Origin of the sequence: Pseudomonas sp. NFACC32-1 (assembly GCF_900101215.1) — a bacterium.
In the GTDB taxonomy this organism is placed as follows: Bacteria; Pseudomonadota; Gammaproteobacteria; order Pseudomonadales; family Pseudomonadaceae; genus Aquipseudomonas.
This window is the reverse complement of sequence record NZ_FMUL01000007.1, coordinates 115,344-173,014: the sequence shown is the minus strand read 5'-3', so window position 1 is coordinate 173,014 and position 57,671 is coordinate 115,344. Positions and strand designations below refer to the sequence as shown.

The window sequence follows — 57,671 nt, the reverse complement described above, 5'->3', positions numbered from 1 at the left end:
TGCCGGTTGCGACGATGCCAAGCTGTCGCAAGTCGAGTAACCCGTAAACAACGTCGGGCTTGCAGGCGTATCCCACGAAAACCCGACGTAAAGCGCCGGGTTTTTCTTTGGTGGGTTCATCCGTTACCCAATCCGATTCACCAGCAACGACCCCAACACACCCTTGCCCCTTCTTTCAGCCTGGCGCAGGTAAGTCATGATCGGTGCTGCGCAGCGCCACGCTCGACCATGGCACGCCATGCCTGGACGCTGGGGCGCTCCTGCATCCTGGCATGCCAGGCTCGAAGCGCCACGCACTCTTCAGGTACCGGAAGCTGCACCAGTGAGGCGAAGATCATGCCGCCCAGTACCGCAATGTCAGCCATCGAAAACTTCTCGCCCGCCACAAAGGGCTGGTCTTTGAGAAGTCTGTCGAAATAACGCATGCCTCTGATCGCCTTATCGCGCATCCGGGCGCCCCACTCGGCGTTCTGGTACAGCTCGACATCTGGGCCGAGTCCTGGCGTGGCATGGTGGAAGTACACACTGACGGCGTCGAGAAACTCGATCTCGGCACGTTTGGTCATCATATGGATGATGCCTTTTTCAACAGGCGTTTGCCCCGTCAGCGTCGGGTGTCCGTCCAGGCTATCCAGGTATTGGGTAATCGCCGTGCACTCAGCGATCCGAGTCCCGTCTCTAAGCTCAAGCACGGGGAGCGTGCCGGAGTAATTGATGGCCAGGAATTCAGGTTGCTTGTGCTCACCGGCCCAGAGATTGACCGATACGAATTCAACGTTCGACAGCAAACCCTTTTCCGCCAGCGCGATGCGCACCCGGGCAGGGTAGGGTCCGTTGAACCAATCGTAGATTTTCAGTGTGGAAGTCGTTGGAACAGCGTCGCTGCGTTCCTGTGGAGAGGTCATGAGCCGATACCTGCCTGTCAGTTGGTAGGTAAAGACTGAATCGTTTTTTTCTCACCGTCAACTCCCTACCTGACAATTGGCAGGTAGCCAGTCGTACGCGTAGAATCCCTGCCCCTGATCCATTTGGTCTCGAAGCGAGGGTGGCAACGTGAACGAAAATGCTCGAGAAGCCATTTTGGCAGCGGCCAGATCCGCAGCCCAACTGCATGGTTACAGCGGTATCAATTTCCGAAGCATTGCTGAAGAAGTGGGCATCAAGAATGCGAGCATCTACTACCACTTTCCGAGCAAGGCGGCCCTGGGCGCTGCGGTCGCCGAACGTTATTGGCAAGAAGCGCAGCGGGCGCTTGAAGCGATACGTGAGGCCAACCCTGACCCGAATCGGTGTCTGCAGCTTTATCCATCGATTTTTCGAAAGTCTCTCCAGGATGGCAACAGACTCTGTCTGTCCAGCTTCATGGCGGCCGAGTACGAAGACCTTCCCGAGGAAGTCATGCGTGAGGTCAAGGCGTTTGCGGACCTCAACGTGATGTGGCTCGCCCAGATGCTGGCGAATGCCAGCACAGGCAGCACCGAGAAATGTGAACGTCGGGCCCTCGCCATCTACACCGCAGTAGCGGGCGCCCAGTTGATTGCGCGAACCCGGATGGACATCAACCTGTTCGACGATCTGATAGAGAGCTATCAAGAGGCGGGATTGATTCCAGCCTGACTGTGTACGCCGCTTTTCTTCTCAAACCGGGCCGTTCTCCAAAGCTTCACGAAGGCCAAGCTTAATCTGGGTTGTGAGCGTTGCTGGCAGGGTGCCACAATCGTTCCTTTAGTTGCATCACGATCAGGTGGATCACATGCATGGCCAAGGATCTCGGAATGATCAGGATTTTTTCATAGCCGAGCAGGTGCGAACCGACCGACTGCAGCAACTGTTTCGCCAATCGATCACGGCGGTATTTGGTAGCTATCTCGCGGCCGTCATGTTGTGTTGGCTGTGCTGGGACCGCTTTGAACACAGCGTCGTCCTTGTGTGGCTAGCCTTACTGACGGGATCGACGCTTTTACGCATCGCGTTGTTCCTTGCCTATGTCCGCAGCGATGAAAGCAAGCGCACACCTCAACGCTGGGAGCGCAAGTACTGGATCACGTTGGTGTTGTCCGCCAGCATCTGGGGGGGAGGTGCCCTGGCGGTCATGCCGGCGGACGATCTTCTGTCCCAGGCACTGGTCATGCTTTTTACTGTGGGGATGTCCGTCAGCGCGGTGTCCTGCTACTCGGCCTACCGCGATATGACGCTCGTCTCCATTGGCCTGGTCCTGTTGCCCTGCACCGCCTGGCTGCTGTTGCAACCATCGCAGCTTCAAGTCGGCATGGCGCTCTGCATCCTGGTGTTCGCGGCGTTCGTAGCCCGCGCAACACACAAAATGTCCCAGGCACTGGAAACCGCCTTCAGGCTCACCCGTGAAATGGAGCAGGCTAACAGCATTTCAACCCGTGCCGCGCAAACCGATGAACTGACCGGCCTCAAAAGCCGGCGCGCTTTCTTCGAACATGCCCAGCAGCTCTATAACGAGTGCAGAACCAATCGGTTGGAACTGTGTGCCGTCATGTTGGACATGGATCATTTCAAGCACATCAACGACACCTACGGCCATCAAGTGGGCGACCAGGTTCTGCGGCAGATGGGCATGGTCATCAATTCATCCTTTCGCGCCACGGATATCCACGGCCGGTTAGGCGGAGAAGAATTTGCCATTCTGCTTCCCAACACCTCGATCGAGGTCGCAACCGAGATTGCCGAAGAGCTTATCCAGACCATCGGCGGATTGATGATCGAGCCCGTCAACTGCGTGACGGCCAGCCTTGGCGTGGCGTCCACGCAGGCGGGACACAAGGATCTGCATAGCCTGATGAATAACGCTGACCAGGCGCTGTATCGGGCCAAGGCGTTGGGGCGCAATCAAGTCGCGGTTGCCCGATAGCGCGGCTCCTGGTTGAACATATCCTCCTTGGTGGCCGTCTTTGCGACAAGCAGATATCCAGCTGGATTCGATGCGGTTTCCAGATTTGTCGACGCAGCTCGCTTCGCCCTGTAGCCATCGCCCGCCTTTGACTTTCCCTCTCTGCGAAAGCCTGTGTTGCTTGGCTGATCCCCTCACGCCTTGCGCGTCCCCGGCTGAGGCGGGGAGATATCTCGCAGGTTAGGAAATAAATTTCCTTCTCTATCAATCTCTTAGCAATAAAGCAGAAAATTTTTAAAAATTTATCTTGCGCGCAAAGTATTTGAGCGTTAACTTTATCTCAACTGGTTAGCGCACAAACATTTGGCGCATACCAAACTAAGACTCGATCAGCCCATTCAGCAAGAGGAAACATCATGAACGTTCTCTATACCGCAGTCGCAACCTCCACCGGTGGCCGTGATGGCCGTGCTGTTTCCAGCGACAAGATTCTCGACGTGAAACTGGCCACCCCAAAAGCCCTGGGCGGTACCGGTGGTGAAGCCACCAACCCTGAGCAACTGTTCGCAGCCGGCTACTCGGCTTGCTTCATCGGCGCACTGAAGTTTGTCGCCAGCCAGAGCAAACGCAGCATTCCTGCCGATGCCTCGATCACCGCACACGTCGGCATCGGCCAGATCCCTGGCGGTTTCGGTCTGGACATCGACCTGCACATCAACCTGCCAGGTCTGGATCAAGCCGATGCCCAAGCGCTGGTCGACGCGGCTCACCAGGTTTGCCCGTACTCCAACGCGACTCGCGGCAACGTCGACGTCCGCTTGCACGTCACCGTCTAACTCACTTCATCTACGAATAAAAAGGATCAGGACATGAACACTTTCCGCAAAACGCTCGTTGGCTCGCTTCTGGCACTGTCCCTCGGCAACGCGTTCGCAACTTCTTTTGTTCAACCTGCGTTCGCTGAGGGTGGTTCGGATCGACTGATCGAAAACCGTGTAGCCGAAGGCGGCTCGGACCGACTCATCGAAAACCGGGTAGCCGAAGGTGGCTCGGATCGACTGATCGAAAATCGTGTGGCCGAAGGCGGCTCGGACCGACTCATCGAAAACCGCGTGGCCGAAGGCGGCTCGGATCGACTCATCGAAAACCGCGTGGCCGAAGGCGGCTCGGATCGACTCATCGAAAACCGTGTGGCCGAAGGTGGCTCGGATCGACTGATGGAAAACAGAGTGGGCTGAAAAAACCCTTCACCACTTCAAAGCCGGTCGAATCACCCCATGTTGCTTCCAAAACAAAAGACGCCGCTTATCTCTCACGAGGAAGCGGCGTTTTTTTGCAACGTGTCATAGGCATCCTAAACGATGCTATCCACCACACCACCATCGACACGCAGCGCCGCTCCAGTGGTGGCCGAGGCCTGCTCCGAACTGGCATAGATAATCATGTTGGCAACCTCCTCGACGCGTGCCGCGCGCTGGATGATCGAGGTGCTGCGGTGCTGGTTGACGAAGTCTGCCGCGACCTTTTCCAGGCTTTCCCCAGTGCGCTCGACGTCTGCCTTGAGCATCTGGGCAACCCCTTCGGAAAGCGTCGGCCCGGGCAATACCGAGTTTACCGTCACGCCCGTACCAGCGAGGCGCTTGGCCAGGCCGCGAGCGATGGACAGTTGGGCGGTCTTGGTGAAGCCGTAGTGGATCATGTCGGCAGGAATGTTCACGCCCGATTCCGACGAGACAAACACGATCCGTCCCCAACCACGCTCGACCATGCCCTGCGCGTAGGCCCTGGAAACACGCACACCCGACATGACGTTGGTTTCGAAGAAGCGTTGCCATTCGCTGTCCGGCGTTTCGAAAAAATCTTCCTGTTTGAAGATGCCCAGGTTGTTGATGACGATATCGAAGCTGGGGTGCTTGGCTATCAGTGCCTGGCAGCCCGTCGAGTTGCTGAGATCGCCCACAAAGCCGGTCGCCCTTGAGGCAAGCGCGCCCAAGCGCTGCAGCGCGTCCGCCACGCTGCTCTCGCTTCGACCGTTGATGACCACGTGAGCACCGGCTTCGAGAAAGCCTTTGGCGGTAGCGAAACCGATACCGCTGGTGGATCCGGTGACCAGGACCTGACGTCCGGTGAAATCGATGTTCATGAGGGGACTCCTTGATTAATGAACCAGAGGAAGTGCGATATTTCTGACTGGACGGTAGTCCGACGGATTTGCAGATGGCTTTGCCATTCCAACGTCGCCGATATCGCAGGCCCTTAATCATGGACACGATTGAGGCTTTGCGCCTCCTCGTGGTCAATCAACCATCAGGAAGCCGGCCGCACCGCCAGTTCATAGTCGGTCCTGGGGGAGCAAGCGTCCTCGCCACGAGACTCGGTAGACCCGGCTTTCAGGCCTGCGCGCTGAATCGCTGCGCAGCACGCCGTTCAAGCATCGCGGCTTCCGTTTCTTGGGTCGCCAGTTCGCCTTTGTGCGCCAGTTGGTTGAAAAACAGCCCGTCCGAAAATTCCTGGGGCGGCACCGAGCCGGCGCGCTTGAGCAGCGGTGCCAGGTCGATGGTGCTGGCGAAGTTTTCCTTGGTCAGATTGTAGCGGCCCAGGTAGCTGCCAGACCAAGGCGAGTCGGCATCCACCATGTCGATGGAGGCGTCGCGCAAGGCGCTGGCTGCGGCTTTCAAATCAGTGGATTCATTGAGCAGATCGGTGAGGCGCTGGGTCTGCGAGGTGCTGAGCTGCCCGGCGGTGTTGAGCACTTTCAACTTGCCATCGGCCTCGACGGTGAAGCCGTATTTCTTGCTGGCCAGATCCGGGTCGGTTGCCGACAGCGTTGACTGGAATGCCTCGAAGGAGGTTTTCAAGGTGTTTTTCGCGCTCTCGGTGATCGCGACATAGCGAGGAAAATCTGGCGATTGGGATCGACCGACCCAGGTGGTAATGGCCACCAGTGGTTGCTCCACGGTCTGGGTTTCTTCACTGGGGTGGTAGATGGCTGCTGGGCCAGCGCTTGCCAGTTCCTTTACAGAGCCTGTTGGAGGATGAGTGACCAACTTCTGATCGGAGCGGGTGAGGTGGGTGTTGGGGGGTGCAATAGAGGCAGCGCTAAGAGAGAGTTCCATTTCATCGGTCCATGATTGGCGGATACATCGGGTTATCGACAGCCGCGGACCGAGCTTTAGGAAGTGAGAGGACATGGGGTGAGGTCAATTAGTCATGTGGCGGCTGTTAGGGCGCTATCGCGAGCAAGCTCGCTCCCACAGGAATTCATGATGGGCGCAATGTCTGTAAACAGCCCGGAAAAAACTGTGGAAGCGAGCTTGCTCGCGATAGCGTTGGGCCTGCTTGCATCGATGTTGAGTGTGCCGCCGTCGTCGCGAGCAAGGGCTCCCACATAGGGACTTGGGTGTTCACAGATCCTGCATTCACCACCAGATCCCCGCTTATATGAAGCAACAGATCTTCAATACCACCGCGCCTCACCCGGCGGGCGCTTCTTGAAGCGTTTCATGCTCCACATGTACTGGCTGGGATAGGCCCGTACGTAGCGTTCCACCACCTGGCTCATGGCCGCGCAGGCGGTTTCGGTGTCGGTGCTGTACATGGCTTCGGGCGCGGCTTCGAGGATAACCTTGTAGCCGGAGCCGTCCGGCAGGCGCAGGGCGTGGAGGAAGACGCCGACCGCCTTGCCGCCGGCGAGCATGTTCGGTACGAACTTGCTGGTCAGGGCCTGAGTGGCGAAGAAGGGCACGAAGATACCAGCGGATTCGGCCGGTTCCGGGTCGGCGGGGATGCCCACCTGGCCGCCCTTGCGCACTTCCTTGATGACACTGAGGATGCCTTCCTTGGTGGACGCCGCGACTTTGTTGCCCAACTGCACCCGCTGCTTCTGCAGCAGTTCATCCACCGCCTTGAGCTTGGGCGGCCGATAGAAAATGATCGGTTTGCACTGGCTGCAATAGAAGTGGTTGAGCACCTCCCAGTTGCCCAGGTGGCTGGTGATGCCCACCACGCCCTTGCCCGAGGCCAGCGCCTCCTTCAACACCTCCAGGCCCTCGACTTCGCGCACCAGTTCGATGGAACGCTGGGCCGGCCAGATCCAGGCGCAGGCACTTTCGGTCAAGGATTTGCCGATGTCCTTGAGGCTCTGGCCCACCAGGCGTTCGCGCTCGGCCGGGTCCATCTCGGGAAAGCACTTGGCGAGGTTGATCCGCACCACGTCGCGGGAGCGATTGGGAAATTTCCACATGAGCCAGCCAATGGCAGAGCCCACCGCCTGCACCGCCCGCCAAGGCAGCAGCGCAAACAACCGCAGAGCGCCGACCAGCAAGGCGCCTTTCAACTTATCCACAGGTCACTCCTGAATTCTTCGGTCGTGTTGCGAGCCGGCTATTCTAACCACCGTTTGCCAGCTCAGCGTAGCGGTCGCAATCCCTTGTGTGGTCCATCACCATGCCCGAGGCCTGCATGAAGGCGTAGCAAATGGTGGGGCCGACGAACGTGAAGCCGGCTTTTTTCAGACCCTTGCTCATTTCGATGGCCTGGGGGGTGATGGCCGGTACTTCGGTGCGGTCCCTGAAGTGGTTGATGACGGGTTTATCACCCACGAACGACCACAGGAACGCCACCGGGTCTTCCAGCGCCAACCAGGCCTGGGCATTGCGACGGGCGGCCTTGAGCTTGAGCCGGTTGCGGATGATGCCAGGGTCGAGCATCAGATCATCGATTTCGGCATCGCTCATCTGCGCCACCCGCTGCACATCGAAGCCATAGAGCACCTTGCGGTAATGTTCACGCTTGCGCAGCACGGTGATCCAGGACAACCCGGCCTGGAACCCTTCGAGCAAAAGCAACTCGAACAAACCCTGCGCATCGCGCAGCGGCGTCCCCCACTCCTGATCGTGATAAGCCATGTACAACGGATCGTCAGAACACCAAAAGCAGCGTGGCATAAGGCTCCAGGGGGCGTGCGCACGAACGAATCGGGTATACTCCCGCTCTTTAAATCGCAGCCCAAGAAACAGGTGAATTTCGTGAGCCAGCCTACGCCAGCCGTGCGTACCTTCCAAGACTTGATCCTCGCCCTCCAGCAATACTGGGCCGAGCAAGGTTGCGTGGTACTTCAGCCCTACGATATGGAAGTAGGCGCCGGCACTTTCCACACTGCCACGTTCCTGCGTGCCATCGGCCCGGAAACCTGGAACGCCGCCTACGTACAGCCCAGCCGCCGCCCGACTGACGGCCGCTACGGTGAGAACCCGAACCGCCTGCAGCATTACTACCAGTTCCAGGTGGTCCTGAAGCCCAACCCGGACAATTTCCAGGAGCTGTACCTGGGATCGCTCAAGCACGTGGGCCTCGACCCGTTGGTGCATGACATCCGTTTCGTCGAAGACAACTGGGAGTCGCCGACCCTGGGCGCCTGGGGCCTGGGCTGGGAAGTCTGGCTCAACGGCATGGAAGTGACCCAATTCACCTACTTCCAGCAGGCGGGCGGCATCGAGTGCTACCCGGTGACCGGCGAAATCACTTACGGCCTGGAACGCCTGGCCATGTACCTGCAAGGCGTGGATTCGGTCTACGACCTGGTGTGGGCCGACGGTCCGTTCGGCAAGGTGACCTACGGCGACGTGTTCCACCAGAACGAAGTGGAGCAGTCGACCTACAACTTCGAACACGCCAATGTCGAGAAGCTGTTCGAACTGTTCGATTTCTATGAAAGCGAGGCCAAGCGCCTGATCGAGCTGGACCAGCCGCTGCCGTTGCCGAGCTATGAAATGGTGTTGAAGGCCTCCCATACCTTCAACCTGCTGGACGCACGCCGGGCGATTTCGGTGACCGCGCGTCAGCAATACATCCTGCGTGTGCGCACCCTGGCGCGTTCCGTCGCGCAAGCCTACCTGATGGCCCGTGCCAAGCTGGGCTTCCCGATGGCGACCCCGGACCTGCGTGATGAAGTGTTGGCTAAGCTGGAGGCTGCACAATGAGTGCTCAAGATTTTCTGGTTGAACTGGGCACCGAAGAACTGCCACCCAAAGCCCTGAACACCCTGGCCGATGCGTTCCTGGCCGGTATCGACAAAGGCCTGCAAGCCGCCGGACTGAACTTCGAGACCAAGCACGTCTACGCCGCGCCGCGTCGTCTGGCCGTGCTGATCACCGGCCTGGCGACCCAGCAGCCGGATCGCAGCATCAACCTCGACGGCCCGCCACGCCAGGCCGCATTCGATGCAGACGGCAACCCGACCCAGGCTGCCCTGGGCTTCGCCAAGAAGTGCGGCGTGGACCTGAGCGAAATCGACCAGAGCGGTCCGAAGCTGCGCTACAGCCAGAGCATCAAGGGCAAGCCGACCGCCAGCCTGCTGCCGACCATCGTCGAAGACTCACTCAATGACTTGCCGATCCCCAAGCGCATGCGCTGGGCCGCGCGCAAGGAAGAGTTCGTGCGTCCGACCCAATGGCTGGTGATGCTGCTCGGTGACCAGGTCATCGACTGCACCATCCTGGCCCAGAAGGCCGGTCGCGATTCCCGCGGCCATCGTTTCCACCATCCACAGAGCGTGCGCATCACTTCGCCGGCCAACTACCTGGCCGACCTGCGTGCCGCCTATGTGCTGGCCGATGCCAACGAGCGTCGCGAGCTGATCAGCAAGCGCACCGAAGAGCTGGCGACCCGCCAGGAAGGCACCGCCATCGTGCCGCCGGACCTGCTGGACGAAGTGACTGCCCTGGTGGAATGGCCAGTGCCGCTGGTGTGCTCGTTCGAGGAACGTTTCCTGGAAGTGCCGCAGGAAGCGCTGATCACCACCATGCAGGACAACCAGAAGTACTTCTGCCTGCTGGACGCCGAAGGCAAGTTGCTGCCGCGCTTCATCACGGTCGCCAACATCGAGAGCAAGGACCCGCAGCAGATCGTCGCAGGTAACGAAAAAGTCGTTCGCCCGCGCCTGACCGATGCCGAGTTCTTCTTCAAGCAAGACAAGAAGCAGCCGCTGGAAAGTTTCAACGAGCGCCTGCAGAACGTGGTGTTCCAGGAAAAACTCGGCAGCGTCTACGACAAGGCCGAGCGGGTTTCGAAGCTGGCCGCGTTCATCGCTCCGCGTATCGGCGGCGATGCCCAGCGCGCAGCCCGCGCCGGCATCCTGTCCAAGTGCGACCTGTCCACCGAGATGGTCGGTGAGTTCCCGGAGATGCAAGGCGTCGCCGGCTACTACTACGCCCTCAACGACGGCGAGCCACAAGACGTTGCCCTGGCCCTGAACGAGCAATACATGCCTCGCGGTGCCGGTGCTGAACTGCCGACTACCCTGACCGGCGCGGCCGTGGCCATCGCCGACAAGCTCGACACCCTGGTCGGCATCTTCGGCATCGGCATGCTGCCCACCGGCAGCAAGGACCCGTATGCCCTGCGTCGTGCGGCACTGGGGGTGTTGCGTATCCTGATCGAGAAGCAACTGGACCTGAACCTGAACGACGCCGTGGCCTTCGCCGTCAACGCGTTCGGCAGCAAGGTCAAGTCTGCCGGCCTGGCCGATGCGGTGCTGGAATTCATCTTCGACCGCCTGCGTGCGCGTTATGAGGACGAAGGCGTCGATGTGGCGACCTACCTGTCGGTGCGAGCCCTCAAGCCAGGTTCCGCACTGGACTTCGACCAGCGCGTACAAGCCGTACAGGCCTTCCGCAAACTGCCGGAAGCCGCTGCGCTGGCCGCTGTGAACAAGCGCGTGTCGAACCTGCTGTCCAAGGCCGAGCCGACGGTCAATGCGCCTGAAGCCCGCTACTTCGATAACGCCGTGGAATTTTCGCTCAACTCGGCGATTCAACAGGCCTATGCGTCGGTGCAACCGCTGATGGAAAAACGCGAATACGCCGAAGCGCTGGCGCGCCTGGCGGCATTGCGCGAGCCTGTCGATGCGTTCTTTGACGCCGTGATGGTGAATGCGGACAACGAAGACGTGCGCAGGAACCGCTATGCATTGCTGGCCCGCCTGCGCGGGCTGTTCCTCAACATCGCCGATATTTCCGTGCTGGGTTGAGGAGCCGCTGTTGAAACTGCTGATTCTCGATCGGGATGGGGTGATCAATCACGACTCCGACGCTTACATCAAATCGGTGGAGGAGTGGTTGCCGATCCCCGGCTCGATCGAAGCCATCGCGCAGTTGAGCAAGGCCGGCTGGACGGTGGCGGTCGCCACCAACCAGTCGGGCATTGCCCGCGGTTATTATGACCTCGCGGTACTGCATGCCATGCATGAGCGCTTGCGCGACCTGGTGGCCGGGCAGGGCGGCGAAGTCGGCCTGATCGTCTACTGCCCCCACGGGCCGGATGACGGTTGCGATTGCCGCAAGCCCAAGCCAGGCATGCTCAAGGCCATAGCGGCGCATTACGACGTGCCGCTTGCGGGCGTGTGGTTCGTTGGCGACAGCCTCGGTGACCTGGAGGCGGCCAAGGCCGTCGATTGTCAGCCAGTTTTGGTAAAGACCGGGAAAGGCGAAAAGACTCTGGGCAAGACCCTACCGGTGGGCACTTTGATTTTTGACGATTTGGCGGCGATTGCCGCTGAACTTATCCACAACTAGGGCTCCCAAGACATCCTGATCAAGGATTGTTCGGGAAGCGCTTGAACAGGCGGGCACCGCCCCGCAACGGTAAATGCCGCCATGTCGATATTGCAGGCCATCAGAACCTTTCTCTTTTACCTGCTACTGGGCACCAGCTCCCTGCTGTGGTGCACCCTGAGTTTCTTTATCGCGCCGTTCATGTCGTTCCGGGCGCGCTACCGTTTCATCAATGTGTACTGGTGCCGCTGCGCGCTGTGGCTGAGCAAGGTATTCCTGGGCATCCGCTACGAAGTGAAGGGTGCCGAGAACGTGCCTGACAGGCCCTGTGTGATCCAGTCCAACCACCAGAGCACTTGGGAAACCTTCTTCCTGTCGGCTTATTTCGAGCCGTTGAGCCAGGTACTCAAGCGCGAATTGCTGTTCGTGCCGTTCTTTGGCTGGGCCATGGCGATGCTCCGTCCGATCGCCATCGACCGCGACAATCCCAAGGCCGCGCTCAAGCACGTGGCGAAGAAGGGCGACGAGTTGCTCAAGGACAATGTCTGGGTATTGATCTTCCCTGAAGGCACCCGTGTTCCCTATGGAACCATCGGCAAGTTCTCCCGCGGCGGTACCGCATTGGCGGTCAATGCCAACCTTCCTGTATTGCCGATTGCACACAATGCCGGCAAATTCTGGCCCAAGGCGGGCTGGGTCAGGAAGCCAGGCTTGATCACCGTAGTGATTGGCCCCCCCCTGTACGCCGAAGGTAGCGGGCCTCGGGCTATCGCCGACCTCAACGACCGTGTCCAAGCCTGGAATGAACAGGCACAACGGGAAATGGGTTCACTTCCTCCGGCACCGGCAGCCCCCATTGCTTCGGACCAGATCGCTGTCTGATTTCTGTGGATAAGCTGTGTACCGATTTTCCTGAAAGCCTTTCCAGTTTCATATAACTATTTGTTTTTTATACATATTTCATAAACACATAAAACCTCGGGAAAGGTGCATAAGTTTTTTATAGCACCACCGAAGGTTGTGCCTTTTCAGTGTCTAGCAAGGCCAAACCAAAACTGAACGTCGTGCCTTCACCGACCACACTACGGCATTCGATCTGTCCGCCGTGACGGTCCACAACCGCCTTGACCATGGACAACCCCAGGCCTACGCCGTCTACACCATGAGCCGATGAGAACCGTCGATACTGACTGAACAGATCCGGCAGCTCCCCAGCCTCGATGCCTTTGCCCTGGTCCACGAGATCGCAGGTCAAACGCCCCTCGGCGCAACGAACCCGCACCACGATGCGGGTGGCGGGTGGGCTGTACTTGATGGCGTTCTCCAGTAGATTGAACAAGGCGCGGGTCAACAAGGCCTGGTCGGCACTCACCATCGCTTCTTCGTCGTCGATGTCATGGGCGATCTGGATATGCTTGGCCTGGGCCAAAGGCAGGGCTTGGTCGAGCACGTCCAGGACCAGCATGGCGAACAGTGTCGGTCGGAACTGATAGACCTCCGATTCGGCCCGCGCCAGTTGCACGAAGCCGTCTGTCAACGCCAGGGCACGCCGCACCTGACGTTCGATCTGGTCGAATACAGGATCGGTCGTACCTGCCTGGTGCCGCTGCACGTCGAGCAGCGCCAGGATCGCAGAATGTGGGGCGCGCAGGTCGTGGGACAGGAAACGCAGCATGATATTGCGCTGCTCTTCAGCCTCCCGCTCCGCGCTCAGGTCAGTCAGGCTCAGCAACCAACCCACGGGCACATCACCATCGGCCGGCAACAGGGAGGCCCGTTCCAGGCGCAGGCTACGGTCCCGGACATCGCGAAACTCCAGCAACGGCAATGTGGATAACCGGTGCGGGCAGCCGGGTACCAACCCCGGATAACCCAGCTGTGCGAGGTGTTCCACCACATCTTCACCGGCCAGGCCATGACCGAAGAGCTCCCGCGCCTTACGGTTACCGAGCAAGACCTTGCCATGGGGGTCGCTGATCATGGTCGCCACCGGCAGGTATTCCAGGCCATCGGCTATGAACCGCCGGGTATCCCGCGTGCGACTCATGGCTTGCTCAAGGGCCATGACCTGGCCTTGCAAGCGATCGCTGCCGGTGTAGGGCGCGCGACGACGCTCCGGGAACACCTTCGGTTCCGCGTCCAGGCGGGCCAGCTCCCAACCGAAATACGCCAGCACGACGCTCAGCCGTCGCCAGTTCCAGATCAGGTAGCCAAACAACATGCCCAGCACACTGGCCAGGGGAGACCACCACCAGCCCTGCGCGCCCAGCACGGCGCTGAGGGTCAGTGCCAGGCCCATTCCACCCACTGTCGTCCATAACGCCAGACGCGGACGCAGAAGCAGCAACCCCAGCACACAGGCCACCAGACACACCGACAACAGTGCAGCAGGCCCGTTGCGTGTCGGTTGAGCGCTGAACGACAACAGAGCCGTCAGGGGCAGCAACAACAGACTTATCCACAACCATTCGCGCACCAATTGTCGAAACAGGCGTTGGGCTTGGGTCGGTTCACGGCTTTCACGGCGGCGCTGATGACTCATAAGGTCCTTGTACGAGCAAAAGGGCAGAAGGGATTGTTCATTTGATAGGCGACGAACCCACGAGCTGGGCAGCTCGAGACTATAGCGGACTCGATAGGCGGCGTGCTGCTGCCTTTCCCTCCACGACGTGAGCCGGTATTGTCGCAGCCTGCGACAGCAAGCCTCGCCGCTAGCCAGCCAAGGCTGGACCGTTTGGGTGGCCTGCTGATGATGTTCGTTACTTTCGAGATCAAGGAATCGCGTCCCATGCGTGTCGCCATACTGGATGACGAACCGGCCGAGCTGCGCCGGGTGGAGCAGACATTGCAACAGATCCCCGGCCGGGGTGAGCAAGCCTGGACCCTGCACAGTTTCGAGCGCGGCGAAGACCTGCTGCGGCAACTGCGTCGGGAAACCTTCGACCTGTTGATACTCGACTGGCAGTTGCCCGGTATCAGTGGCCTGTCGCTGCTGCGCTGGACACGCGAACACATGGACTCGCCTCCGGCCGCCATCATGCTCACCAGCCGCGACGGCGAGCAGGATATCGTCCAGGCCCTCAATGCCGGCGCCGACGATTACGTGAGCAAACCCTTCCGACCCAACGAGCTCAAGGCCAGGGTCAGCGCCGTGCTACGCCGGCACAACCTGCAACGTGCTCCGGCCAGCGATGTACGAGTCTTCAATGACCTGGCGTTCGACGATGCCGAACTGACGGTCACCCGCGCCGGCGTGCCCATCAACCTGACCGAGCGGGAATACCGACTGGCCCGCTGCCTGTTCGCCAATCTGGGGCGTCCATTGTCCCGGGAATATTTCTACGAACGTTTCTGGACCCACGAGGAAATGACCTCGTCCCGCCCCCTCGACACCCACATCTATCGCCTGCGCAACAAGCTTGGCCTGACGGCTGATCGAGGTTGGCAGTTATTGACTATCTATGGGTATGGGTATCGCCTGGAAAGCGTATCGGCGGACAGCGAAACGTCGGTAGCGAGTTGAGCCAGGCAAGCTCCGCGTCCCGAAAGCGAACGCGGAGCTTGTGTTGAAGCGTCCCACGCGTGGCGTGGGAAGCATGACTAGTTGGCCATCTGCAGTGCTTTGCCAGCCTTCCCGACCCGACGACGCTGCACCAGCAACCCGGACGCGACCACCAGCAGGCTGAGCAGCCCCGTGGCGAGGATCTCCACCCGGTGGGCTTCCTGGAACAGCATGATCGTCAGGGCACCGATGATGAATACGATTACCAGGTACGTCAGGCCCGGGAACAGCCACATGCTGAAGGCAATCTTTTCCCCACGAGCCATGCGCTGCTTACGCATGCGCAGCTGCGAGAATGCGATCACCAGGTAAACAAGCAGTGCGATGGCGCCGGAGCTGGCGAGCAGGAATTCGAACACGGCAGCCGGGGCCACGTAGTTGGCGAACACCGCCAGGAAAGCGGCTGCGGTGGACAGCATCACAGCCCAGTAAGGGGTGCCGCTCTTGTTGGTACGCTGGGAAACCGCCGGCGCATCGCCACGCTTGCCCAATGAGAACATCATGCGCGAGGCGGTGTAGAGCGCGGAGTTGAGGCAGCTTGTCACCGCGACCAGCACGACGATATCGACAATCAGCTTGGCATTGGGGATACCCATGCGCTCCAGCACGGTCTGGTAGGAACCCACGCTGGCCAGCAGCGGATCGTTCCATGGCACCAGGGCCACGACGATAAAGATGGAAACCAGGTAGAACAGGCCGATCCGCCAGATCACCGAGTTGGTCGCCTTGGAGATCTGTTGACCTGGGTTCTTCGACTCAGCGGCCGCGATGGTCACGATCTCGGTGCCCATGAACGAAAACATGGTGGTCAGGATCGCTCCCAGTACCGCGCCCATGCCGTTGGGCAAAAAACCCTGAGTGTCGAATAGATGGGAAACACCGCTGACCTGGCTGCTGGGCAGCCAACCGGAAATTGCCAGGATCCCAAGGACGATGAAACCGATGATCGCCACCACCTTGACCAGGGCAAACCAGAACTCGAATTCACCATAGTTCTTCACACTGAACAGATTGGTGGCCGTCAGCAGCAGGGTGATGACCAGGGTGAAGGCCCAGATCGCCACGTCCGGGAACCAGGCGTGCAATATGGTCGCTGCAGCGTTGGCCTCCAACGGGATCACCAGCACCCAGAACCACCAGTAGAGCCAACCGATCGTGAAGCCAGCCCAGCGCCCGATCGCCCGATCAGCGTAGGTGGAAAAGGAACCGGTGTCCGGAGACGCGACCGCCATTTCGCCCAGCATACGCATCACCAACACCACCAGCGCGCCGGCGGCGGCGTAGGCCAACAGCACGGCCGGGCCTGCCGCTGCGATAGCGTGGCCGGAGCCAACGAAAAGGCCGGCGCCGATCACACCAGCGATAGAGAGCATCGTCACATGTCGTGGCTTGAGCCCTTGTTCCAGGTTGTTGGAAGTTTGCGTACCGCTCATTGAGACTACCCTTGGTATTTAGATTTATTCATTCCATCTCGGACTGTCGCTTCTTTTGTAAAAATAAAAAAACGACATGTAATTTATTTAACACGCAAGATCTGCGCCAGGCTTCCTGTGGTCCCCGTATTCCGGGGGCCAAGCAGATATTCCAAGTCCTTGAGATTAAAAGCTTTTGCCTGAGGTGTTACTGGGTTACACGCTTTCTGACCCATAGGTCTGGTAGGAAACAGGCTGAACTGGGGGTGTAAAAAAAGGCCAACGCTTGCGCGTTGGCCTTTTTTTTGGAGGGGTGTTCTGCTTGGTATCAGAAGTCCAGGTTGGACACCGCCAGGGCGTTGCTCTCGATGAAGTCACGACGAGGTTCAACCGCATCACCCATCAGGGTGTTGAAGATCTGGTCCGCACCAATGGCGTCTTCGATGGTGACCTTCAGCATCCGACGCGAGCCCGGGTCCATGGTGGTTTCCCACAGCTGATCCGGGTTCATTTCCCCCAGCCCCTTGTATCGCTGGATGGTGTGGCGTTTGGTGCTTTCTGCCATCAACCACTCAAGGGCTTCCTTGAACTCGGTCACGGACTTCTTGCGCTCGCCGCGCTGGATATAGGCACCTTCATCCAGCAGCGTGCTCAACTGTGCACCGAGAGAGACCACAGTCTTGTAGTCGTTGCTGCTGAAGAAGTCGCGGTTGAAGGTGACGTAGTTCGACAGGCCATGGGAAATCAACTCGACTTCCGGCAGCCAGACGTTACGTTCACGGTCTTCGCGCAGGCTGGCCTTGTAGACCAGGCCAGACTTCTCGACAGTGCGCAGGCGGACTTCGTACTGGGCCAGCCAATCCTGCATCGCTGCGTGGTCGGACAGTTGCTCCATGCTGACGGCCGGCAGGTAGATGAAGTGCTCGGTCAACTCCTGTGGGTAAAGTCGCGACAGGCGCTTGAGCGTCTTCATCACCAGGCGGAAGTCGTTGACCAGGCGCTCGAGAGCTTCCCCGGAAATGCCTGGGGCGTCTTCGTTCAGGTGCAGGCTGGCATCTTCCAGGGCCGACTGCGTCATGTATTCTTCCATGGCGTCGTCGTCCTTGATGTACTGCTCCTGCTTGCCTTTCTTGACCTTGTACAGCGGCGGCTGGGCGATGTAGATGTAGCCGCGCTCGATCAGCTCGGGCAACTGACGGAAGAAGAACGTCAGCAGCAGGGTACGGATGTGCGAACCGTCGACGTCAGCATCGGTCATGATGATGATGTTGTGATACCGCAGCTTGTCGATGTTGTACTCTTCACGACCGATGCCGCAGCCCAGGGCGGTGATGAGGGTGCCGACTTCCTGGGACGAGATCATTTTGTCGAAACGTGCCTTCTCGACGTTCAGGATCTTGCCCTTGAGCGGCAGGATGGCCTGGGTCCGGCGGTTACGGCCTTGCTTGGCAGAACCACCGGCGGAGTCACCTTCCACGAGGTACAGCTCGGACAGGGCAGGGTCCTTTTCCTGGCAGTCCGCCAGCTTGCCTGGCAGGCCAGCGATGTCCAGCGCGCCTTTGCGGCGGGTCATCTCGCGGGCCTTGCGCGCGGCCTCACGGGCACGGGCGGCGTCGATCATCTTGCCGACCACCAGCTTGGCTTCGTTCGGGTTCTCCAACAGGAAGTCGGAAAAATACTTGCCCATCTCCTGTTCGACCGCGGTCTTCACTTCGGAAGACACCAGCTTGTCTTTGGTCTGGGAGCTGAACTTCGGATCAGGCACCTTCACCGAAATGATCGCCGTAAGGCCTTCGCGGGCATCGTCACCCGTGGTGGCGACCTTGTGCTTCTTCGCCAGGCCTTCCTGCTCGATGTAGTTGTTCAGGTTACGGGTCAGCGCCGAACGGAAGCCCACCAGGTGAGTACCGCCGTCGCGTTGCGGAATGTTGTTGGTGAAGCACAACAGGTTCTCGTTGAAGCTGTCGTTCCACTGCAGGGCGATTTCCACGCCGATGCCATCTTCACGCTGGACATTGAAGTGGAACACCTGGTTGACCGCGGTCTTGTTGGTGTTCAGGTATTCAACGAACGCACGCAGGCCACCTTCGTACTTGAACAGCTCTTCCTTGCCGCTGCGCTCGTCCTTGAGGACGATGCCGACACCGGAGTTGAGGAAAGACAGTTCACGAATCCGCTTGGCCAGGATGTCCCAGCTGAAATGGATGTTCTTGAAGGTTTCGGCCGATGGCTTGAAATGGATCTGGGTACCGGTGGTTTCGCTGTCGCCAACGATTTTCATCGGCTCCTGCGGAACGCCGTGGACATAGGTCTGTTCCCAGATCTTGCCGCTACGGCGAACGGTCAGTACCAGCTCTTCGGACAGCGCGTTCACGACCGAAACACCTACCCCGTGCAGACCGCCGGAGACCTTGTAGGAGTTGTCGTCGAACTTACCGCCGGCGTGCAGCACGGTCATGATGACTTCGGCAGCGGAAACGCCTTCTTCCTTGTGCACATCGACCGGGATGCCACGGCCGTTGTCGCGTACGGTGATCGACTCGTCCGGATGGATGATGACGCTGATGTCGTCACAATGGCCGGCCAGCGCTTCGTCGATGGAGTTGTCGACCACCTCGAACACCATATGGTGCAGACCGCTGCCATCGTCGGTGTCACCAATGTACATACCGGGACGTTTGCGTACGGCATCCAGGCCTTTCAGCACTTTAATGCTCGTTGAGTCGTACGTATTTTCTTCGCTCAATGCCTTCACTCCCGATGGTCGTGGGTCTGGGTGATACGGCCCTGTTCCACGTGGAACAGGGCGACTGGCGTTTCCGTCTGCCAGCCTTCCCTCAATAATTCGTGGTCTACACAGGTGATGAAAACCTGGCAGCGTAAGTCTTCCAGCAAACGGCAAAGCGCTCGACGGTGGGCCTCGTCCAGTTCGGACGGCAAGTCATCCACCAGATAAATACACTGACCGCGACGGGCCTGGCTTACCAGGTGCCCCTGGGCAATACGCAAGGCACACACCACCAACTTCTGCTGCCCCCGGGACAAGATATCCGCGGCGTTATGCGCGCCCAAGCGAAGGCGCAAGTCAGCGCGTTGAGGGCCAGCCTGGGTGTGTCCCATTTGCTGGTCCCGTTGCAGCGAGCCGGCCAGTACGGCGCTCAGTTCCCGGTCCTTGTCCCAGCCTCGGTAATAGCTGAGCGTCAGGCCCTCAAGCTCAACCAGTTCGCTCAAGGTCTGCTCGAAGACCGGTTTCAGGGCTTTAATGTAAGCGCGGCGGTATTCATCGATTTCAGCGCTGGCCTGGCACAGTTCCCTGTCCCAAACCGCTTGCGAAACGGCGTCAAGTGTACCATGTCGCAGCCAAGAGTTTCGCTGGCGCAGCGCCTTCTGCAAGCGCTGCCAGGTTGCCATGAAACGAGGCTCGACATGGAACACCCCCCAGTCGAGGAATTGCCGGCGAATCTTGGGTGCCCCTTCCAGCAGACGGAAGCTGTCGGGGTTGATCAATTGCAACGGCAGGATTTCAGCCAGTTGCGCGGCACTGCGGGCGTTCTGTCCGTCGATGCGAATCTGGAACTCGCCTTGACGGTCCCTTGAAATGCCCAGCGCGCTATGCCCCCCTTCCGCCAGCTCCACCTGCCCGAACACGGTGCAGGCCAACTGATCGTATTGGATAACGGGTGACAGGCGGGTGCTGCGAAACGACCGGGCAAGCCCCAGCAGGTGGACAGCCTCCAGGACACTGGTCTTGCCGCTGCCGTTGGCGCCGTAAAGGATATTGATACGGGGGGAGGGGGCGAAGGTCACCGGGTGCAGATTGCGCACCGCGGTGACCGAGACGCGACTTAAGGACATCCAGTGGCCTGTACGGTTAATTGAGTACTCGAATTAGCCACAGGCCACTAATTACAGACGCATCGGCATGACAACGTAGGCCGAATCGTCGTTGTCGGACTCCTGCAGCAAGGCACTGCTGTTGGAGTCAGACAGGATCAGGCGAACCTGTTCGGTGGTCATTACACCCAGCACGTCGAGCAGATAGCTGACGTTGAAGCCGATTTCCAGGGAACCGCCGTTGTATTCAACGCCGACTTCTTCTTCCGCCTCTTCCTGTTCCGGGTTGTTCGCCTGGATCTTCAGTTGACCGTTGGCCAGTTGCAGACGGATACCACGGTACTTTTCGTTGGAGAGAATGGCAGTACGGCTGAACGCTTCACGCAGCGCCTGACGATCGCCCAGGACCAGCTTGTCGCCCCCCTTGGGCAGTACGCGCTCATAGTCTGGGAATTTGCCGTCCACCAGTTTCGATGTGAAGGTGAACTCACCGGTAGTGGCACGGATGTGGTGCTGGCCCAGGACGATGCTGACGTTGCCATCCGGCTCGGTCAGCAGACGCGCCAGTTCCAGGATACCCTTGCGCGGCACGATCACCTGGTGGCGATCCGGCTGACCGATATCGGCCTGCATCGAACACATGGCCAGGCGATGCCCGTCGGTGGCAACGGCGCGGATAATGCCGGCAGAGACTTCGAGCAGCATGCCGTTGAGGTAATAACGCACGTCCTGCTGAGCCATCGCGAAGCTGGTGCGCTCGATCAAACGGCGCAGACGGCTCTGCTCGAGACTGCAGGTCAGCGAGCCTGGGCCTTCTTCCACGGTCGGGAAGTCGTTGGCCGGAAGGGTCGAGAGAGTGAAGCGGCTGCGACCGGCCTTGACCACGAGTTTCTGGTCGTCGACCTTGATGTCGATCAGCGCATCGTTGGGCAGGCTCTTGCAGATATCCATCAGCTTGCGCGCCGGCACCGTGATGGAGCCCGGATCGGCCGGCTCTTCAAGTTGCACACGACCCACCAGCTCGACTTCCAGGTCGGTACCGGTCAGCGACAGTTGCTGGCCTTCGACAACCAGCAGCACGTTGGAAAGTACCGGCAAGGTCTGGCGGCGTTCGACGACGCCTGCGACCAGTTGCAGGGGTTTCAACAGGGCTTCGCGTTGAATGGTGAAATGCATGGTCTAGTCCCTTGCCTTAATAAGCTGCGCTGGTGGTCATCAAGTGGTCAATGTACGCAGCAGGTTCTTGTAGTCCTCGCGGATGTCCGCGTCGGATTCCTTCAGTTCGTTGATCTTGCGGCAGGCGTGCAAAACGGTCGTGTGGTCGCGCCCGCCAAACACATCGCCGATTTCCGGCAGGCTGTGGTTGGTCAGTTCCTTGGACAAGGCCATGGCCACTTGCCGTGGCCGGGCTACCGAACGCGAACGGCGTTTGGAGAGCAGGTCGGAAATCTTGATCTTGTAATACTCAGCAACGGTTCGCTGAATGTTATCCACAGAGACCAGCTTGTCCTGGAGTGCCAACAGATCCTTCAAGGACTCGCGAATCAATTCGATGGTGATATCGCGCCCCATGAAGTGAGAGTGAGCGATAACACGCTTGAGCGCACCCTCGAGCTCACGCACGTTTGAGCGAATACGCTGGGCGATGAAGAACGCCGCATCGTGAGGCAGCTCGACCTTGGCCTGATCGGCCTTTTTCATCAGGATCGCAACCCGGGTTTCCAGCTCAGGCGGCTCGACAGCCACCGTCAGGCCCCAGCCGAAACGCGACTTCAGGCGTTCTTCCAGGCCTTCGATTTCCTTCGGATATCGGTCGCTGGTGAGAATTACCTGTTGCCCGCCTTCGAGCAGGGCATTGAAGGTGTGGAAAAACTCCTCCTGGGAGCGTTCCTTGCGTGCGAAGAACTGAATGTCGTCGATCAGCAAGGCGTCCACCGAACGGTAGAAGCGCTTGAACTCGTTGATTGCATTCAGTTGCAGGGCCTTGACCATGTCCGCCACGAAACGCTCGGAATGCAGGTATACGACCTTTGCATTCGGATTCTTCTTCAACAGATGGTTGCCCACCGCATGCATCAAGTGGGTTTTACCCAGGCCCACGCCACCATAAAGGAACAGGGGGTTGTAGCCATGCTTGGGATTGTCGGCAACCTGCCAGGCCGCGGCACGAGCCAGTTGGTTGGACTTACCCTCGACGAAGTTCTCGAAGGTGAAGGTGCGGTTCAGGTAGCTGGTGTGCTTGAGCGCGCCTTCGACCTGGACGGTGCGCTGCTCTGCGCGTACCGGTGCCTGTTGTGAGCTGGCGCCGGCCATTGGATCGAAGCTGTCTCGGGAAGGCTCTTCGCTGGTTTCGGCGACTTTCTGTGCGCTTCGCTTGCTCGGAGCCGGCGTTGAAGCCGCAGGGGCAGCGTGGACCGGCGCCGGAGCAGCCTGGACCTGGGAAGCCGCGGCAGCCGCCAACGGGGCGTTCGGCGCGGCGCGGGGTGCAGAACTGCGTTTGCTACCTATTAATAAGGACAGCGCTGGTGCCATGCCATTGCCATGCTCGTCGAGCAGTTCCAGGACCCGGCCCAGGTACTTTTCGTTGACCCAGTCGAGGACGAAACGGTTCGGTGCATAGACACGCAACTCGTCGCCTTCGGCTTCGACCTGTAGTGGACGGATCCAAGTGTTGAATTGTTGGGCAGGCAGCTCATCGCGCAAAAGCTCCACGCACTGCTGCCAAAGTTCCACTGACACGGATATCCCCTAAGTTGAAAGCCGGTGAGGCAAAAACAAGCGGCCATTGTAGCGAGCAGACGTTCACTTATCCACACGCAGGTTGATCATCGACCATGATTTATCAAAGCCTTAAGCACAAAAAAGGTGACAGGCGGTCGGTGGATAAGCTCTGTGGATAACCACCGTTGAGAGCATGGGACAAGTGCTACCGAAACCCAGTGGATAACCTGCCTGTGGATAACCCGCCATTCCGCGCACAGCTTATCCGATAGCGCAGCACAGCCTTACCACCGCTTTCCCGCCTAGTTGTCCTTCTCTGTACATATTGATTCATAAGGGCTCAGGGCAGTTATCCACAGATGGCTGCCAGCGTTGCTTTTATAAGCTCTACAGAAAAGCTTTAAATAATTCCCTTCTTTTTATATCTATGAGCGGGCGCTTTGCGAACCGATTCGTCGACGCGTATCTATTTAAAGGAAACGCTGGTTGGAAATTGACCTAGGGTCTTGCTTTCTCTAGAATCCCCGGTCTCTTAAAACAGGGGCCATTCCGGCCCGTTGTGGACGAACCAGGTAACACGACATGAAACGTACTTTCCAACCAAGCACTATCAAACGCGCTCGTACCCACGGTTTCCGTGCTCGCATGGCTACCAAGAACGGTCGTGCCGTCCTGTCGCGTCGTCGCGCCAAAGGTCGTGCACGTCTGGCAGTTTGATAATCCGGCACTGGAGGTGAGTCAGGACTTCAGTCGGGAAAAGCGTCTGCTTACACCCCGGCATTTCAAGGCAGTCTTTGACTCCCCTACCGGCAAGGTTCCGGGGAAAAATCTCCTGCTCCTTGCGCGCAGCAACGATCTCGATCACCCCCGTTTAGGGCTGGTTATCGGGAAAAAGAGCGTCAAGCTCTCCGTGCAGCGCAATCGCCTCAAACGTCTGATGCGCGAATCGTTTCGCCTGAACCAGGATTCTCTGGTCGGCTGGGACATCGTTATCGTCGCGCGCAAAGGTTTGGGTGACGTAGAAAACCCCGAATTGATTCAGCATTTCGGCAAGCTCTGGAAACGCCTGGCGCGCAACAAGCCAGCTCCGGCGGTCAACACCGAAACTGTAGGGGTAGACAGTCCCGATGCGTAAACTGGCACTCGTTCCGATCCAGTTTTATCGCTACGCCATTAGTCCCCTGATGGCCAGTCACTGTCGTTTCTACCCCAGTTGTTCCTGCTACGCGTACGAAGCCATAGAAAAACATGGCCTTTTGCGCGGTGGCTGGCTGACCTTTCGTCGTTTAGGTCGCTGTCATCCGTGGAATCCCGGTGGCTATGACCCGGTTCCGCCTATCCCTACCTCCCGTTCTTCTTCGATGGCCGAGTAATCATGGATATCAAACGCACGATCCTGATCGTCGCCCTGGCAATCGTGTCTTACGTCATGGTTCTTAAATGGAACCAGGACTATGGCCAGGCTGCCCTGCCGACTCAGAATGTTGCAGCCAGCAATACCGCACCGAGCCTGCCAGACACCGTTTCTGGCAACAACGCTGCCAGCAGTGATGACATTCCGCGCGCGACAAACGATACCAGTGCTCCTGCTGAAGCCCCTGTGGCTGCGAGCAAGGATCTCATCCAGATCAAGACCGACGTGCTGGAACTGGCAATCGATCCACAGGGCGGTGACGTTGCCCAATTGAAGCTGCCGCTCTATCCACGCCGCCAGGATCATCCGGATATCCCGTTCCAGCTGTTCGACAACGGCAACGAGCGGACCTACCTGGCCCAGAGCGGGCTGATTGGTAGCAATGGCCCCGATGCCAACCCGGCGGGTCGCCCGGTCTACTCGGCCGAGAAGAAGACTTACCAACTGGCCGATGGGCAGGATCAACTGGTCGTCGACCTGAAGTTCAGCAAGGACGGCGTCAACTACATCAAGCGCTTCACACTCAAACGTGGCCTGTATGACGTGGTCGTGTCCTATGTGATCGATAACCAGAGCGCGCAGCCCTGGTCCGGCGCTATGTTCGCCCAGCTGAAACGCGACGCCAGTGACGATCCTTCCTCCAGCACGGCCACCGGCACCGCGACTTATCTGGGCGCCGCCCTGTGGACAAGTTCCGAGCCCTACAAGAAAGTGTCCATGAAAGACATGGACAAGGCTCAGCTCAAGGAAACCGTTCAAGGTGGCTGGGTGGCCTGGCTGCAGCACTACTTCGTGACGGCCTGGATTCCGCAGAAGGGCGAAACCAATGTCGTCCAGACTCGTAAGGACAGCAAAGGCAACTACATCGTCGGCTACACCGGCCCGGCGTTGACCGTGGCCCCAGGCGCCAAGGCCGAGACCAGCGCCATTCTGTATGCCGGCCCGAAAAGCCAGGCTGTGTTGAAAGAGTTGTCCCCAGGTCTGGAACTCACTGTCGACTACGGTTTCCTGTGGTTCATTGCGCAACCGATCTTCTGGCTGCTGCAACATATCCACAGCATTGTTGGTAACTGGGGTTGGTCGATCATTTTCCTGACCATGCTGATCAAGGGCATCTTCTTCCCATTGTCGGCAGCCAGCTATAAATCCATGGCCCGCATGCGCGCCGTGGCACCGAAGCTCGCTGCCTTGAAAGAACAACATGGCGATGACCGGCAGAAAATGTCCCAGGCCATGATGGAGTTGTACAAGAAAGAGAAGATCAACCCCCTGGGTGGTTGCTTGCCGATTCTCGTACAAATGCCCGTATTCCTGGCGCTCTACTGGGTTCTGCTGGAAAGCGTGGAGATGCGTCAGGCACCGTTCATGCTGTGGATAACCGACCTGTCGATCAAGGATCCGTTCTTCATCCTGCCGATCATCATGGGCGCGACCATGTTCATCCAGCAGCAGTTGAACCCGACGCCTCCGGATCCAATGCAGGCGAAGGTGATGAAAATGATGCCGATCATCTTCACCTTCTTCTTCTTGTGGTTCCCGGCCGGTCTGGTGCTGTACTGGGTTGTGAACAACGTGCTGTCCATTACTCAGCAGTGGTACATCACGCGTAAGATCGAAGCGGCTACGAAAAAAGCCGAGGCGTAACTTGCACTGTGGATAACCACACAAAACGCCCCCTAGTGGGGCGTTTTGCTATCTGCCACTTTTGTCTGGATATCGGTTATGAGCGCACCTCGTGAAACCATCGCCGCCGTTGCCACTGCCCAGGGGCGGGGCGGCGTCGGCATCGTCCGAATCTCCGGTCCCCTGGCCAGCGTCGTGGCCAAGGCCATCAGTGGGCGCGAGCTCAAGCCACGGTTCGCTCACTATGGCCCATTTTTCAGCGATGACCGGCAAGTGCTCGATGAAGGACTCGCGCTCTATTTTCCAGGGCCTAACTCTTTCACTGGGGAAGACGTGCTGGAACTGCAGGGCCATGGCGGCCCAGTAGTGCTGGATATGTTGCTCCACAGATGCCTTGAGTTGGGCTGCCGCCTGGCGCGGCCGGGTGAATTCAGCGAGCGAGCTTTCCTCAACGACAAACTCGACCTGGCCCAGGCTGAGGCGATCGCCGACCTGATCGAAGCCAGTTCAGCACAGGCTGCGCGCAACGCACTGCGTTCCCTGCAGGGCGCTTTTTCCCAGCGTGTGCATAACCTCACCGAACAGTTGATTGGCCTGAGGATCTATGTCGAAGCGGCGATCGATTTTCCCGAGGAAGAAATCGACTTCCTTGCCGATGGCCATGTGCTGAGCATGCTCGACAAAGTACGCGATGAATTATCCACAGTGCTGCGGGAAGCCGGACAAGGTGCCTTATTGCGAGACGGCATGACCGTGGTGATCGCCGGACGGCCCAATGCCGGCAAATCGAGCTTGCTCAATGCCCTGGCCGGTCGTGAGGCGGCGATTGTCACCGAGATCGCCGGTACTACCCGGGATATCCTGCGCGAACATATCCACATCGACGGCATGCCTCTGCACGTTGTGGACACCGCAGGTTTGCGCGATACCGACGACCAGGTGGAGAAAATTGGCGTCGAACGGGCGTTGAAAGCCATTGGTGAAGCTGATCGAGTACTGCTGGTAGTCGACGCGACCGCCCCGGAAGCAGACGATCCTTTTGCCTTGTGGCCTGAATTTCTCGAAGTGCGCCCGGATCCGGCGAAGGTTACGCTGATCCGCAATAAAGCCGACCTTACGGGAGAAGCGATAGCACTCGAGGTCAGCGACGACGGCCACGTGACCATCAGCCTGAGCGCGAAAGCCGCAGGAGAGGGCCTGGAGTTGCTGCGTGAACACCTCAAGGCTTGCATGGGCTATGAGCAAACCTCGGAGAGCAGCTTCAGCGCCCGACGCCGGCACCTCGAGGCGTTGCGCCATGCCAGCGCGGCGTTGGAACACGGTCGTGCTCAGCTGACATTGGCTGGCGCCGGTGAGCTGTTGGCCGAGGATCTTCGTCAGGCCCAGCACTCATTGGGTGAGATCACGGGCGCCTTCAGCTCCGATGACCTCCTGGGAAGGATCTTTTCCAGCTTCTGCATCGGCAAATAGCACCAGGGCTGTGGGCAGTCTATCCACAGTCCGGTTTGAATAATTGCCCGTAGGAATCCCACCGGCCTGCTCGCTGGCCGTCATAACGCCCTGGATCGTTATCCCAATCTTCTCTAGCCGGTCCTGGCAACCCAGGCGGCACTCCCTCGCCCATCTTTCTTGGCGGGTGTGGTTACGCAGCACATCGATCCTTCGATGCTGTTACCCGCCAAATAGTCTGCATTCCCTCTCCCAGGCCTGTTCGATGACAGGATCAAGCCCTGTGAATAACCGCGCCTGAGATCCGTTGATAACCCCCCCGAAAAGCCGAGGATAATCGCCTCTGTGGATAAGCTATCTACTAATCCACAGGCTTACGGCAGTTATCCAACCCCCTCCCAGCTACATGACCACAGGCTTTTGAAACTCTGTACACCTTGAAAATCGTAGCCTACAGAGATTTATCCACAGGCGGGTGGTTGCATAAGAATAAACATAAAAACAAAGGTTTTATAAATTTCTCTCTTTTTTAATTTTTTAACCGCGAGTTCTCCACAGCTGGTTAAATTTTGTGCAAAGGGTTCTTTAGGAAGGGCGAAGTCCCTATACTTGCCGACCTGGTTCAGAAAACACCCAGGCCAGACTCATAACCTTTTCCGAATTACCTGAATTAAGCAGGCACGAGGTGCGTGGTGGATTTCCCTTCCCGTTTTGAAGTGATCGTCATCGGCGGCGGTCATGCCGGTACCGAGGCAGCACTCGCCTCAGCACGCATGGGCGTCAAAACCCTGCTGTTGACGCATAACGTGGAAACCCTTGGGGCCATGAGCTGCAACCCGGCCATTGGTGGCATAGGCAAGAGCCATCTGGTCAAGGAAATCGATGCCCTTGGCGGCGCGATGGCCATGGCCACCGATAAAGGCGGCATTCAGTTCCGCGTATTGAACAGCCGCAAGGGCCCGGCGGTACGGGCGACTCGCGCCCAGGCCGATCGGGTCCTGTACAAGGCGGCTGTCCGTGAAATCCTGGAAAACCAGCCGAACCTATGGATATTTCAACAAGCGGCAGACGACCTGATCGTTGAACAGGATCAGGTCCGAGGTGTCGTGACCCAGATGGGTCTGCGTTTCTTCGCCGAATCCGTGGTATTGACCACAGGGACTTTCCTTGGCGGACTTATCCACATTGGCTTGCAGAATTATTCTGGTGGTCGCGCGGGTGATCCGCCGTCCATCGCACTGGCCCAGCGTCTGCGGGAGTTGCCATTGCGTGTCGGACGCCTGAAGACAGGCACCCCGCCGCGTATCGATGGGCGGTCTGTGGATTTCTCGGTCATGACCGAACAGCCGGGCGATACCCCAATACCGGTCATGTCGTTCATGGGTTCGAAGGAGCAGCACCCGAAACAGGTGAGCTGCTGGATCACCCATACCAATGCCCGTACCCATGAAATCATTGCTGCCAACCTGGATCGCTCGCCGATGTATTCCGGTGTGATCGAGGGGGTGGGCCCCCGTTACTGCCCGTCCATCGAAGACAAGATCCATCGTTTTGCAGACAAGGAAAGCCATCAGGTCTTCATCGAGCCGGAAGGCCTGACTACCCATGAGCTTTACCCGAACGGGATTTCCACTTCCCTGCCGTTCGATGTGCAGCTGCAGATCGTGCAATCGATCCGGGGCATGGAAAACGCCCACATCGTTCGCCCAGGTTATGCCATCGAGTATGACTATTTCGATCCACGTGACCTGAAGTACAGCCTGGAAACCAAGGTCATTGGTGGTCTGTTCTTCGCTGGGCAGATCAACGGCACCACCGGCTACGAAGAAGCCGGGGCCCAAGGCCTGCTGGCCGGGACCAACGCCGCACTGCGGGCCCGCGGCCAGGACAGCTGGTGCCCACGACGCGATGAAGCGTACATCGGTGTATTGGTGGACGACCTGATTACCCTGGGTACCCAGGAACCGTATCGGATGTTCACTTCCCGTGCGGAATATCGCCTGATCCTGCGTGAAGACAACGCCGACTTGCGCCTGACCGAGAAGGGACGCGAATTGGGGTTGGTAGACGATGTACGTTGGGCGGCGTTCTGCAAGAAACGCGAAAGTATCGCGCTGGAAGAGCAGCGCCTGAAAAGTACCTGGGTTCGTCCCGGTACCGAACAGGGTGATGCCATCGCGGCCAGGTTCGGTACGCCGCTGACCCATGAATACAACTTGCTCAACCTCTTGAGCCGCCCGGAAATCGATTACGCCGGGTTGGTGGAGGTCACGGGCGAGGGCGCCCAGGACCCACAGGTTGCCGAGCAGGTCGAGATCAAGACCAAATACGCCGGCTACATTGACCGCCAGCAGGACGAGATTGCTCGTCTGCGCGCCAGTGAGGACACGAAATTGCCTGTGGATATCGATTACACGGTCATATCCGGGCTGTCGAAGGAAATCCAGAGCAAGCTCGGTGCGACTCGTCCGGAGACGTTGGGCCAGGCTTCGCGTATCCCTGGGGTGACTCCGGCAGCGATTTCCCTGTTGATGATTCATTTGAAAAAACGCGGCGCGGGCCGTCAGTTGGAGCAAAGCGCTTGAGTTCGTTGGTCACCTCGCAACACGCCGAAGAGTTATCCACAGGTGCTCGCCAACTTGGGGTATGCCTGAGCGAAACTCAGCATGCGCAACTACTGGATTATCTGGCGCTGTTGATCAAATGGAACAAGGCTTACAACCTGACTGCCGTGCGCGATCCGGATGAAATGGTGTCTCGGCATCTGCTCGACAGTCTCAGTGTGATGTCTTTCATCGAAAATGGCCGGTGGCTTGATGTCGGCAGCGGTGGAGGTATGCCCGGGATCCCCTTGGCGATCCTGTTTCCAGAGGCGCAAGTGACGTGCCTGGACAGTAACGGCAAGAAAACCCGTTTCCTCACGCAGGTCAAACTCGAGCTCAAGTTGGATAACCTCCAAGTTATCCACAGTCGCGTGGAAGCGTTCCAGCCTGCTCTGCCGTTCGACGGGATCATTTCCCGGGCATTCAGCAGCATGGAAAACTTCACCAACTGGACTCGCCACCTCGGCGGTGGGAATACGCGCTGGCTGGCAATGAAGGGCGTTCATCCGGCCGATGAGCTGGTAGCATTGCCGGCAGACTTCCACCTCGATAGCGAACACGCCTTGGCCGTACCTGGTTGCCAAGGCCAACGCCATCTGCTGATACTGCGCCGCACGGCATGATTGGGAACACAAGCAAGAATGGCTAAGGTATTCGCGATAGCGAACCAGAAAGGTGGTGTGGGCAAGACCACCACCTGCATCAACCTCGCAGCATCCCTGGTCGCGACCAAGCGCCGGGTGTTGCTGATCGATCTCGATCCACAGGGCAACGCCACCATGGGCAGCGGTGTGGATAAACATGGCCTGGAAAACTCCATCTACGACGTTCTGATCGGTGAATGCGATCTGGGCCAGGCCATGCATTTCTCCGAACACGGCGGTTATCAACTGCTCCCGGCGAACCGTGACCTGACGGCGGCCGAGGTGGTGCTGCTGGAAATGCAGATGAAGGAAAGCCGCCTGCGCAGCGCCCTGGCGCCCATCCGGGAAAACTACGACTACATCCTGATCGACTGCCCACCATCGTTGTCGATGCTGACACTGAACGCCCTGGTGGCCGCCGATGGGGTCATTATCCCGATGCAGTGCGAATATTTTGCATTGGAAGGGTTGAGCGACCTTGTGGATAACATCAAGCGCATCTCCGAATTGCTGAACCCGGAGCTGAAAGTCGAAGGCTTGCTGCGGACCATGTACGACCCGCGCCTGAGCCTGATGAACGATGTTTCTGTCCAGCTCAAGGAACATTTCGGCGAGCAGCTCTACGATACGGTCATTCCGCGTAACATCCGCCTGGCCGAAGCGCCGAGCTACGGGATGCCGGCCCTGGCCTATGACAAACAATCCCGTGGTGCGCTGGCTTACCTGGCCCTGGCGGGCGAAATGGTTCGCCGTCAGCGCCGTAATCCACGCACCGCCGCCGCCCAGCCAACTTAAGGAAACCCCATGGCCATCAAGAAACGTGGGCTCGGACGTGGACTGGATGCGCTGCTCAGCGGTCCCACCGTCAGTACGCTGGAAGAACAGGCCGTGCAGGCCGACCAGCGCGAATTGCAGCACCTGCCGCTGGACCTGATCCAGCGTGGCAAATACCAGCCGCGCCGGGACATGGACCCGCAGGCGCTGGAGGAACTGGCTCAATCGATCAAGAGCCAGGGCGTGATGCAACCCATCGTGGTGCGCCCGATAGACGGCGGCCGGTATGAGATCATCGCAGGCGAACGCCGCTGGCGTGCGAGCCAGCAGGCTGGTCAGGAAACCATTCCGGCGATGGTACGCGACGTACCGGATGAAACCGCCATTGCCATGGCGTTGATCGAAAACATCCAGCGTGAAGACCTCAATCCGATCGAAGAGGCAGTTGCCCTGCAACGTTTGCAACAGGAGTTCCAGCTGACCCAGCAACAGGTCGCCGAAGCGGTGGGCAAGTCCCGCGTGACCGTGGCCAACCTGTTGCGGCTGATCGCCTTGCCGGAGGTTATCAAGACCATGCTGTCCCATGGCGACCTGGAAATGGGTCATGCACGGGCTCTGCTCGGTTTGCCGGAAAATCAACAGGTTGAAGGGGCGCGACATGTTGTCGCACGAGGCCTCACCGTGCGCCAAACCGAGGCACTGGTTCGCCAGTGGCTCAGTGGTAAACCGGCCCCTGTCGAAGCCCCCAAACCCGACCCGGATATCGCTCGCCTGGAACAGCGCCTGGCCGAGCGCCTGGGCTCTGCGGTGCAGATTCGCCACGGCAAGAAGGGAAAAGGCCAATTGGTGATTGGCTATAACTCCCTCGACGAGTTGCAGGGCGTTCTTGCGCACATCCGCTGAAACAATTGCTCTTGTAGCGCCCAGTCGGAAATCACTACCCGGCAGTTGAATAGGGGCAGAACCGCCCCTATACTCTGCGCGCATTTTGTCGGCACAAATTATGCCAAGTTATTGATTTCAGGCAGCCGACCACTGGAGAGCAAAAGCGATGGAAACCCGCACGCCAAACCGCTTGCCGTTCCATCGTCTGGCAGTTTTTCCGGTCTTGATGACACAGCTCGCCGTTGTACTGATCGCCACGTTGGCGCTCTGGCAATGGAAAGGAGTCGTCGCCGGATACTCGGGTCTTTGCGGAGGCCTGATAGCCTTGCTTCCCAATATTTACTTCGCTCACAGGGCATTTCGGTTTTCCGGCGCCCGAGCAGCCCAGGCTATCGTCCGGTCTTTTTATGCCGGCGAGGCGGGGAAACTGATTTTGACGGCAATGCTGTTTGCATTGACGTTCGCAGGTGTGAAGCCATTGGCGCCGCTGGCTGTATTCGGCGTCTTCGTGCTGACCCAACTGGTCAGCTGGTTCGCTCCCCTGCTGATGAGAACAAGACTTTCGAGACCTTAGGGCGTTTGAGGCACACATGGCAGAGACAACCGCTTCGGGCTATATCCAGCACCACTTGCAGAACCTGACCTTCGGTCAGCTACCCAACGGCGGCTGGGGCTTTGCCCACACCGCAGCAGAAGCCAAGGAAATGGGCTTCTGGGCTTTCCACGTCGATACCCTCGGCTGGTCGGTCGCGCTGGGTCTGATCTTCGTCTTCCTCTTCCGCATGGCAGCGAAGAAGGCCACTTCGGGTCAGCCAGGTGCGTTGCAGAACTTCGTCGAAGTCCTGGTCGAGTTCGTCGATGGCAGCGTGAAAGACAGCTTCCATGGCCGTAGCCCGGTCATCGCGCCATTGGCATTGACCATCTTCGTCTGGGTGTTTCTGATGAACGCCATCGACCTCATCCCGGTCGACTGGATTCCTCAACTGGCCATCCTGATTTCCGGTGATTCGCATATCCCGTTCCGCGCCGTGTCGACCACCGACCCGAACGCGACCCTGGGCATGGCGTTCTCGGTCTTCGCACTGATCATTTTCTATAGCATCAAGGTCAAGGGTATCGGCGGCTTCATCGGCGAACTGACCCTGCATCCGTTCGGCAGCAAGAACATCCTCGTTCAAGCCCTGCTGATCCCGGTGAACTTCCTGCTGGAATTCGTGACCCTGATCGCCAAGCCGATCTCTCTGGCTCTGCGTCTGTTCGGCAACATGTATGCCGGCGAGCTGGTGTTCATCCTGATCGCCGTGATGTTCGGCAGCGGCCTGCTCTGGCTCAGCGGCCTGGGCGTTGCACTGCAGTGGGCGTGGGCTGTGTTCCACATCCTGATCATCACCCTGCAGGCGTTCATCTTCATGATGCTGACCATCGTCTACCTGTCGATGGCGCACGAAGAAAACCATTAAGGCCAGTCTCGACTAGTCTGATGTCCTTCCCGGTCAAACGGGAGGGGGCCGGAACAGGCCACGATGAAACGATTTGTTTTACCGCTTTAAATTAAAAAAACCTAAACCATACGACGTAAAAGTCGGGAGGAAAGATGGAAACTGTAGTTGGTCTAACCGCTATCGCTGTTGCACTGTTGATCGGCCTGGGCGCACTGGGTACCGCAATTGGTTTCGGCCTGTTGGGCGGCAAGTTCCTGGAAGGTGCTGCTCGTCAGCCAGAAATGGTTCCAATGCTGCAAGTCAAGATGTTCATCGTTGCCGGTCTGCTCGACGCCGTAACCATGATCGGTGTTGGTATCGCTCTGTTCTTCACCTTTGCGAACCCGTTCGTTGGTCAGATCGCTGGCTGATTACTCGGATTCTCCGAGTAGATTGGTGTGATGGACAACGTAACTGCGAGGTGTTGGCGTGAACATTAATGCGACCCTGATTGGCCAGTCCGTTGCGTTCCTGATTTTTGTATTGTTCTGCATGAAGTTCGTATGGCCTCCGGTCATCGCGGCTCTGCACGAACGTCAAAAGAAGATCGCAGATGGTCTGGACGCTGCCAGCCGTGCAGCTCGCGACCTGGAGTTGGCCCAAGAGAAAGTGGGTCAGCAACTGCGCGAAGCGAAAGCCCAGGCAGCTGAAATCATCGAGCAAGCCAAGAAACGCGGTACTCAGATTGTCGACGAAGCCCGTGAACAGGCTCGCGTCGAAGCTGAACGTGTGAAGGCCCAGGCTCAAGCCGAGATCGAACAGGAACTCAACAGTGTCAAAGACGCGCTGCGTGCCCAAGTGGGTAGCCTGGCCGTTGGCGGTGCTTCGAAGATCCTGGGTGCCACAATCGATCAAAACGCGCACGCAGAGCTGGTAAACAAACTGGCTGCTGAAATCTAAGCGAGGGCGATCATGGCAGAACTGACCACGTTGGCCCGACCTTACGCTAAGGCGGCCTTCGAGCACGCTCAGGCCCACCAGCAACTGGCCAATTGGTCAGCCATGCTCGGCCTGGCGGCAGCGGTGTCGAAAGATGACACCATGCAGCGCGTGCTCAAGGCCCCGCGACTGACGAGCGCAGAAAAGGCCGCCACGTTCATTGACGTGTGCGGCGACAAGTTCGATGCCAAGGCACAGAATTTCATTCACGTCGTTGCCGAAAACGACCGTCTCCCGCTTCTGCCGGAGATCGCCGCCCTGTTCGACCTGTACAAGGCCGAGCAGGAGAAGTCGGTAGACGTGGAAGTGACCAGTGCTTTTGCATTGAACCAAGAACAGCAAGACAAACTCGCCAAGGTTCTCAGTGCACGACTCAACCGGGAAGTGCGTCTGGACGTTACGGAAGACCCTGCCTTGATTGGTGGTGTCGTTATCCGCGCCGGTGACCTGGTTATCGATGGCTCGATTCGCGGCAAACTCGCGAAACTTGCCGAAGCATTGAAATCTTGAGTTTGAAGGGGCAGCAGAGCAATGCAGCAACTCAATCCTTCCGAAATAAGTGAAATTATCAAGGGCCGCATCGAAAAGCTCGATGTGACCTCCCAAGCCCGTAACGAAGGCACTGTCGTCAGCGTATCTGACGGCATCGTGCGGATTCACGGTCTGGCCGACGTCATGTACGGCGAGATGATCGAGTTTCCGGGCGGCGTCTACGGTATGGCCCTCAACCTGGAGCAAGACTCCGTAGGTGCCGTTGTACTGGGTGCCTACACGACTCTGGCTGAAGGCATGAGCGCCAAGTGCACCGGCCGCATCCTTGAAGTTCCGGTAGGTAAGGAACTGCTGGGTCGCGTCGTCGATGCGCTGGGTAACCCTGTTGACGGCAAAGGTCCGCTGAACAACACCGAGACCGATGCGGTCGAGAAAGTTGCTCCAGGCGTGATCTGGCGTAAGTCGGTAGACCAGCCTGTACAGACTGGCTACAAGGCAGTCGATGCCATGATCCCTGTCGGCCGTGGCCAGCGTGAGCTGATCATCGGTGACCGTCAGATCGGTAAGACCGCTCTGGCGATCGACGCGATCATCAACCAGAAGAACAGCGGTATCTATTGCGTATACGTGGCAATCGGTCAGAAGCAATCGACCATCGCCAACGTGGTTCGCAAGCTGGAAGAGAACGGTGCACTGGCTAACACCATCATCGTTGCCGCCAGCGCCTCCGAATCGGCCGCACTGCAATTCCTGGCACCATACTCCGGCTGCACCATGGGCGAGTTCTTCCGCGATCGCGGTGAAGACGCGCTGATCGTCTATGACGATCTGTCCAAGCAAGCAGTGGCCTACCGCCAGATTTCCCTGCTGCTGCGCCGTCCGCCAGGACGTGAAGCCTACCCAGGTGACGTGTTCTATCTCCACTCCCGTCTGCTGGAGCGCGCATCCCGCGTTTCGGAAGAGTACGTAGAGAAGTTCACCAATGGCGCCGTCACCGGCAAGACCGGCTCCCTGACCGCCTTGCCGATCATCGAAACCCAGGCTGGCGACGTTTCCGCGTTCGTTCCGACCAACGTGATCTCCATCACCGACGGTCAGATCTTCCTGGAATCGGCCATGTTCAACTCGGGCATCCGTCCTGCTGTGAACGCCGGTGTTTCGGTATCCCGTGTGGGTGGTGCCGCTCAGACCAAGATCATCAAGAAGCTGTCCGGTGGTATCCGTACCGCCCTGGCCCAGTACCGTGAACTGGCGGCATTCGCCCAGTTCGCTTCTGACCTGGACGAAGCGACCCGTAAGCAACTTGAGCATGGTCAGCGCGTTACCGAGCTGATGAAGCAGAAGCAATACGCACCTATGTCGATCGCTGACATGGCGCTGTCGCTGTATGCCGCTGAGCGTGGGTTCCTGACTGACATTGAAATCGCCAAGATCGGCAGCTTCGAACAAGCGCTGATTGCTTTCTTCAACCGCGATCACGCCGATTTGATGGCCAAGATCAACGTGAAGGGTGACTTCAATGACGAAATCGACGCTGGCCTCAAAGCCGGTATCGAGAAGTTCAAGGCCACCCAAACCTGGTAAGCCGCAGCGGGAGCCGCAAGGCTCCCGCTTGCTAACCTGATAGGTGTTACATGGCAGGCGCAAAAGAGATTCGCAGTAAGATTGCGAGCATCAAAAGCACGCAAAAAATTACCAGCGCCATGGAAAAAGTGGCGGTCAGCAAAATGCGCAAGGCACAAATGCGCATGGCTGCTAGCCGTCCTTATGCGGAGCGCATCCGCCAGGTGATTGGTCATCTGGCCAACGCCAACCCGGAATATCGCCACCCGTTCATGATCGAGCGCGCCATCAAGCGCGTTGGTTACGTTGTGGTGAGCAGTGACCGTGGTCTGTGCGGTGGCTTGAACACCAACCTGTTCAAGGCCCTGGTCAAGGACATGGCGGTAAACCGCGAACAAGGCGTCGAGATCGATCTGTGCGTGGTCGGTAGCAAGGGTGCGGCTTTCTTCCGCAACTTCGGCGGTAACGTCGTCGCCGCTATCAGCCACCTGGGTGAAGAGCCGTCGATCAATGACTTGATCGGCAGCGTCAAGGTGATGCTGGATGCTTATCTGGAAGGCCGGATCGACCGCCTGTCCGTGGTATCCAACAAGTTCATCAACACCATGACGCAACAGCCAACCGTGGAGCAGTTGATTCCACTGGTGGCGACCCCGGAACAGGAACTCAAGCACCACTGGGACTATCTCTACGAACCCGATGCCAAGGAGCTGCTTGACGGCTTGATGGTCCGCTACGTGGAGTCGCAGGTGTACCAGGCGGTGGTCGAGAACAACGCAGCCGAACAGGCCGCGCGGATGATCGCGATGAAGAACGCTACTGACAACGCCGGTGATCTGATCAGCGATTTGCAGCTGATCTACAACAAGGCGCGTCAGGCTGCGATCACCCAAGAGATCTCGGAAATCGTCGGCGGCGCTGCCGCGGTTTAACGGTTCAAATATTCAGAGGATCCAGCTATGAGTAGCGGACGTATCGTTCAAATCATCGGCGCCGTTATCGACGTGGAATTTCCACGCGACAGCGTACCGAGCATCTACGACGCCTTGAAGGTTCAAGGCGCCGAAACCACCCTGGAAGTTCAGCAGCAGCTGGGCGACGGCGTGGTTCGTACCATTGCGATGGGCTCCACCGAGGGCTTGAAGCGCGGTCTGGACGTCAACAACACTGGCGCAGCCATCTCCGTACCGGTCGGTAAAGCGACCCTGGGCCGGATCATGGACGTACTGGGCAACCCGATCGACGAAGCTGGTCCGATCGGCGAAGAAGAGCGTTGGGGCATTCACCGTCCTGCGCCGTCCTTCGCTGAACAGGCTGGCGGCAACGACCTCCTGGAAACCGGCATCAAGGTTATCGACCTGGTCTGCCCGTTCGCCAAGGGCGGTAAAGTCGGTCTGTTCGGTGGTGCCGGTGTAGGCAAGACCGTGAACATGATGGAACTGATCCGTAACATCGCCATCGAGCACAGCGGTTATTCCGTGTTCGCCGGTGTGGGTGAGCGTACTCGTGAGGGTAACGACTTCTACCACGAGATGAAGGATTCCAACGTTCTGGACAAAGTGGCACTGGTCTACGGCCAGATGAACGAGCCGCCGGGAAACCGTCTGCGCGTAGCCCTGACCGGCCTGACCATGGCCGAGAAGTTCCGTGACGAAGGTAACGACGTTCTGCTGTTCGTCGACAACATCTACCGTTACACCCTGGCCGGTACCGAAGTATCCGCACTGCTGGGCCGTATGCCTTCGGCAGTAGGCTACCAGCCGACCCTGGCTGAAGAGATGGGCGTGCTGCAAGAGCGCATCACTTCGACCAAGCAAGGTTCGATTACTTCGATCCAGGCCGTATACGTTCCTGCGGACGACTTGACCGACCCGTCGCCGGCGACCACCTTCGCCCACCTCGACGCCACCGTCGTACTGTCTCGTGACATCGCTTCCCTGGGTATCTACCCAGCGGTAGACCCACTGGACTCGACTTCGCGTCAGCTGGACCCGAACGTGATCGGCAACGAGCACTACGAAACCGCTCGCGGCGTTCAATACGTACTGCAGCGCTACAAAGAGCTGAAGGACATCATTGCGATCCTGGGTATGGACGAGCTGTCGGAAACCGACAAGCAGTTGGTTGCCCGTGCTCGTAAGATCCAGCGCTTCTTGTCGCAGCCGTTCTTCGTGGCTGAAGTCTTCACCGGTGCTTCGGGTAAATACGTTTCCCTGAAAGACACCATTGCTGGCTTCAAAGGCATCCTCAACGGTGACTACGACCACCTGCCAGAACAAGCGTTCTACATGGTCGGCGGCATCGAAGAAGCGATCGAGAAAGCCAAGAAACTGTAATCCCGGCGCCCGGCAACGGGCGCTAATTTAGGTTGAGGCAATCAGATGGCTATGACAGTCCATTGCGATATCGTCAGTGCGGAAGGAGAAATTTTCTCCGGTCTGGTCGAGATGGTGGTTGCGCATGGTGAGCTGGGGGATCTTGGTATCGCCCTGGGTCACGCACCGCTGATCACGAATCTGAAACCAGGTCCGATCCGCTTGATCAAGCAGGGCGGGGAAGTCGAGGTGTATTACATCTCCGGTGGTTTCCTCGAGGTTCAGCCGAACATGGTCAAGGTCCTTGCCGACACCGTGCAACGTGCTGCCGACCTGGACGAAGCCTCCGCTCAGGAAGCCGTCAAGGCTGCCGAAAAGGCGCTGAGCGAAAAAGGCGCAGACTTCGACTACGGTTCTGCTGCTGCACGTCTGGCCGAGGCTGCAGCCCAGCTGCGCACCGTCCAGCAGATCCGCAAGAAGTTCGGCGGTTAAGCCGTCAGCTTTCTGTGCGATTGATTAAAAAGGGTAGCCTCGGCTACCCTTTTTTCTTTTCTGACACTCATTATCTGGTCGCAGCCGCTGACCACCCAGGATTGGTAGCCAGTCATGTCTCTCGAAATCGTTATCCTCGCGGCCGGTCAAGGCACTCGCATGCGTTCGGCGCTGCCCAAGGTCCTGCACCCGGTTGCCGGTAATTCCATGCTTGGCCACGTTATCCACAGCGCCCGCCAACTCGATCCACAGCGAATCCATGTGGTGATCGGCCACGGTGCCGATGCGGTTCGCGAACGCCTGGCGGCTGATGACCTGAATTTTGTCCTGCAGGACAGGCAACTGGGTACCGGCCACGCGGTGGCCCAGGCCGTGCCGTTCATCAGCGCCGATACCGTACTGATTCTCTACGGCGACGTGCCGTTGATCGAAGTCGATACCTTGCAGCGCCTGCTCGAGCATGTCACCCCGGACCAACTGGGTCTGCTGACCGTCGAGCTGGACGACCCGACCGGTTATGGCCGCATCGTGCGCAATGCCGCTGGCCAGGTTACGGCTATCGTCGAACAGAAAGACGCCAATGAAGCCCAGCGGGCTATCACCGAGGGCAACACCGGGATCCTGGCCGTACCGGCCAAGCGCCTGGATGGCTGGCTGAGTCGCCTGTCGAACGATAACGCACAAGGTGAGTACTACCTGACCGATGTGATTGCCATGGCTGTCGCTGACGGCCTGGTGGTGGCCACCGAACAACCCCTGGACGCCATGGAAGTGCAGGGGGCCAACGATCGCCGGCAGTTGGCCGAGCTGGAGCGCCACTACCAATTGCGCGCGGCCCGTCGCCTGATGGCCCAAGGCGTGACCCTGCGTGATCCCGCCCGTTTCGATGTACGTGGAGAGGTCAGCGTGGGCCGCGATGTGGTCATCGACATCAATGTCATCCTCGAAGGCAAGGTTGTCATCGAAGACGACGTGGTCATCGGCCCGAACTGTGTCATCAAGGACAGTACCTTGCGCAAAGGCGCGGTGATCAAGGCCAACAGCCACCTTGAAGGCGCGGTGATGGGAGAAGGCAGCGACGCCGGCCCGTTTGCCCGCCTGCGCCCTGGCAGCGTGCTGGAAGCCCGCGCCCATGTGGGTAACTTCGTCGAGCTGAAGAATGCTCATCTGGGGGAAGGCGCCAAGGCCGGGCACCTGACCTATCTGGGAGACGCGGAGGTTGGCGCTCGCACCAACATTGGGGCCGGCACCATCACCTGCAACTACGACGGGGCCAACAAATGGAAAACCGTGTTGGGCGAGGATGTGTTCATTGGCTCGAACAATTCCTTGGTAGCGCCTGTGGATATCTCCAGTGGTGCGACCACCGCAGCCGGTTCCACCATCACCCAGAATGTGGATAACGCCCAATTGGCGGTGGGACGGGCTCGTCAACGTAACATCGATGGCTGGAGACGACCGGAAAAGATCAGGAAGCCCTGAAAGTTATCCACAGTCCCATTTGAAAGCGGGCTTGCCTGCGAAATGGTGTGTCATTTCACTGCTCCAGTGTCTGACATGCCCCTTCGCGAGCGAGCCCGTTTCTGCATCGAATTTCTGAATTTTTCTTCCTCCGCCTTGACGGAAACTCCGTAATGGGTTTTGATTAGTTACGTTATCTTTCGAATCGAAACTTAGGCCGTCATGTCCAAACGCAACACACCACAACGTCGCCACAACATCCTGGCGCTGCTTCAAGAGCAGGGCGAGGTGAGTGTGGATGAGTTGGCCAAACGCTTCGAAACCTCAGAAGTTACGATTCGCAAGGATCTGGCCGCCCTGGAGACCAATGGCCTGCTGCTGCGCCGTTACGGTGGTGCTGTACCAATGCCGCAGGAGCTGGTGGCGGAAAACGGTCAAACCGTTTCCAAATACAAACAGGCCATTGCCCGGGCCGCCGTGAAGCGGATCCGCGAACACGCGCGGATCATCATCGACAGTGGCAGCACCACCGCCGCCATGATCCCTGAACTCGGCTTGCAGCCTGGGTTGGTGGTGATGACCAATTCCCTGCACGTCGCCAATGCCTTGAGCGAACTGGAACACGAACCGGTGCTACTGATGACCGGTGGCACCTGGGACCCTCATTCCGAATCGTTCCAGGGCCAGGTTGCCGAGCAAGTTTTGCGTTCCTATGACTTCGACCAGCTGTTCATCGGTGCCGACGGCATCGATCTGGTTCGCGGTACGACCACCTTCAACGAACTGCTGGGCCTGAGCCGCGTGATGGCTGAGGTCGCTCGCGAAGTGATCGTGATGGTGGAGGCCGACAAGATCGGTCGAAAGATCCCCAACCTGGAACTGCCGTGGAGCAGCGTCCATACCCTCATTACCGATGATCGCCTGCCCGTGGAGGCACGCGATCAGATTCAGGCCCGCGGCATCCATGTGATCTGCGCGTCTGTCAGCCAGGAGAAATAACATGTGTGGAATCGTCGGTGCCGTCGCTGAACGCAACATCACGGCCATCCTGCTCGAAGGCCTCAAGCGCCTGGAATACCGCGGCTATGACAGCGCCGGCGTGGCGGTTTTCACCAACGATGAACAATTGATGCGCATGCGTCGTCCGGGCAAGGTCAGCGAGCTGGAGCAAGCGCTGGACGCCGAGCCACTGATCGGTCGCCTGGGCATCGCCCACACCCGCTGGGCCACTCACGGAGCGCCTTGCGAGCGTAATGCCCACCCGCATTTCTCCGGTGATCTGGCGGTGGTGCACAACGGCATCATCGAAAACCACGAAGCCCTGCGCGAACAGCTCAAGGCCCAGGGCTATGTCTTCACGTCGGACACCGATACCGAAGTCATCGCTCACCTGCTCAACCACAAGCTCAAGGAACTGGCTGACCTGACCGTGGCGCTCAAGGCGACTGTCAAGGAACTGCACGGTGCCTATGGCCTGGCGGTGATCAGCGCCAGTCAGCCAGATCGCGTGGTGGCGGCCCGCAGCGGCAGCCCGCTGGTGATCGGCCTGGGCCTGGGGGAAAACTTCCTGGCGTCCGATCAGTTGGCGCTGCGTCAGGTCACCGACCGTTTCATGTACCTGGAAGAGGGTGACATCGCCGACATCCGCCGGGACAGCGTGCAGATCTGGGACCTCGATGGCAAAGCCGTCGAGCGCGAGACCGTCCAGTACCGTGACGGCGCCGAGGCCGCCGACAAGGGCGAGTTCCGCCATTTCATGCTCAAGGAAATCCACGAGCAACCGGCCGTGGTGCAACGCACACTCGAAGGCCGCATGAGCCAGAACCAGGTGCTGGTCCAGGCGTTCGGTCCACAAGCGGCCGAGTTGTTCGCCAGGGTTCGCAATGTGCAGATCGTCGCCTGCGGCACCAGTTATCACGCCGGCATGGTTGCCCGTTACTGGCTGGAAGAGCTGGCGGGTATTGCGTGCCAGGTCGAAGTGGCCAGCGAATTCCGCTATCGCAAGGTGGTGGTACAGCCGGACACCTTGTTCGTCACCATTTCCCAGTCCGGCGAAACCGCCGATACCCTGGCGGCGCTGCGCAACGCCAAGGAACTGGGTTTCCTCGCCAGCCTGGCGATCTGCAACGTCGGCATCAGTTCACTGGTGCGTGAGTCCGACCTGACCCTGCTGACCCAGGCCGGCCGGGAAATCGGCGTGGCGTCCACCAAGGCGTTCACCACCCAACTGGTGGGCTTGCTGTTGCTGACCCTGTCCCTGGGCCAGGTACGTGGCACGCTGGCGGCGGGCGTCGAGGCAAGGCTGGTGCAAGAGTTGCGTCGTCTTCCGGCTCGCCTGGGCGAGGCGCTGGCGATGGACAGCACCGTGGAAAAAATCGCCGAGCTGTTCGCCGAGAAGAACCACACCCTGTTCCTCGGGCGTGGTGCGCAGTTTCCTGTGGCGATGGAAGGAGCGCTCAAGCTCAAGGAGATTTCCTATATCCACGCCGAGGCCTATCCGGCCGGCGAGCTCAAGCATGGTCCGCTGGCGCTGGTGGACAACGACATGCCGGTGGTCACCGTGGCACCGAACAATGAACTGCTGGAAAAGCTCAAGTCAAACCTGCAGGAAGTGCGTGCCCGTGGGGGCCAGTTGATCGTCTTCGCCGACGAAAAGGCCGGGATGAGCAATGGCGAAGGCACCCACGTGGTGCATATGCCGCACATCCACGACATCCTGTCGCCGATCCTCTACACCATCCCGCTGCAGTTGCTGTCGTACTACGTCGCGGTGCTCAAGGGCACCGACGTGGACCAGCCGCGCAACTTGGCGAAGTCTGTGACGGTGGAGTGAGTGGGTTGCGCCGGGTGGCTGTACACACACGCTTAAGCCGCCCTGCCGTTAACGTGCTTACGCAAACGGATCTATCCGGCGCACCTCATCCCCGAGGGCCTGAAACAGGAGGCCCTTTCAGCTCCACCTTGTTGCCATCCGGATCATGGCAATAGATGGACGGACCGTTGCCTTCAGCCCCGTAACGCGTGGCGGCTTTCTCCGCCGGTACGCCTACCGACGCCAGGTACTGAAGGATATCTTCCTCGACGAACGGTTCGATGCGCAGGCAGACGTGGTCCACGTTCGAATGCTGATGATCGGCGAATCCGCCGCCTTCCCGGCCTAGGGGACCGTTCAGGTCCACCAGGTCGATCAGCGAAGAACCTGCGGCGAGGTGAATCATGCCCAGGTCATCGCGACGCTTCTGGATGGGGCATCCGAGTTTTTCCGTATAGAACTCCAGGCTGCGGTCCATGTCGAGAATACGCAGTACGACATGGTCGATATGACTGACTTTGAAGGGAGTCATTTTCCTATCTCCAGGGGGCGGGGTCTTCTCCAGTTGCCTGGGCCGGTGAGGCATGGACAAGACTATCAGGAAGTCGTCCGGCACGATTTGTTGTCTGTTCAAGTCGACAGGCTGGCAGGTGCGCTATCGTGCCTTTGGTTTTTCATCCTGATGGAGCGGCTCAATGACACAGGCAAGCAATACCCGGGATCGTGTCCGTATCAAGCAGGTCGAGGTCCTCTCGGACAATTGGTATGTGCTGCGCAAGACTACCTATGACTACCTCGGCCGCAATGGCCAGTGGCGCGAGCTGACGCGCGAGACGTATGACCGCGGCAATGGCGCCACTATCCTCCTGTATAGCAAGGCCAAGCAGACCGTGGTGCTGACCCGGCAGTTTCGCTTCCCCGCTTTCGTCAACGGGCACGATGGCCTGTTGATCGAGACCTGCGCCGGCCTGCTGGACAATGACGATCCGCACACCTGCATCCGCAAGGAAACCCAGGAGGAAACCGGTTACGTCGTCCAGCATGTGCGCAAGGTGTTCGACGCATTCATGAGCCCGGGGTCGGTGACCGAACGGGTGCATTTTTTCGTCGGCGAATATTTCGACGAAGACAAGCAACACGAGGGCGGTGGGCTTGAGGCCGAGGGCGAAGAGATCGAAGTGCTGGAACTCCCGCTCGATCAGGCCCTCGGCATGATCGAGACCGGAGAAATCTGCGACGGCAAGACCATCATGCTGCTGCAGTACGCCAAATTGCATCGGCTGTTGGATTAGATCCGGCAGGGCGCCTGGATGGCTTCAATAGTTGGCCACCCAGGCCGCCTGAGCGCTGACCTCGCCGCCGCCGAACCTTTCCCGATAGGCCGAGGGCGGCAAACCGACAGCGTTCCTGAACGCCGCCCGGAAACTTTCCACCGACCGATAGCCACAGGCCTGGGCGATACCGGCTGTGCTCTGGTCGGTGGTTTCCAGCAGTTCCCTGGCCCGGTTGAGTCGTTCCTGTTGCAGCCAGGCCTTGGGTGAAAGGCCCGTGGTTTCAATGAAGCGACGCAGGAAGGTGCGCTCGCTCATGGCAACGCGGGCCGCCATCTCGCACACGCTCAGGGGCTTATCCAGGTTTTCGCGGATCCACTGCAGCACGCGACTCAGTTCGTTGCGAGGCGACTTGCATACGGGCGCGACGATGAATTGCGACTGGCCCCCCGTTCTCTGCGGGGCCATGACCAGGCGGCGAGCCACGGAGTTGGCGATATGGGTGCCGAAATCCCGGGCGATCAGGTGCAGGCAGGCATCGATGCCCGCTGCGCTGCCGGCGGAGGTGATGATTTGCCCGGAGTCGACATACAGCACGTTCGGGTCCACCTTGATGAGCGGGAAGCGTTCGGCCAGTTCGCGGGAAAATTGCCAATGGGTCGTCACCGTCTCGCCGTCGAGCAATCCGGTAGCGGCGAGCACGAACACCCCCGAGCAGATCGACAGCAGGCGGGCGCCCCGGGCATGGGCCCTCCTGATGGCTTGCAGCAAGGCTTCTGGGGGCGGATCACGACGATTGCGCCAGCCGGGGACGACGATGGTCTGTGCCGTTTCAAGCTCTTCCAGCCCCGCATCGACGGAGATCTGCAGGCCGCCCAAGGCATGCATCGGCCCCGGATCGACTGCGACGATCCGATGGCTGTACCAGGGGACATCCAGCTCTGGACGAGGCAGGCCGAATATTTCCAGGGCGATACCGAATTCGAAGACGCACAGGCCTTCATAAACAAGGATGGCCACAGTTCCGGGTTGAGCGTGCATTTGGCGTAAAATCACCGTTTATTGTCGTCTGCTGCACTGTAGCGGACTGGCCCATGTCCCTACAATCGCTGACAGGCAATCAGGAAAAAACAAGACGGTTGCACCTTACAAAGGTGACAGTCGCATGACCGGTGTCCACCCCAACACACCGGTAGGGATTGTCACCTTCCAGAATTATTCCTGCTTTATACAAAAAATCGATTGAACGAGTGGTTGATGCGCGCGCGCCCCATTGAGGTTTCTCAAGGATGTTGTCTGGCTGGCGATGGCGTTGCGGAAGTTTGACGGTTGTATCCGGATTAACCTGGACGTTGTGAAGGAATGGACTATGTTGCTGATCCAGATACTGTTTGTGATGTTGTCGGCAAAGCTTCTGGGCGCGGTATTCAATCGCTTGGGGCAACCTCAAGTGGTTGGGGAGATGATTGCCGGTTTCGTATTGGGGCCCGTCGTACTGGGGCAGTTGTTTCCGGTATTCCATCAACAACTATTCGATAGTCAGGCCATTACCCAACTGAAGGTACTGAGTGAACTGGGCATTCTATTGTTCATGTTCGTCATCGGTGCCGAGTTCCGTTTCCCATTGACCCAGAGCCGGACTGGTTTAAAGGCGATCATCATCGGTTGCTTCAGCATTGTCATTCCCTTCTCTCTGGGCGCCGCGATTGCCCCCTGGCTATTCGAGCATTTCGCCACGCCCCAGGTCTCCAGGCTGAGCTTCGTCCTTTTCATCGGCACGGTGTTCTCGGTCACTGCCTTTCCGGTGCTGGCGCGGATCCTCAAGGAGCGCGGGATGCTCGGCACGCAAACCGGTGCGATTGCCTTGTTGGCCGCCGCCATGAGCGATGTGGTGGCCTGGATGCTGATTGCCGCCGTGGCGATGGTGAACGGCCAGGACAGCAACTGGATGGCGCTGGCAGCCCGTGGCGCCTGTCTGTTGCTGCTGGTGGCGTTCTCTTTCCTGGTGCTCAAGCCGCTGCTGGCCCGCTGGCTCGCCGCCGAAGGACGTCTCGCACAGCCCATGGTGCTGGTGGCGTTGCTGGCCGGTGTGCTGATCTACGGCAGCCTGACCCATGCACTTCAGGTGCACGCGGTGTTCGGCGCCTTCCTGTTCGGGCTATGCCTGCCACGGGAGCAGCGGTTGCTGGACATGATCATCGAACGTCTGGAGCACGTCTCGCTGATCATCCTGATGCCTTGTTTCTTCACGCTCGCGGGATTGAGCACCACCGCTTCGGCGTTCTCCGGCCTGGGCCTCCTGGGATTGCTGGTAATCCTCCTGGTGGCAGTGGTCGGCAAGGTCGCCGGCAGTGGGCTGGGCGCTCGGCTGGTGGGGTGCTCCTGGTCGACATCGTTGACCGTCGGCGCCCTGATGAACACCCGCGGGCTGATGGAACTGGTGGTGCTCAAGATCGGACTGGACATGGGCATCATCGGGAACGGGCTGTTCACGGCCCTGGTGATCATGACCATCATCACGACGCTGATGACCGGTCCGCTGATGAGTCTGCAAAACAGGAAAGTGTTTTCTTCGTGGGCCCTGAGCAAACCGTGATGCACGGTGCCCACATGGATTTGTACAACCGACCGATAACAATGGAATGGAGCGATAAATGAGCGAACAAAAATCCAGCCTGGTAGTCGAGGTAATGGAGCAGCAACTTTCCAAACACTTCCAGGCCCTCTTGCAAGATGAAAACCGCATGAAGCAGATTCGTAATGAATTTCGCCGCGATGGGTATTTCAACTTCAAGAATTTCTCGTTTCTCCCCAAGGATCTTCTGCAGAACGTTCACACTGAAGTTCATGCGCTGTTGGATGAGTACTCGGTCCGTCGCGATGTCACCGTTCCCTCGACCGGTAATACCTATCGCAAGATGTATAACGTCAACCAACCGGAAATCGCCGAGGGTGGTCAATACATTCCGGCGCTCTACAAATCTGAATCGCTGCGCAATTTCCTGGGCAACATCGCCGGCGACGACCTGGCCTCCTGCTGGGAGCAGGAGCAGTACCTGATCACCAAGCTGAGCCATCCAGGCGATACCCACGGCTGGCACTGGGGCGACTACCCCTACACCATGATCTGGATCATCGAAGCCCCCGAGGACCCGGCGATCGGTGGCGTCCTGCAATGCGTGCCGCACAGCGAATGGGACAAACAGAACCCACGGATCTGGGAATACATCCTGAACAATCCGATCAAGTCCTATCACCACCTCAAGGGCGACGTGTACTTCCTCAAGTCCGATACCACCCTGCACCACGTCGTGCCGATCCAGCAGGAAACCACCCGCATCATTCTCAACACCTGCTGGGCCAGCGCCCACGACCGCCGCACCGACGTGGCCCATGAAAGTATCGAAGTGATCTGGGATACCAAGGCCAGGACCGCCGAAGAGGCCTGACCAGTGAACGACCGGGCGGACGGGTGTCCGTCCGGTTTTCTATTCGAATCAACGTTGCCCCCGGGGCTCAAGGAAGCAGGCCATGTCCATTACTCAAGAAACCTTTCAATCCGAAACCGCCTACGTCGTGCGCAACGAAGGTGTCGACCTGGAGCTCAAGCTGTTCATGGATGAGCAGATCGACTACATCCTCAAGCACCGGGCCACCGAACACCCGTTCCTCAATACTTACGCGCAGCACGGCCTGCCGCCGGAGCAGAGCAAGGTGCTGTACCTGGAGACCTTGCACTACTTCAAGTACCTGCCGTTCTACGTGTGTGGCATTTCCACCATCACCCGCGACGAAGCGGTATTGCGCACCATCGCGTTCAACGCCCGTGACGAACTGGGCGAAACCCAGTCCCACTCGGACCTGTATCGCAAGTTCCTGCTCGACAAGGGCATCAGCGAAGAGCAGATCGACTCCTACAAGTGCCTCCCCAGCACCCAGGCCCTGAACGACGGTATCTGCGCGCTCTACAGCAAGCCACCGCTGCAGAAGGCGCTGGGCGGCCTGTTCGCCGACGAAGCGATGTCGGCGTCGATGGTTTCCAAGTACAACGACGGCTTGATCAAGGAAGGCGTGAGCGAGCGCGGCCGTTTCTTCTGGACCTTGCACATGGAAGTCGAAGTCGGCCACTCCAATGCCGTGTTCAACGTCATGGAGAAGCACCTGCAGACCCCGGAGGAGCGTCGTCTTTTCGCCGAGGGCATCGAACAGTACCTGCACCTGATGGAAGTGTACTGGGACGGCATCGAGCGCAAACTCAACAGTGAGGTACGTCAATGACCGTCAAGAACGAATCCGGGCAAGGCGTGGCCTTCGGGCTGGGCGCCACACTGCTCTGGGGATCCTACCCACTCTGGTACAAGCCCCTGGCCGGTCTCGACGCCTACCACCTGCTGTCGTGGCGGGTGGTGTTCGCCGAGCTGTTTCTCGTGGCCCTGGTACTGGTGACCGCACGGGTCGCAACCTTGCGTTCCACCCTCAAGACGGTTCGCCCGACCAACGTGCTCACCGTATCCGCCGTGCTGGGGCTGTGGTGGCTGATGTACATCTACGGAATCATGACCGGGCGGGTGCTGGAGGTGGCTTTCGGCTATTTCCTCAGCCCGATCATGAGCATGGTGGTGTCGCGGTTGATCTTCAAGGAGCGCCTCACGACCTTGCAGGCCTGGGCCATTTTCCTGGCCGTCACGGGCGTGACCCTCATGGCGTTCGAGCTGCTGAACCTGCATTCCTTCCCTTGGATCGCATTGGTCATCGGCTTCTGCTATTCCTTCTACGGCATCTTCAAGAAGAAGGTTCCCGGCGATCCGGTGGTCATCCAGACCCTCGAAATCGCGGTACTGTTGCCGTTCGCGGCAGTGTTCCTGCTCTGGGCACAGGCCCAGGGGATGGGGCATCAGTTCCTGCAGTCGGGTACCCGGGATCTGCTGCTGGTTGCGACGGGGCTGATCACAGTATTGCCTTTGTGGTGGTACAGTCTGGCTGCCAAGCAACTGTCGATGATCACGCTGGGCTTCTTGCAATTTGTCCCGCCAATCTGCAACTTCCTGTTGGCGGCGTTCGTTTATGGTGAACCGGTCTCGTCGTTGAAACTGGCGGCTTTCTCGTTCATCTGGCTGGCGCTTGCGCTGTTTACCTGGAACTCCATCCGGGTCCAGCGCGCAGCGGCAGCCGCCAGGTTGTCCGTGCAGATGCGCACGGCATGACGTACCTGCCCGTGCCGCCGCCTGGCGGCGCGGGTTTGTCGGATAAGGTTTTGGATAAGGGAATCGAGTCGAAATGAAGAAAGTGGCCGTAGTGGGTTGTACCGGTGCAGTGGGCATGACCATGCTGCAATTGCTTGAGAACACCGATTACGAAGTGGTCTGCATGGCCTCTGAGCGTTCGGCGGGCAAGCGTTTGAAAGCGGGCAATACCGAGCACCTGATCGAACCCTTTTCGGTCGAAGGCTGTGCCTCGTGCGATATCGTTTTCCTGTGTGTTTCCGGCTCCTTCGCCCTGGAATATGGCGAGCGTCTGGCCGAAAACTCCTATGTCATCGACAACTCGTCGGCTTTCCGTTACCACAAGGACATTCCGCTGCTGGTGCCGCCGATCAACGGCCAGCGCTACAAGGGTGAGAAACTCATCGCCAACCCCAACTGCTCCTCGGCCATCGCGCTGATGGTACTGGGACCGCTGCATGACACCTATGGGCTGGAAAGCGCCATCATCTCCACCTACCAGGCCGCCAGCGGTGCGGGTCAGCCGGCCATGCTGGAACTGCGGGAGAAGGCCAAGGCCTTCAGCGATTATGGCGATCAGGACGGCAGCGAGAACTTCGCCCATAACCTGGCGTTCAACGTGATTCCCCAGGTCGATTCGTTCGAAGACAACGGCTACACCCGTGAAGAAATGAAAGTGGTCTGGGAGCTGCGCAAGGTCCTGGACGAGCCGGAACTGGCCATCAGCACCACCGCCGTCCGGGTGCCAACCCTGCGCTCCCACGCCGAGAGCCTGAGCCTGCGCTTCAGCAAGCCGATCAAGTCACTGGAGCAGGTGCGCGAATTGTTGCGCGCCGCGCCGGGGGTCGAGGTGGTGGATGAGCCTGCGAAGAGCATCTACCCGATGCCGATGACATCTACCTACAAGCACGCCGTGGAAGTCGGGCGGATCCGCTACAACCTGATCTATGGCGAGCACGGGCTGGACCTGTTCATCAGCGGCGACCAACTGCTGCGTGGTGCGGCGCTGAACGCGTTCGAGATCATGCAGTTGGTCAATGACTGATCGATCAACGCCCTGAACAGAAAACGCGCAGCCACATCCAGTGACTGCGCGTTTTTTGTTCAACTGGATTGCGCTTCGCTGTCGTCCTGCATGTCGTCCAGGTATTCCGGCTGGTCCGTCTGCTCCGGCAGTTCGGTGACGACGCTGAAGTCACTGATTTCGATGGCACCCTCCCCATGGCCCAGCAAGTGGAAGGAAAACGCCTTGCGCGCTTGAGGGTTATCGAAACTGATGTCCATCACCAGCGGCTGATCGGAGGTTACCGCCACGTCTGTCGGCAGGTCCATCGGCACATCCCGTTCGAACTCCTTGGCCTTGAGGGAAATGTAGGCCGCATGGTTCGCGTCCACGGCGCGGATATTCAGGCTGACACGGGTCTGGGAACCCTTGGGCATTTCCAGGTACTGGGCGCCGATCAGGTTATCGGTCCAGTCGTTGGAAACCTGGGCTGGAAGCGGGATCCTCTCGGAGCTGCCGAACTGATAGCGCTGGTTCAGGGGCGTGGGCAGCAGGGTCTGGTCCAGTGCCACGGCCCGGGCCTTGATCAACCTGGCGCGCCGGCCGCTGTATTGCCCGGCATAGGTGGCCTGGTCGGCGATGAAGCCTTCGCTGGCGTAATAACGGCACCGTTGCAGGAAGTCGCATTCGGTGAACGTGCCCTTGCCGTCGTGATAACGCAGCTTGCCGTTGGTGAACGACATGATTTCCCGACCCGTCGCGTAGTCCCTGAACAGCGAGCGGCCGGACAGTGACGTAGGCACCGCAAAACCGAAGTAATCGAGGACCGAGGCGGTCAGGTCCACATGGCCGTGCACACCGGGCTTGATCCTGGGCAACGGTTCCGGCGCCAGCGTCAGGTTGAACCCCCAGGACGATGCCAGGCGTATGTCGTCCAGCCCGTGGGACTCGTCCGAGGTAATGACCACCAGCGTATTTTCCAGGATGCCCTGACGTTCCAGGCCCGCCAGGAAACTGTCCAGGGCATCGTCCAGGTAACCCACGGCGGCCCGCTTGGCAGTGTCGTAGCGCAGCAAATAGTCTTCCGGCGCGGAATAGGGCTGGTGCGTACCGACCGTCAGCAGGGTGAGCATCCAGGGCTTGTCCGTTTGTTGCAGCTGCCCGACGTAGTTCAGCGCGCCTTCGAAGAATGTCCTGTCGTCCTTGCCCCAGGGGAAATCCAGGTAGGCCGGCTTGGTGAACCACTCCATGCCCAGGGTCGTGTCGAAACCGATATGCGGCATGATCCGGTCCTTGGCCATGAACCGCAGGCCAGCCCCTTGCAGGAAGTGAGTGGAAAACCCGTGCTGGCGCAGCTGCGCCGGCAGGCAGGCCCGGTTGCGCTGGGTCTGGTTCAGCATCTCGACACCCTTGGGTGTGCCGTCGTCGAGCTTGTCGTAGTCGCCACATAGCATTGCATAGAGGCCACGAATGGTCTGGTGGCTATGCAGGACATAATCGGGGGTGTTCATGCCGCGTTCGGCCCAGGCACTGAGGCGCGGCATCAGGTCTTCCTGGTAGCTGCTTTTCAACGCCTGGCGGTTGGCGCTTATGTAGGCGCCGGGGATGCCTTCCAGGGCAATGATCAGGACGTTGCGCGCCTGCCCCGGCGCTGCCAGCAGTCTTTGTCCATCGAGGTCCAGCCGGGTAAGGCCTTCCATTGGTGGAGTGAGGACGTCTTCACCGCCGTCGAGCCATAGCTGGGCCCGTTCCTGCCCGGCGGCAATGCCTGCGGTCACGAGCTGATGGGGCAGGTTGAACAGGTTCCACTGGTCTGCCTCGCTGGGGCGCCAGGATTGCACCGCGCCGTGGGCCAGCAACAGCAGCGTGGGCAATGCCCAGGCGTGGCGTGGCAAGCGTGGCGCCAGGGGCGGTGGGCTAGTCTTCTGGACCGCCAGCCAGAGCACCAGCGCCGTCAGCTGGAGGGCTGCCAGCCAGGGATGGGCGAAGCCACCGCTGGTGGAGTTCTCGACGAATTGCGGGTCGAGCAGGTAATGCAGGTCCGAAGGGTTGGGCATTCGACCGACCGCGCTGATCAGTTCGATATTGGCCAATGTCAGTGCACTCCAGGCCAGCAGTACGGGCAGTACCAACCATCCGGGACGACGGTGGAGCAGCGCGATCAGCAAGCCGCCGCTGCCCAGGTCCGACAGGTAACCCAGGGGCTCGGACCAGCCCAACGCCAGGCGCATGACCAGAGGAACGAGCAATACGCATCCGGCCAGGGCGACAAGGGAGGCGAGGGGATGGGTCAAAGCACGGTAAGTCTTGTTCATGAAACAGGCCTTTGAAGGGAGTCAGCCGCACACCAACCCTGGGAAGCAGGCTTGTCCACAGGGTTTTGACTTGTCATTGAAAAGGGAATGGTAACAAGCGAAGCCGTCTATGGCCGATTGTCCTGGCGCGTTGCGCTGTGGTTCGCTTGCCCGAGCCTCTACAATGGCCGTGCGGTGCGGCTTCGGGCGCGCACAAAACTTGTATCAGGATTTCTCGTCGGGGGATGGATGGACAGGTTCCAGGAAATGCAGGTGTTTGTCGCCGTGGCCCAGGAGTCGGGTTTTTCCGCGGCTGCGCGGCGTCTCGGATTGTCGGCAGCCAGTGTCACCCGTGCGGTGGCCGCGTTGGAACAACGCATTGGCACGCCTTTATTGGTACGCACCACTCGTAATGTGTATATGAGCGAAGCAGGCCAACGCTTCCTCGAGGACTGTCGGCGGATCCTGACCGACCTGCAGGAGGCAGAAGACTCGGCGGCCGGCAGTCACGCCCAGCCCCGCGGACAGCTGACGATTACCGCCCCCGTGCTGTTCGGCCAATCATTCGTTACCCCGGTGCTGGTGGATTACCTGCAGCAGTACCCCGAAGTCAGCGTCAATGCCTTGCTGCTGGATCGAGTTGTCAGCATGGTGGAAGAGGGCATGGACGTTGCCTTGCGGATCGGCGAGTTGCCGGACAGCAACCAGCATGCGGTGCGTGTCGGCGAAGTACGACGGGTCGTTTGCGCATCCCCGGATTTCTTTACTCGCCATGGCCGGCCCCGGCATCCGGAGGATCTGGAGCGCATGCCGGTGGTGGCATCTTCGGCCATTGGCCAGATCAGGCATTGGACCTTCCTCGACGCCGGGCAACCGTTGACGGTCCGGCCAGTGCCCCGCCTGGTGGTGACGGCCAACCAGGCCGCCATCACGGCGGCCTGTCGAGGCCTGGGGATGACGCGGGTCCTGTCTTACCAGGTGGCGGGTGAGGTCCAGAGCGGTGCGTTGGAAATCGTGCTGGCCGACTTTGAACTGCCGCCCCTGCCGATTCACGTGGTGTACCAGGGAGGGCGCAATGCGCCGGCGCGGGTTCGCAGTTTTGTCGATTTCACGGTTAACGCTCTGCGCAGACACCCGGCCTTGAAAGGCTGAGGCATTATTTCTCTTGGTGAAATGATGGATTGCGTTTCCGGGTGATTCTCCGATGTCCGGTGGAAGGGGAAGATGACCCCATCGACGCCGTTCTGCTGATGGCGTCACTTCCAGCGGAGTCGCCCCATGAAACCCATCAAGCTCTATCATTTCCCCCTTTCCGGCCATGCGCATCGTGTCCAGCTGATGCTTTCGCTGCTCGATCTGCCTGTCGAAGTGATCTTCGTCGACCTGGCCAAAGGCGCGCACAAGCAACCGGATTTCCTGGCCATCAACCCGTTCGGGCAGGTGCCGGTGATTGACGATGACGGAGTGATACTGGCCGATTCCAACGCCATCCTGGTGTACCTGGCACAGAAATATGGCGAAGGTCGCTGGCTGCCCACCGATCCGGTCGGTGCTGCCCAGGTGCAGCGCTGGTTGTCGGCGGCGGCCGGGCCGATTCATTCGGGGCCAGCCACCGCACGCCTGATCACGGTGTTCGGCGCGTCTTACAACGCCGAAGATGTGATTGCCCGCTCCCACGCATTGCTCAAGGTGGTCGACCAGCATCTGGGTGGTAGCGCTTATCTGGCGGGTGATGCCGTGACGATTGCCGACATCGCTGGCTACACCTACATTGCCCATGCTCCGGAAGGCAATGTATCCCTCGAGCAATACCCTCATGTGCGTGCCTGGCTGGCGCGCATCGAAGCCTTGCCAGGGTTCGTGGGCATGCCGCGTACCGCCGTGGGCCTGCAAGCACATGCCTGAAGAAGTGGTCATCATCTGGGGTGGGGGGACGGTTCCTCTCACCCCTTTGGCTTGTTTCCCCTTCGCAGAAAGACCTTTTTAGGCATAGCTGAGCGCTTTTTCCTGCAGCAGCCCTTCATACAACTCCACCCATTTGCGGCCCATTTCTTCAGCGGTGAACAGCTGCTTGTAGCGGGCCTCTGCCTTGATACCCATTTCCTGGGCCCTGGTGGGGTTTTCCCACAAGGTGCGCATCGCCTCACGCAATGCCTCGGGCTGACTGGGGGGGACGACAAGGCCGGTTTCGTTATGGATATTGATGTAGCTGGTGCCCGTACCGATCTCGCTGGAGATCATCGGCTTGCCGTACATCGCGCCTTCGAGCAGGGAGATCCCGAAGGCTTCGGAGCGCAGGTGCGAAGGAAACACGATGGCGTAGCTCAGTTCCAGCAGGGCCACTTTGTCCTCGTCCCCCTGGTAGCCGAGAAAGTGCACATTGCGCAGCCCCAGCGCCGCCGTCTGGGCGTGCAATGCCTTTTCCAGTGGGCCTGCTCCCACGATGACGACCGGGTAGTCCACCCCCTTGAGGGCGTCGAGCAGGATATGCAGGCCCTTGTAGTAACGCATCACACCGACGAACAGGAAGAAGCGTTCACCCAGTTTCGCTTTCCACCGGGCCATGCGCTCGGCGTCGGGCTGTGGATAACTGGCCTTGTTCAGGCCATAGGTGATGACCCGGGTCTTGTCGCGGTACGCCTTCAGTACCTCGCTGGTCTCCACATAGTTGGGAGACGCTGCGACGATGCGATCGGCGCCGTTGAGAAAGCGCCGCATCAAGGGACGATACAACTTGAGCAGGTGCCGCTGGCGAACGATGTCCGAATGGTAGGTCACGACGTAGGGCTTTTTTATGGAACTGCAGAAGTGCACCAGGTCCATCATTGGCCAGGGGAAGTGGTAATTGATCACGTCGGCTTCGGCCGCCAGCTCGCGAAACTTCCTGAATACGCTGTAGGAGAAACCTGTTGAAGCCAGCTGGAAATCCATTCGGGTCTGATGGACGTCATGCTGTCGGATCCTGATCGGTCCTGAGGCGGGATGCTCGCTCAAGGCCAGGACGGTGTTATCGATACCCAACCGGTGACTGCTTTCGCACAGTTGGAAAATGACTTGCACGATGCCACCCATGGAGTCAGGCAAATAGGTTTTGTAAAAGTGCAGGACTCGCATTCAACCTCCCAGAACCTGGCGATACGCGTGGGCGGTGACCTTCGCACAGCGTTCCCAGGTAAAAAGTGCCGCTTGTTGCAATCCCGCTTCCCGGCACACCTGCCAGTGCGAGTGGTCCTCTATCAATCGGCACATGGCGTCGCGCATGCCTTGCGGATCGTCGGGCTGGCAATAATTGCCTGCTTCCCCGGCCACTTCCGGCATCGCCGAGCAACGGGTCGTGATGATCGGTATGCCGCTGGCCATGGCTTCCAGCAACGGAAGGCCGAAGCCTTCATACAGCGATGGGAAGATCAATGCCCTGGCCCCCGCCAGTAAATGGGCGACCTGTTCATCGGGCAGGTAACCTGCCAGGCAAACATGACCGCTGGCCATGGCCTTTTTCAACTCGTCGTTGAGTTGTGCGTGTTGCCATCCGCTCATTCCTACTATGAACAAAGGAAAAGCCTGACGGATGGATTCAGGTAACCTGGCGTGCGCCCGTAGGGCTAGCGACAGGTTCTTTCGCGGTTCCAGGGTGCCGACACATAGGAAGTAGCGGCCTGCTTCCAGGCCATGGGCCTTGAGCACGGAGTCGACCGCCTCTGGGCTGCGCGGGTGGAAGCGCGCCGCAACCCCCAGCGGGGCAACCCTGAGGCGCTCGGCCGGCAGGCCGAAATGCCGCTGGGCTTCATCGGCGATGAACTGCGAGTCGGTCAGGATCAACTGCGCCTGTTGCACCGCATGGTCCAGCCGCCGCTCGATTTCCCTGAGCCGCGCCAGCGGCTGCGTCTCGGGGTAGCGCAGGTGAGTCAGGTCATGCAGGGTCATGACCGTAGGCCCTTCGAAAGCCAGCGGCCACAGGCTTGGCTCGTGGTACAGGTCGATGGTCTCGCAGCG

General features: G+C 59.2%; 55 protein-coding genes (2 of these 55 cut by a window edge). 39 read left to right on the top strand and 16 right to left on the bottom strand.

Annotated features, from left to right (window positions below; all coding sequences use genetic code 11):
* Positions 1-40, top strand: the 3' portion of a protein-coding gene (locus BLP99_RS13555; RefSeq protein WP_083526393.1) for a lysozyme inhibitor LprI family protein. 335 nt of this gene lie to the left of the window's left edge; the window shows 40 of its 375 coding nt (coding positions 336-375); the start codon falls outside the window, past its left edge; the stop codon is at positions 38-40.
* A gap of 154 nt (positions 41-194) precedes the next feature.
* Here the strand turns inward: BLP99_RS13555 and BLP99_RS13550 are convergent, their stop codons facing one another.
* A complete protein-coding gene (locus BLP99_RS13550; protein WP_092180514.1) occupies positions 195-905 on the bottom strand; it encodes a glutathione S-transferase in 711 nt (236 codons plus the stop codon).
* 148 nt (positions 906-1,053) lie between these two features.
* Here BLP99_RS13550 and BLP99_RS13545 point away from each other — a divergent pair, with 148 nt between their 5' ends.
* The 4 genes from BLP99_RS13545 (at position 1,054) to BLP99_RS13530 (ending at position 4,098) form a co-directional block, all read left to right on the top strand.
* Positions 1,054-1,617, top strand: a complete 564-nt coding sequence (locus tag BLP99_RS13545) for a TetR/AcrR family transcriptional regulator (protein ID WP_072431310.1) — start codon at positions 1,054-1,056, stop codon at positions 1,615-1,617.
* Between the two features lie 136 nt (positions 1,618-1,753).
* Positions 1,754-2,881: a GGDEF domain-containing protein gene (locus BLP99_RS13540; RefSeq protein ID WP_072459532.1), complete on the top strand. Its 1,128-nt coding sequence runs from the start codon at positions 1,754-1,756 to the stop codon at positions 2,879-2,881.
* A gap of 395 nt (positions 2,882-3,276) precedes the next feature.
* Positions 3,277-3,696 carry an organic hydroperoxide resistance protein gene (locus tag BLP99_RS13535; protein ID WP_072398308.1) on the top strand — a complete coding sequence of 140 codons (420 nt, stop codon included), beginning with the start codon at positions 3,277-3,279 and terminating at the stop codon, positions 3,694-3,696.
* Between the two features lie 33 nt (positions 3,697-3,729).
* On the top strand, positions 3,730-4,098 hold the full coding sequence (locus tag BLP99_RS13530; RefSeq protein ID WP_076405866.1) for a hypothetical protein: 369 nt from the start codon (positions 3,730-3,732) through the stop codon (positions 4,096-4,098).
* 116 nt (positions 4,099-4,214) lie between these two features.
* Here BLP99_RS13530 and BLP99_RS13525 read toward each other — a convergent pair whose 3' ends face one another.
* The 4 genes from BLP99_RS13525 to tag form a co-directional block, all read right to left on the bottom strand.
* Positions 4,215-5,003 carry an SDR family NAD(P)-dependent oxidoreductase gene (locus BLP99_RS13525; RefSeq protein WP_072397578.1) on the bottom strand — a complete coding sequence of 263 codons (789 nt, stop codon included), beginning with the start codon at positions 5,001-5,003 and terminating at the stop codon, positions 4,215-4,217.
* Positions 5,004-5,250: 247 nt separating this feature from the next.
* Complete coding sequence (locus tag BLP99_RS13520) at positions 5,251-5,976, bottom strand: hypothetical protein (protein ID WP_072459076.1); 726 nt, start codon at positions 5,974-5,976, stop codon at positions 5,251-5,253.
* Between the two features lie 341 nt (positions 5,977-6,317).
* A complete protein-coding gene (locus tag BLP99_RS13515) occupies positions 6,318-7,205 on the bottom strand; it encodes a lysophospholipid acyltransferase (RefSeq protein WP_072397575.1) in 888 nt (295 codons plus the stop codon).
* Between the two features lie 43 nt (positions 7,206-7,248).
* On the bottom strand, positions 7,249-7,806 hold the full coding sequence (gene tag, locus BLP99_RS13510; RefSeq protein ID WP_072397573.1) for a DNA-3-methyladenine glycosylase I: 558 nt from the start codon (positions 7,804-7,806) through the stop codon (positions 7,249-7,251).
* A gap of 81 nt (positions 7,807-7,887) precedes the next feature.
* Between tag and glyQ the strand changes: the two genes are divergently transcribed.
* From glyQ to BLP99_RS13490, 4 genes are all read left to right on the top strand, one after another.
* A complete protein-coding gene (gene glyQ, locus BLP99_RS13505) occupies positions 7,888-8,841 on the top strand; it encodes a glycine--tRNA ligase subunit alpha (RefSeq protein ID WP_053253611.1) in 954 nt (317 codons plus the stop codon).
* On the top strand, positions 8,838-10,889 hold the full coding sequence (glyS, locus tag BLP99_RS13500; RefSeq protein WP_072397562.1) for a glycine--tRNA ligase subunit beta: 2,052 nt from the start codon (positions 8,838-8,840) through the stop codon (positions 10,887-10,889). The genes glyQ and glyS overlap by 4 nt, the downstream gene beginning before the upstream one ends.
* A gap of 10 nt (positions 10,890-10,899) precedes the next feature.
* Complete coding sequence (gmhB, locus tag BLP99_RS13495) at positions 10,900-11,433, top strand: D-glycero-beta-D-manno-heptose 1,7-bisphosphate 7-phosphatase (protein ID WP_072397560.1); 534 nt, start codon at positions 10,900-10,902, stop codon at positions 11,431-11,433.
* A gap of 81 nt (positions 11,434-11,514) precedes the next feature.
* Positions 11,515-12,294, top strand: coding sequence for a lysophospholipid acyltransferase family protein (locus BLP99_RS13490; protein ID WP_072397558.1), 780 nt, complete (start codon positions 11,515-11,517; stop codon positions 12,292-12,294).
* A gap of 118 nt (positions 12,295-12,412) precedes the next feature.
* Here the strand turns inward: BLP99_RS13490 and BLP99_RS13485 are convergent, their stop codons facing one another.
* Complete coding sequence (locus tag BLP99_RS13485) at positions 12,413-13,954, bottom strand: sensor histidine kinase (RefSeq protein ID WP_072397556.1); 1,542 nt, start codon at positions 13,952-13,954, stop codon at positions 12,413-12,415.
* 246 nt (positions 13,955-14,200) lie between these two features.
* On the opposite strand from BLP99_RS13485, the gene BLP99_RS13480 reads away from it, so the two are divergent.
* Positions 14,201-14,935, top strand: coding sequence for a response regulator transcription factor (locus tag BLP99_RS13480; protein ID WP_072397591.1), 735 nt, complete (start codon positions 14,201-14,203; stop codon positions 14,933-14,935).
* Positions 14,936-15,012: 77 nt separating this feature from the next.
* Here BLP99_RS13480 and gabP read toward each other — a convergent pair whose 3' ends face one another.
* The 5 genes from gabP to dnaA form a co-directional block, all read right to left on the bottom strand.
* The gene (gene gabP, locus BLP99_RS13475; protein WP_072397554.1) at positions 15,013-16,407 is read right to left on the bottom strand and encodes a GABA permease; all 1,395 of its coding nucleotides are present in this window, start codon (positions 16,405-16,407) and stop codon (positions 15,013-15,015) included.
* Between the two features lie 307 nt (positions 16,408-16,714).
* Entirely contained in the window at positions 16,715-19,132 is a 2,418-nt protein-coding gene (gyrB, locus tag BLP99_RS13470) for a DNA topoisomerase (ATP-hydrolyzing) subunit B (RefSeq protein ID WP_072397589.1), read from the bottom strand.
* Positions 19,133-19,137: 5 nt separating this feature from the next.
* Positions 19,138-20,241, bottom strand: a complete 1,104-nt coding sequence (gene recF / locus BLP99_RS13465; protein ID WP_072397553.1) for a DNA replication/repair protein RecF — start codon at positions 20,239-20,241, stop codon at positions 19,138-19,140.
* 51 nt (positions 20,242-20,292) lie between these two features.
* On the bottom strand, positions 20,293-21,396 hold the full coding sequence (gene dnaN / locus BLP99_RS13460; protein WP_072397551.1) for a DNA polymerase III subunit beta: 1,104 nt from the start codon (positions 21,394-21,396) through the stop codon (positions 20,293-20,295).
* 39 nt (positions 21,397-21,435) lie between these two features.
* On the bottom strand, positions 21,436-22,959 hold the full coding sequence (gene dnaA / locus BLP99_RS13455) for a chromosomal replication initiator protein DnaA (RefSeq protein WP_072459073.1): 1,524 nt from the start codon (positions 22,957-22,959) through the stop codon (positions 21,436-21,438).
* A gap of 564 nt (positions 22,960-23,523) precedes the next feature.
* Between dnaA and rpmH the strand changes: the two genes are divergently transcribed.
* The 21 genes from rpmH to glmS all read left to right on the top strand — a co-directional run bounded on the left by rpmH (position 23,524) and on the right by glmS (position 43,909).
* The gene (gene rpmH, locus BLP99_RS13450) at positions 23,524-23,658 is read left to right on the top strand and encodes a 50S ribosomal protein L34 (RefSeq protein WP_003213577.1); all 135 of its coding nucleotides are present in this window, start codon (positions 23,524-23,526) and stop codon (positions 23,656-23,658) included.
* A 16-nt stretch (positions 23,659-23,674) separates the two neighbouring features.
* Positions 23,675-24,076, top strand: coding sequence for a ribonuclease P protein component (gene rnpA / locus BLP99_RS13445; protein ID WP_197685723.1), 402 nt, complete (start codon positions 23,675-23,677; stop codon positions 24,074-24,076).
* The gene (gene yidD, locus BLP99_RS13440; RefSeq protein ID WP_072397545.1) at positions 24,069-24,314 is read left to right on the top strand and encodes a membrane protein insertion efficiency factor YidD; all 246 of its coding nucleotides are present in this window, start codon (positions 24,069-24,071) and stop codon (positions 24,312-24,314) included. Before rnpA ends, yidD begins: the two co-directional genes overlap by 8 nt.
* 2 nt (positions 24,315-24,316) lie before the next feature.
* Positions 24,317-25,999, top strand: coding sequence for a membrane protein insertase YidC (gene yidC / locus BLP99_RS13435; protein WP_072397543.1), 1,683 nt, complete (start codon positions 24,317-24,319; stop codon positions 25,997-25,999).
* Positions 26,000-26,077: 78 nt separating this feature from the next.
* A complete protein-coding gene (mnmE, locus tag BLP99_RS13430) occupies positions 26,078-27,448 on the top strand; it encodes a tRNA uridine-5-carboxymethylaminomethyl(34) synthesis GTPase MnmE (protein WP_072397533.1) in 1,371 nt (456 codons plus the stop codon).
* A gap of 671 nt (positions 27,449-28,119) precedes the next feature.
* Positions 28,120-30,012 (top strand): tRNA uridine-5-carboxymethylaminomethyl(34) synthesis enzyme MnmG, encoded by a 1,893-nt coding sequence (gene mnmG / locus BLP99_RS13425; protein WP_072459071.1) that lies wholly within the window; start codon positions 28,120-28,122, stop codon positions 30,010-30,012.
* Positions 30,009-30,653, top strand: coding sequence for a 16S rRNA (guanine(527)-N(7))-methyltransferase RsmG (gene rsmG, locus BLP99_RS13420; protein ID WP_072397511.1), 645 nt, complete (start codon positions 30,009-30,011; stop codon positions 30,651-30,653). The genes mnmG and rsmG overlap by 4 nt, the downstream gene beginning before the upstream one ends.
* Positions 30,654-30,671: 18 nt before the next feature.
* Positions 30,672-31,469, top strand: a complete 798-nt coding sequence (locus BLP99_RS13415; RefSeq protein WP_072397510.1) for a ParA family protein — start codon at positions 30,672-30,674, stop codon at positions 31,467-31,469.
* 9 nt (positions 31,470-31,478) lie between these two features.
* Complete coding sequence (locus BLP99_RS13410; RefSeq protein WP_072397508.1) at positions 31,479-32,351, top strand: ParB/RepB/Spo0J family partition protein; 873 nt, start codon at positions 31,479-31,481, stop codon at positions 32,349-32,351.
* Positions 32,352-32,499: 148 nt separating this feature from the next.
* Positions 32,500-32,907 (top strand): F0F1 ATP synthase subunit I, encoded by a 408-nt coding sequence (locus BLP99_RS13405; RefSeq protein ID WP_072397497.1) that lies wholly within the window; start codon positions 32,500-32,502, stop codon positions 32,905-32,907.
* A 16-nt stretch (positions 32,908-32,923) separates the two neighbouring features.
* Positions 32,924-33,793, top strand: a complete 870-nt coding sequence (atpB, locus tag BLP99_RS13400) for a F0F1 ATP synthase subunit A (protein WP_072397495.1) — start codon at positions 32,924-32,926, stop codon at positions 33,791-33,793.
* Positions 33,794-33,927: 134 nt separating this feature from the next.
* On the top strand, positions 33,928-34,185 hold the full coding sequence (atpE, locus tag BLP99_RS13395) for a F0F1 ATP synthase subunit C (RefSeq protein WP_003097235.1): 258 nt from the start codon (positions 33,928-33,930) through the stop codon (positions 34,183-34,185).
* Between the two features lie 58 nt (positions 34,186-34,243).
* The gene (locus tag BLP99_RS13390) at positions 34,244-34,714 is read left to right on the top strand and encodes a F0F1 ATP synthase subunit B (protein ID WP_072397493.1); all 471 of its coding nucleotides are present in this window, start codon (positions 34,244-34,246) and stop codon (positions 34,712-34,714) included.
* Between the two features lie 12 nt (positions 34,715-34,726).
* Positions 34,727-35,263, top strand: coding sequence for a F0F1 ATP synthase subunit delta (locus BLP99_RS13385; protein ID WP_072397491.1), 537 nt, complete (start codon positions 34,727-34,729; stop codon positions 35,261-35,263).
* 21 nt (positions 35,264-35,284) lie between these two features.
* Positions 35,285-36,829 carry a F0F1 ATP synthase subunit alpha gene (atpA, locus tag BLP99_RS13380; RefSeq protein ID WP_072397489.1) on the top strand — a complete coding sequence of 515 codons (1,545 nt, stop codon included), beginning with the start codon at positions 35,285-35,287 and terminating at the stop codon, positions 36,827-36,829.
* A gap of 50 nt (positions 36,830-36,879) precedes the next feature.
* A complete protein-coding gene (atpG, locus tag BLP99_RS13375; protein WP_072397487.1) occupies positions 36,880-37,740 on the top strand; it encodes a F0F1 ATP synthase subunit gamma in 861 nt (286 codons plus the stop codon).
* Positions 37,741-37,767: 27 nt separating this feature from the next.
* Entirely contained in the window at positions 37,768-39,144 is a 1,377-nt protein-coding gene (gene atpD / locus BLP99_RS13370; protein ID WP_053149215.1) for a F0F1 ATP synthase subunit beta, read from the top strand.
* 45 nt (positions 39,145-39,189) lie between these two features.
* Complete coding sequence (locus BLP99_RS13365; protein ID WP_072397485.1) at positions 39,190-39,615, top strand: F0F1 ATP synthase subunit epsilon; 426 nt, start codon at positions 39,190-39,192, stop codon at positions 39,613-39,615.
* A gap of 114 nt (positions 39,616-39,729) precedes the next feature.
* A complete protein-coding gene (gene glmU, locus BLP99_RS13360; RefSeq protein WP_072397483.1) occupies positions 39,730-41,097 on the top strand; it encodes a bifunctional UDP-N-acetylglucosamine diphosphorylase/glucosamine-1-phosphate N-acetyltransferase GlmU in 1,368 nt (455 codons plus the stop codon).
* Positions 41,098-41,298: 201 nt separating this feature from the next.
* The gene (locus BLP99_RS13355; protein ID WP_072397481.1) at positions 41,299-42,075 is read left to right on the top strand and encodes a DeoR/GlpR family DNA-binding transcription regulator; all 777 of its coding nucleotides are present in this window, start codon (positions 41,299-41,301) and stop codon (positions 42,073-42,075) included.
* 1 nt (position 42,076) lies between these two features.
* On the top strand, positions 42,077-43,909 hold the full coding sequence (glmS, locus tag BLP99_RS13350; protein WP_092180512.1) for a glutamine--fructose-6-phosphate transaminase (isomerizing): 1,833 nt from the start codon (positions 42,077-42,079) through the stop codon (positions 43,907-43,909).
* An 85-nt stretch (positions 43,910-43,994) separates the two neighbouring features.
* On the opposite strand, the gene BLP99_RS13345 is transcribed toward glmS, so the two are convergent.
* A complete protein-coding gene (locus BLP99_RS13345) occupies positions 43,995-44,420 on the bottom strand; it encodes a VOC family protein (protein WP_072397477.1) in 426 nt (141 codons plus the stop codon).
* A 163-nt stretch (positions 44,421-44,583) separates the two neighbouring features.
* On the opposite strand from BLP99_RS13345, the gene nudK reads away from it, so the two are divergent.
* Positions 44,584-45,180 carry a GDP-mannose pyrophosphatase NudK gene (nudK, locus tag BLP99_RS13340; RefSeq protein WP_072397475.1) on the top strand — a complete coding sequence of 199 codons (597 nt, stop codon included), beginning with the start codon at positions 44,584-44,586 and terminating at the stop codon, positions 45,178-45,180.
* Between the two features lie 24 nt (positions 45,181-45,204).
* On the opposite strand, the gene ftrA is transcribed toward nudK, so the two are convergent.
* Entirely contained in the window at positions 45,205-46,200 is a 996-nt protein-coding gene (gene ftrA / locus BLP99_RS13335) for a transcriptional regulator FtrA (RefSeq protein ID WP_072431325.1), read from the bottom strand.
* A 328-nt stretch (positions 46,201-46,528) separates the two neighbouring features.
* On the opposite strand from ftrA, the gene BLP99_RS13330 reads away from it, so the two are divergent.
* The 5 genes from BLP99_RS13330 to BLP99_RS13310 all read left to right on the top strand — a co-directional run bounded on the left by BLP99_RS13330 (position 46,529) and on the right by BLP99_RS13310 (position 51,426).
* Positions 46,529-47,755 (top strand): cation:proton antiporter domain-containing protein, encoded by a 1,227-nt coding sequence (locus BLP99_RS13330; RefSeq protein ID WP_072397471.1) that lies wholly within the window; start codon positions 46,529-46,531, stop codon positions 47,753-47,755.
* 58 nt (positions 47,756-47,813) lie between these two features.
* On the top strand, positions 47,814-48,608 hold the full coding sequence (locus BLP99_RS13325) for a HalD/BesD family halogenase (protein WP_072397461.1): 795 nt from the start codon (positions 47,814-47,816) through the stop codon (positions 48,606-48,608).
* Positions 48,609-48,690: 82 nt separating this feature from the next.
* Positions 48,691-49,437: an iron-containing redox enzyme family protein gene (locus tag BLP99_RS13320; RefSeq protein WP_072397459.1), complete on the top strand. Its 747-nt coding sequence runs from the start codon at positions 48,691-48,693 to the stop codon at positions 49,435-49,437.
* Complete coding sequence (gene rarD, locus BLP99_RS13315; RefSeq protein WP_092180510.1) at positions 49,434-50,363, top strand: EamA family transporter RarD; 930 nt, start codon at positions 49,434-49,436, stop codon at positions 50,361-50,363. The genes BLP99_RS13320 and rarD overlap by 4 nt, the downstream gene beginning before the upstream one ends.
* 73 nt (positions 50,364-50,436) lie before the next feature.
* Positions 50,437-51,426: an aspartate-semialdehyde dehydrogenase gene (locus BLP99_RS13310; protein WP_072397455.1), complete on the top strand. Its 990-nt coding sequence runs from the start codon at positions 50,437-50,439 to the stop codon at positions 51,424-51,426.
* A gap of 59 nt (positions 51,427-51,485) precedes the next feature.
* On the opposite strand, the gene BLP99_RS13305 is transcribed toward BLP99_RS13310, so the two are convergent.
* The gene (locus BLP99_RS13305) at positions 51,486-53,699 is read right to left on the bottom strand and encodes an LTA synthase family protein (RefSeq protein ID WP_092180508.1); all 2,214 of its coding nucleotides are present in this window, start codon (positions 53,697-53,699) and stop codon (positions 51,486-51,488) included.
* 228 nt (positions 53,700-53,927) lie between these two features.
* Here BLP99_RS13305 and BLP99_RS13300 point away from each other — a divergent pair, with 228 nt between their 5' ends.
* The gene (locus BLP99_RS13300; protein WP_072397436.1) at positions 53,928-54,830 is read left to right on the top strand and encodes a LysR family transcriptional regulator; all 903 of its coding nucleotides are present in this window, start codon (positions 53,928-53,930) and stop codon (positions 54,828-54,830) included.
* Between the two features lie 126 nt (positions 54,831-54,956).
* Positions 54,957-55,583, top strand: a complete 627-nt coding sequence (locus BLP99_RS13295) for a glutathione S-transferase family protein (RefSeq protein ID WP_072397424.1) — start codon at positions 54,957-54,959, stop codon at positions 55,581-55,583.
* A gap of 78 nt (positions 55,584-55,661) precedes the next feature.
* On the opposite strand, the gene BLP99_RS13290 is transcribed toward BLP99_RS13295, so the two are convergent.
* Positions 55,662-56,792 carry a glycosyltransferase family 4 protein gene (locus BLP99_RS13290; protein ID WP_072459056.1) on the bottom strand — a complete coding sequence of 377 codons (1,131 nt, stop codon included), beginning with the start codon at positions 56,790-56,792 and terminating at the stop codon, positions 55,662-55,664.
* Positions 56,793-57,671 carry the 3' portion of a glycosyltransferase family 4 protein gene (locus tag BLP99_RS13285; protein ID WP_072459055.1) on the bottom strand. 252 nt of this gene lie beyond the right edge of the window, so 879 of the gene's 1,131 nt are visible here — the last part of the coding sequence; the start codon falls outside the window, past its right edge; the stop codon is at positions 56,793-56,795.

Bases quoted from the DNA above. Each gene is read 5' to 3' on its own strand.
- BLP99_RS13550 (WP_092180514.1), bottom strand. From the start codon at position 905: ATGACCTCTCCACAGGAACGCAGCGACGCTGTTCCAACGACTTCCACA.
- BLP99_RS13540 (WP_072459532.1), top strand. From the start codon at position 1,754: ATGCATGGCCAAGGATCTCGGAATGATCAGGATTTTTTCATAGCCGAG.
- BLP99_RS13535 (WP_072398308.1), top strand. From the start codon at position 3,277: ATGAACGTTCTCTATACCGCAGTCGCAACCTCCACCGGTGGCCGTGAT.
- BLP99_RS13530 (WP_076405866.1), top strand. From the start codon at position 3,730: ATGAACACTTTCCGCAAAACGCTCGTTGGCTCGCTTCTGGCACTGTCC.
- BLP99_RS13525 (WP_072397578.1), bottom strand. From the start codon at position 5,003: ATGAACATCGATTTCACCGGACGTCAGGTCCTGGTCACCGGATCCACC.
- BLP99_RS13520 (WP_072459076.1), bottom strand. From the start codon at position 5,976: ATGGAACTCTCTCTTAGCGCTGCCTCTATTGCACCCCCCAACACCCAC.
- tag (WP_072397573.1), bottom strand. From the start codon at position 7,806: ATGCCACGCTGCTTTTGGTGTTCTGACGATCCGTTGTACATGGCTTAT.
- glyS (WP_072397562.1), top strand. From the start codon at position 8,838: ATGAGTGCTCAAGATTTTCTGGTTGAACTGGGCACCGAAGAACTGCCA.
- BLP99_RS13490 (WP_072397558.1), top strand. From the start codon at position 11,515: ATGTCGATATTGCAGGCCATCAGAACCTTTCTCTTTTACCTGCTACTG.
- BLP99_RS13485 (WP_072397556.1), bottom strand. From the start codon at position 13,954: ATGAGTCATCAGCGCCGCCGTGAAAGCCGTGAACCGACCCAAGCCCAA.
- BLP99_RS13480 (WP_072397591.1), top strand. From the start codon at position 14,201: ATGCGTGTCGCCATACTGGATGACGAACCGGCCGAGCTGCGCCGGGTG.
- gabP (WP_072397554.1), bottom strand. From the start codon at position 16,407: ATGAGCGGTACGCAAACTTCCAACAACCTGGAACAAGGGCTCAAGCCA.
- recF (WP_072397553.1), bottom strand. From the start codon at position 20,241: ATGTCCTTAAGTCGCGTCTCGGTCACCGCGGTGCGCAATCTGCACCCG.
- dnaN (WP_072397551.1), bottom strand. From the start codon at position 21,396: ATGCATTTCACCATTCAACGCGAAGCCCTGTTGAAACCCCTGCAACTG.
- rpmH (WP_003213577.1), top strand. From the start codon at position 23,524: ATGAAACGTACTTTCCAACCAAGCACTATCAAACGCGCTCGTACCCAC.
- yidD (WP_072397545.1), top strand. From the start codon at position 24,069: ATGCGTAAACTGGCACTCGTTCCGATCCAGTTTTATCGCTACGCCATT.
- yidC (WP_072397543.1), top strand. From the start codon at position 24,317: ATGGATATCAAACGCACGATCCTGATCGTCGCCCTGGCAATCGTGTCT.
- mnmE (WP_072397533.1), top strand. From the start codon at position 26,078: ATGAGCGCACCTCGTGAAACCATCGCCGCCGTTGCCACTGCCCAGGGG.
- BLP99_RS13415 (WP_072397510.1), top strand. From the start codon at position 30,672: ATGGCTAAGGTATTCGCGATAGCGAACCAGAAAGGTGGTGTGGGCAAG.
- BLP99_RS13410 (WP_072397508.1), top strand. From the start codon at position 31,479: ATGGCCATCAAGAAACGTGGGCTCGGACGTGGACTGGATGCGCTGCTC.
- BLP99_RS13405 (WP_072397497.1), top strand. From the start codon at position 32,500: ATGGAAACCCGCACGCCAAACCGCTTGCCGTTCCATCGTCTGGCAGTT.
- atpB (WP_072397495.1), top strand. From the start codon at position 32,924: ATGGCAGAGACAACCGCTTCGGGCTATATCCAGCACCACTTGCAGAAC.
- atpE (WP_003097235.1), top strand. From the start codon at position 33,928: ATGGAAACTGTAGTTGGTCTAACCGCTATCGCTGTTGCACTGTTGATC.
- BLP99_RS13385 (WP_072397491.1), top strand. From the start codon at position 34,727: ATGGCAGAACTGACCACGTTGGCCCGACCTTACGCTAAGGCGGCCTTC.
- atpA (WP_072397489.1), top strand. From the start codon at position 35,285: ATGCAGCAACTCAATCCTTCCGAAATAAGTGAAATTATCAAGGGCCGC.
- atpG (WP_072397487.1), top strand. From the start codon at position 36,880: ATGGCAGGCGCAAAAGAGATTCGCAGTAAGATTGCGAGCATCAAAAGC.
- atpD (WP_053149215.1), top strand. From the start codon at position 37,768: ATGAGTAGCGGACGTATCGTTCAAATCATCGGCGCCGTTATCGACGTG.
- BLP99_RS13365 (WP_072397485.1), top strand. From the start codon at position 39,190: ATGGCTATGACAGTCCATTGCGATATCGTCAGTGCGGAAGGAGAAATT.
- glmU (WP_072397483.1), top strand. From the start codon at position 39,730: ATGTCTCTCGAAATCGTTATCCTCGCGGCCGGTCAAGGCACTCGCATG.
- BLP99_RS13355 (WP_072397481.1), top strand. From the start codon at position 41,299: ATGTCCAAACGCAACACACCACAACGTCGCCACAACATCCTGGCGCTG.
- glmS (WP_092180512.1), top strand. From the start codon at position 42,077: ATGTGTGGAATCGTCGGTGCCGTCGCTGAACGCAACATCACGGCCATC.
- BLP99_RS13345 (WP_072397477.1), bottom strand. From the start codon at position 44,420: ATGACTCCCTTCAAAGTCAGTCATATCGACCATGTCGTACTGCGTATT.
- nudK (WP_072397475.1), top strand. From the start codon at position 44,584: ATGACACAGGCAAGCAATACCCGGGATCGTGTCCGTATCAAGCAGGTC.
- ftrA (WP_072431325.1), bottom strand. From the start codon at position 46,200: ATGCACGCTCAACCCGGAACTGTGGCCATCCTTGTTTATGAAGGCCTG.
- BLP99_RS13330 (WP_072397471.1), top strand. From the start codon at position 46,529: ATGTTGCTGATCCAGATACTGTTTGTGATGTTGTCGGCAAAGCTTCTG.
- BLP99_RS13325 (WP_072397461.1), top strand. From the start codon at position 47,814: ATGAGCGAACAAAAATCCAGCCTGGTAGTCGAGGTAATGGAGCAGCAA.
- BLP99_RS13320 (WP_072397459.1), top strand. From the start codon at position 48,691: ATGTCCATTACTCAAGAAACCTTTCAATCCGAAACCGCCTACGTCGTG.
- rarD (WP_092180510.1), top strand. From the start codon at position 49,434: ATGACCGTCAAGAACGAATCCGGGCAAGGCGTGGCCTTCGGGCTGGGC.
- BLP99_RS13310 (WP_072397455.1), top strand. From the start codon at position 50,437: ATGAAGAAAGTGGCCGTAGTGGGTTGTACCGGTGCAGTGGGCATGACC.
- BLP99_RS13305 (WP_092180508.1), bottom strand. From the start codon at position 53,699: ATGAACAAGACTTACCGTGCTTTGACCCATCCCCTCGCCTCCCTTGTC.
- BLP99_RS13300 (WP_072397436.1), top strand. From the start codon at position 53,928: ATGGACAGGTTCCAGGAAATGCAGGTGTTTGTCGCCGTGGCCCAGGAG.
- BLP99_RS13295 (WP_072397424.1), top strand. From the start codon at position 54,957: ATGAAACCCATCAAGCTCTATCATTTCCCCCTTTCCGGCCATGCGCAT.
- BLP99_RS13290 (WP_072459056.1), bottom strand. From the start codon at position 56,792: ATGCGAGTCCTGCACTTTTACAAAACCTATTTGCCTGACTCCATGGGT.